Annotated in this window: 34 protein-coding genes (1 of these 34 running past the window's edge); 11 read left to right on the top strand and 23 right to left on the bottom strand. The window is 41.4% G+C overall.

Features of this window, described 5'->3' with window-relative positions; translation table 11 throughout:
- The 3 genes from IQ264_RS07720 to IQ264_RS07710 all read right to left on the bottom strand — a co-directional run.
- Positions 1–450, bottom strand: partial view of a peptidase E gene (locus IQ264_RS07720; RefSeq protein WP_193980177.1) — the 5' portion only. It extends 273 nt beyond the left edge of the window; only the first 450 of its 723 coding nucleotides appear in the window; the start codon lies at positions 448–450; the stop codon falls past the left edge of the window.
- Between the two features lie 186 nt (positions 451–636).
- Complete coding sequence (locus tag IQ264_RS07715; RefSeq protein ID WP_193980176.1) at positions 637–1,044, bottom strand: hypothetical protein; 408 nt, start codon at positions 1,042–1,044, stop codon at positions 637–639.
- On the bottom strand, positions 1,016–1,930 hold the full coding sequence (locus IQ264_RS07710; protein WP_193980175.1) for a pirin family protein: 915 nt from the start codon (positions 1,928–1,930) through the stop codon (positions 1,016–1,018). Before IQ264_RS07710 ends, IQ264_RS07715 begins: the two co-directional genes overlap by 29 nt.
- Before the next feature lie 128 nt (positions 1,931–2,058).
- Here IQ264_RS07710 and IQ264_RS07705 point away from each other — a divergent pair, with 128 nt between their 5' ends.
- From IQ264_RS07705 to IQ264_RS07680, 6 genes are all read left to right on the top strand, one after another.
- Positions 2,059–2,649: a PadR family transcriptional regulator gene (locus tag IQ264_RS07705; RefSeq protein WP_193980174.1), complete on the top strand. Its 591-nt coding sequence runs from the start codon at positions 2,059–2,061 to the stop codon at positions 2,647–2,649.
- An 81-nt stretch (positions 2,650–2,730) separates the two neighbouring features.
- Positions 2,731–3,150, top strand: coding sequence for a pentapeptide repeat-containing protein (locus IQ264_RS07700; RefSeq protein ID WP_193980173.1), 420 nt, complete (start codon positions 2,731–2,733; stop codon positions 3,148–3,150).
- Positions 3,151–3,195: 45 nt separating this feature from the next.
- Positions 3,196–3,942 (top strand): Shedu anti-phage system protein SduA domain-containing protein, encoded by a 747-nt coding sequence (locus IQ264_RS07695; RefSeq protein ID WP_193980172.1) that lies wholly within the window; start codon positions 3,196–3,198, stop codon positions 3,940–3,942.
- Between the two features lie 164 nt (positions 3,943–4,106).
- Positions 4,107–4,739 carry an AAA family ATPase gene (locus IQ264_RS07690; RefSeq protein WP_073595215.1) on the top strand — a complete coding sequence of 211 codons (633 nt, stop codon included), beginning with the start codon at positions 4,107–4,109 and terminating at the stop codon, positions 4,737–4,739.
- A complete protein-coding gene (locus IQ264_RS07685) occupies positions 4,726–5,667 on the top strand; it encodes a ParB/RepB/Spo0J family partition protein (RefSeq protein WP_193980171.1) in 942 nt (313 codons plus the stop codon). The genes IQ264_RS07690 and IQ264_RS07685 overlap by 14 nt, the downstream gene beginning before the upstream one ends.
- 324 nt (positions 5,668–5,991) lie before the next feature.
- Positions 5,992–7,584 carry a DEAD/DEAH box helicase gene (locus tag IQ264_RS07680; RefSeq protein ID WP_193980170.1) on the top strand — a complete coding sequence of 531 codons (1,593 nt, stop codon included), beginning with the start codon at positions 5,992–5,994 and terminating at the stop codon, positions 7,582–7,584.
- Positions 7,585–7,739: 155 nt separating this feature from the next.
- Here IQ264_RS07680 and IQ264_RS07675 read toward each other — a convergent pair whose 3' ends face one another.
- The 12 genes from IQ264_RS07675 to IQ264_RS07620 all read right to left on the bottom strand — a co-directional run bounded on the left by IQ264_RS07675 (position 7,740) and on the right by IQ264_RS07620 (position 22,334).
- A complete protein-coding gene (locus tag IQ264_RS07675) occupies positions 7,740–7,922 on the bottom strand; it encodes a hypothetical protein (RefSeq protein WP_228061357.1) in 183 nt (60 codons plus the stop codon).
- A 173-nt stretch (positions 7,923–8,095) separates the two neighbouring features.
- Positions 8,096–9,898 carry a hypothetical protein gene (locus IQ264_RS07670; RefSeq protein WP_193980168.1) on the bottom strand — a complete coding sequence of 601 codons (1,803 nt, stop codon included), beginning with the start codon at positions 9,896–9,898 and terminating at the stop codon, positions 8,096–8,098.
- Between the two features lies 1 nt (position 9,899).
- Positions 9,900–10,217, bottom strand: a complete 318-nt coding sequence (locus IQ264_RS07665; protein WP_193980167.1) for a hypothetical protein — start codon at positions 10,215–10,217, stop codon at positions 9,900–9,902.
- 10 nt (positions 10,218–10,227) lie between these two features.
- Positions 10,228–12,072: a type IV secretory system conjugative DNA transfer family protein gene (locus IQ264_RS07660; RefSeq protein WP_193980166.1), complete on the bottom strand. Its 1,845-nt coding sequence runs from the start codon at positions 12,070–12,072 to the stop codon at positions 10,228–10,230.
- Entirely contained in the window at positions 12,069–12,614 is a 546-nt protein-coding gene (locus IQ264_RS07655; RefSeq protein WP_193980165.1) for a hypothetical protein, read from the bottom strand. Before IQ264_RS07655 ends, IQ264_RS07660 begins: the two co-directional genes overlap by 4 nt.
- A 25-nt stretch (positions 12,615–12,639) precedes the next feature.
- Positions 12,640–14,529, bottom strand: a complete 1,890-nt coding sequence (locus IQ264_RS07650) for a hypothetical protein (protein WP_228061356.1) — start codon at positions 14,527–14,529, stop codon at positions 12,640–12,642.
- Between the two features lie 2 nt (positions 14,530–14,531).
- Positions 14,532–15,386 (bottom strand): hypothetical protein, encoded by an 855-nt coding sequence (locus tag IQ264_RS07645; RefSeq protein WP_193980164.1) that lies wholly within the window; start codon positions 15,384–15,386, stop codon positions 14,532–14,534.
- A 28-nt stretch (positions 15,387–15,414) separates the two neighbouring features.
- Complete coding sequence (locus tag IQ264_RS07640) at positions 15,415–17,523, bottom strand: TrbI/VirB10 family protein (RefSeq protein WP_193980163.1); 2,109 nt, start codon at positions 17,521–17,523, stop codon at positions 15,415–15,417.
- On the bottom strand, positions 17,523–18,314 hold the full coding sequence (locus IQ264_RS07635) for a hypothetical protein (RefSeq protein ID WP_073595205.1): 792 nt from the start codon (positions 18,312–18,314) through the stop codon (positions 17,523–17,525). Before IQ264_RS07635 ends, IQ264_RS07640 begins: the two co-directional genes overlap by 1 nt.
- 44 nt (positions 18,315–18,358) lie before the next feature.
- The gene (locus tag IQ264_RS07630; RefSeq protein ID WP_193980162.1) at positions 18,359–19,468 is read right to left on the bottom strand and encodes a hypothetical protein; all 1,110 of its coding nucleotides are present in this window, start codon (positions 19,466–19,468) and stop codon (positions 18,359–18,361) included.
- 21 nt (positions 19,469–19,489) lie between these two features.
- Entirely contained in the window at positions 19,490–20,224 is a 735-nt protein-coding gene (locus tag IQ264_RS07625) for a hypothetical protein (RefSeq protein ID WP_193980161.1), read from the bottom strand.
- A 25-nt stretch (positions 20,225–20,249) separates the two neighbouring features.
- Positions 20,250–22,334 carry a hypothetical protein gene (locus tag IQ264_RS07620; RefSeq protein WP_228061355.1) on the bottom strand — a complete coding sequence of 695 codons (2,085 nt, stop codon included), beginning with the start codon at positions 22,332–22,334 and terminating at the stop codon, positions 20,250–20,252.
- Positions 22,335–22,556: 222 nt separating this feature from the next.
- Here IQ264_RS07620 and IQ264_RS07615 point away from each other — a divergent pair, with 222 nt between their 5' ends.
- On the top strand, positions 22,557–25,055 hold the full coding sequence (locus IQ264_RS07615; protein WP_228061354.1) for a WD40 repeat domain-containing protein: 2,499 nt from the start codon (positions 22,557–22,559) through the stop codon (positions 25,053–25,055).
- On the opposite strand, the gene IQ264_RS07610 is transcribed toward IQ264_RS07615, so the two are convergent.
- The 3 genes from IQ264_RS07610 to IQ264_RS07600 all read right to left on the bottom strand — a co-directional run bounded on the left by IQ264_RS07610 (position 25,052) and on the right by IQ264_RS07600 (position 26,829).
- Positions 25,052–25,342 carry a hypothetical protein gene (locus IQ264_RS07610; RefSeq protein ID WP_193980160.1) on the bottom strand — a complete coding sequence of 97 codons (291 nt, stop codon included), beginning with the start codon at positions 25,340–25,342 and terminating at the stop codon, positions 25,052–25,054. The genes IQ264_RS07615 and IQ264_RS07610 overlap by 4 nt on opposite strands.
- Before the next feature lie 120 nt (positions 25,343–25,462).
- Positions 25,463–25,879, bottom strand: coding sequence for a DUF6753 family protein (locus IQ264_RS07605; protein WP_193980159.1), 417 nt, complete (start codon positions 25,877–25,879; stop codon positions 25,463–25,465).
- Positions 25,876–26,829: a hypothetical protein gene (locus IQ264_RS07600; RefSeq protein WP_073595195.1), complete on the bottom strand. Its 954-nt coding sequence runs from the start codon at positions 26,827–26,829 to the stop codon at positions 25,876–25,878. The genes IQ264_RS07605 and IQ264_RS07600 overlap by 4 nt, the downstream gene beginning before the upstream one ends.
- A 359-nt stretch (positions 26,830–27,188) precedes the next feature.
- On the opposite strand from IQ264_RS07600, the gene IQ264_RS07595 reads away from it, so the two are divergent.
- On the top strand, positions 27,189–27,965 hold the full coding sequence (locus tag IQ264_RS07595; RefSeq protein ID WP_073595194.1) for a hypothetical protein: 777 nt from the start codon (positions 27,189–27,191) through the stop codon (positions 27,963–27,965).
- Positions 27,966–28,107: 142 nt separating this feature from the next.
- Here the strand turns inward: IQ264_RS07595 and IQ264_RS07590 are convergent, their stop codons facing one another.
- A complete protein-coding gene (locus IQ264_RS07590; RefSeq protein WP_193980158.1) occupies positions 28,108–28,404 on the bottom strand; it encodes a hypothetical protein in 297 nt (98 codons plus the stop codon).
- Between the two features lie 13 nt (positions 28,405–28,417).
- On the opposite strand from IQ264_RS07590, the gene IQ264_RS07585 reads away from it, so the two are divergent.
- Both IQ264_RS07585 and IQ264_RS07580 read left to right on the top strand, forming a co-directional pair.
- Positions 28,418–28,927 (top strand): hypothetical protein, encoded by a 510-nt coding sequence (locus tag IQ264_RS07585; RefSeq protein WP_193980157.1) that lies wholly within the window; start codon positions 28,418–28,420, stop codon positions 28,925–28,927.
- Between the two features lie 453 nt (positions 28,928–29,380).
- Positions 29,381–32,833 carry a hypothetical protein gene (locus IQ264_RS07580; protein ID WP_193980156.1) on the top strand — a complete coding sequence of 1,151 codons (3,453 nt, stop codon included), beginning with the start codon at positions 29,381–29,383 and terminating at the stop codon, positions 32,831–32,833.
- Positions 32,834–32,957: 124 nt separating this feature from the next.
- Here IQ264_RS07580 and IQ264_RS07575 read toward each other — a convergent pair whose 3' ends face one another.
- The 3 genes from IQ264_RS07575 to IQ264_RS07565 are packed head-to-tail and all read right to left on the bottom strand — an operon-like array spanning position 32,958 to position 54,578.
- Complete coding sequence (locus tag IQ264_RS07575; protein WP_193980155.1) at positions 32,958–41,822, bottom strand: hypothetical protein; 8,865 nt, start codon at positions 41,820–41,822, stop codon at positions 32,958–32,960.
- The gene (locus tag IQ264_RS07570; protein WP_193980154.1) at positions 41,819–52,054 is read right to left on the bottom strand and encodes a hypothetical protein; all 10,236 of its coding nucleotides are present in this window, start codon (positions 52,052–52,054) and stop codon (positions 41,819–41,821) included. The genes IQ264_RS07575 and IQ264_RS07570 overlap by 4 nt, the downstream gene beginning before the upstream one ends.
- Positions 52,055–52,067: 13 nt before the next feature.
- Positions 52,068–54,578 carry a hypothetical protein gene (locus IQ264_RS07565; RefSeq protein ID WP_193980153.1) on the bottom strand — a complete coding sequence of 837 codons (2,511 nt, stop codon included), beginning with the start codon at positions 54,576–54,578 and terminating at the stop codon, positions 52,068–52,070.
- Positions 54,579–55,378: 800 nt separating this feature from the next.
- On the opposite strand from IQ264_RS07565, the gene IQ264_RS07560 reads away from it, so the two are divergent.
- The gene (locus IQ264_RS07560; protein WP_193980152.1) at positions 55,379–57,577 is read left to right on the top strand and encodes a hypothetical protein; all 2,199 of its coding nucleotides are present in this window, start codon (positions 55,379–55,381) and stop codon (positions 57,575–57,577) included.
- Here IQ264_RS07560 and IQ264_RS07555 read toward each other — a convergent pair.
- Positions 57,558–57,671 carry a transposase gene (locus IQ264_RS07555; RefSeq protein WP_413470325.1) on the bottom strand — a complete coding sequence of 38 codons (114 nt, stop codon included), beginning with the start codon at positions 57,669–57,671 and terminating at the stop codon, positions 57,558–57,560. The two genes, IQ264_RS07560 and IQ264_RS07555, sit on opposite strands and share 20 nt — an antisense overlap.

Here is a 57,671-nt window from a genome sequence, read left to right as displayed (position 1 = left end):
GAGAACGTTATTTCCCGGATAATCGCTTACACCTGCTTCAAACCAGCAAAGTGAGCCTGCACTCAACCCACAAAGAATGGTTCCCTGTTCCCAAGCTTCTTTCAAAAATCGATCTAACTCCCAATCACGCCAAAGTGCAACCAAATTTTTGGTGTTCCCTCCCCCTACATAAATAATGTCTTGTGACAAGATAAATCCTTGCAAGTCGAAGGTAGGTGGGTTAAACAATGAGAGATGACTGGGTTGGCAGGGGAATTTCAAGAATGCAGAATAAAATTTGACGATGTAGCGATCGCTATCTCCACTGGCAGTGGGCAGAAAACAAACCTTGGGTCGTTCTGTGTTGGCTAATCCCAGGATATATTGATCGAGTAAGGGGTTATCAGGTTCCATCGAAAAACCACCTCCACCCATTGCCACAATCTGTTTGTCTTTTGAAGATACAGGCATTTCACTTTCGACTCAAAGTGGCATTTTACAATGCAATTCTCTGATGATATTCTACTATCGCTACCTTTGCAGAGTTGTTCGATCGGCCTTTATTAATATTTCTATCTCCTGTGTAATCAAATTGAAGAAACAGTTCGCCTAGATTAAATGTAATCTAGACAAACTACTTTAATTTATGGCTGGCCTCTAGTCTGACGCTAAAAGCATGACAACATCAGCATGAGCTAAAACTACATCAGGGTTACGTTGCAAAGCTGCGTCATACTTATAAGCAAAATCATTTCCCCATTCGTCTGGTGTCAGCAAAGTCCGAACTTCATGAGTGAGAGTAGCAAGATCTTCTGAAGTTACAGGCTCATCAGCATGAAGCAGATCGTCAATTTGTACAATTAATTGGGAAAGTTGATGTAACCAGGCAAATTGTTCATGATTAATCACTAGTTGTAGTAGTTCGCCAGTAGAAACATTTCCCCGTACTTGTTCGTAAGTAATACGTTCTGTGTTTAACAATGACTTGTGCAAGCGCAGCAATTTAATTCGTAAATCGCTCAAAAGTTGATGCTGATTAATCCGATGTTGAAGTGTATTTTGCATGAATTTGTCCCATCTTTCCATTTTGGTAATCTTCGATCGCCTGCATAATTTCGGCTTCGGTATTCATTACAAATGGCCCATAACGCACCACAGGTTCATTCAACAGTAGTCCGCCAATTAGCAGGAAATCGAGCGGTTGTTGAGCATCAGCAGGGTTAGCAATGACAACCTCATCCCCATCAGCAGCAAAAATCACCATTTGTCCATCATTACCGCGTTCCTGTTCGGTGCCAAACAAACCAGTACCATCGAGCAGATATACAAAAGCGTTGTATTCTTTCGGTACTCTTTGGACGATCGATGCACCCGGTTGTAGCGTGAAGTGTAGGTAAATAATCGGTGTGCGGGTTTCAATGACCGCCTTTGCACCTAACGCTTCCCCAGCGATGACTCGCACCGTTACAGACCCATCTTCTGTATGAACTACAGGAATTTGAGCCGCCTTAATTTCTTGATAACGAGGCGCAATCATCTTATCCCGTTGTGGCAGGTTAAGCCAGAGTTGAATCCCGTGTAACCGTCCACCTGTGCGAGTAAATTCTGCTTCCGGCATTTCCGAATGTACTACCCCTGCACCTGCGGTCATCCACTGCACATCACCCGGATTTAAAACTCCCGTATGTCCAACAGAATCTTTGTGTTCTAACCGTCCATCCAATACATAGCTAACGGTTTCAAACCCGCGATGGGGATGGTCTGGTGCGCCTTTTGCCTGACCTGGTTTTAGGTTAACTGGGCCTAATTCATCGAGGAGAAGAAAAGGGTCAAACTCGGAGAAACTGCTTTTAGGAAAGGGACGACGTACCAAAAATCCAGCCCCTTCTAAAGTTTCCACACTATTAATGATTCCGGCAACCGATCGCAGCGTTTGAGTGGTAACGGTCATACTATTGCCTCCTGGGAATCAGATTATTTATTTCACTTGTCTTATATCTGATTACTCATATAATAGCATGGTAGGATATAAGAATGTTCAGTAGGGTTTGTCACCCTAATTAGTTCGGTAAACCGTATATGTCTTTGGCTTACGTGATTCTTGGTCTGATACAGCAACAGGAGCGAACTGGCTACGACCTGAAAACCGAGTGCTTTGACGATTGCATTGCTCATATATGGCAAGCAGATCAGGCACAGATTTATCGCACGTTGGATAAACTAGAGGCGCAGGGTTGGATTACCTGTAGGGTGGAAATTCAGCACGAGCGTCCGAATCGCAAGGTCTACCAGATTACAGAAGCAGGATCGTCAGCATTAAATCAGTGGTTGAGAACCCATCAGCCTCTACCGATTTTGCGAGAACCTTTGTTAGTGCAACTTTACTTCGCCGCCCAACTACCAAATGAAGCGATTATTGATTTGCTCCAGCAAGAGTTAGAAGCGAGGCGCAAAAAACTAGCAGAGTGTGAGGCTGACGATCTTCGGGCTTTGGATTATCCCGAAGCATCTCGCGAACAGAAAATTCAGCGGTTGGTACTGGAGTTAGTAAAGCAGCGGGAACAGACTTATCTGAATTGGCTTGGCATGGCGATACGTGCTATGGACACGCTGCGCGATCGCGCGAAGCGCAGCGCCAAAGGCGATCGCAATACTACAAAGCCAACCTGAATCAATCTGTGAATCTCATTAGATACTCAAACTGGATGTCTCCAGATGTAAATTAGAAAAAGAGCTAATAAGGGAAATGCGATGGCAAGTGAAAAACATTTGTCAATATTGCAGCAAGGCGTGAAAGCCTGGAATCGATGGCGGTATGAAAATCCTAAGATCAAGCCTAATCTACGAGGAGCGGATCTGCATGGATTTAGTCTTGATGGGATTGATTTAAGTGAAGCTGACCTAAGAGAGGCTAAACTGTATGATGCAAGTTTAGGAGAAACAAACTTTAGTAAAGCTGATTTAAGCAAAGCAAACCTTGCTGAATCTGATTTGACTGAAGCTAATTTGAGAGAAGCTCGATTGATAGAAGCTTTTGTCGAGAATGCTTGTCTGAATTACGCTGATTTTTGCGAAGCTGACTTAACATCTGCTCATTTATATGGTACTCGACAAATTGGAACTAATTTTAGTAAAGCAATCCTTGAAAAAGCAAATTTGAGTAAATCGTAATCAATAAGAACAGATTTTACAGGAGCAAAATTTACAGGAGTATGTTTGGAAGATTGGTTTCCTAATGGAGATACAAAATTAAATGAAGTTGAATGTAAATATATTTATTTGCACGTTACTAGCTCAGTTAAAGATTCTAGAAAAGCTTTGTTTTCAAAGCGTTTTCCTGAGGATAGAGAGTTTGCAGAGGGTGAGTTTTCTAGGCTTTTCCAAGTTATGTATTACTATTCTGATAATGGATTAACGGTTTTAGAACAAAATATTATTGAGTTTGAGAATCTTCTCACCAAAAATCCAAAAGGCCATGAGCTTTTGTTTCACGATTTTCTCAAACTTCATCCTTGCTTGTTGGATGTTTATGGAGTTGTTGAATCTGAACCACAATTTACTTATCCAATGAATGAACTTTCTCCAACTGGAAAAAGTCGTGTAGAGCCCGACTTTATTATCCGGTACCCAGGTCATCGGTATAAATTGGTTGAATTAGAAAAGCCAGGAAAGCAAATTGAAACGAAACAAGGACATCAGACCAGCCTGTTTACTCAGGCTGCGTGGCAATTGGCCGAATGGGAACACTACATCAGTAATTATCCTCACTTGCTCCAACAAAAATATCCTGGCATTTCAACACATCGATCTTCAATGTTAGTGATAGGTCGGCGACTTGAGCCAGCATATATGGAACTTCTTTCAATAAACGTTCGACATGGCGAGATTTGTACGTATGACGACTTGCTAGACAGAGCTAAACGCGCACTTGCTAATCTAAAAGCTTTATCGGTTGAACTCTAAGGAAATAGTGGAATATAAAAGAAATGCACCTCAAGCGATTAGAAGGATTGGAAAAGAAAGCACCTTAATTGCTCGTGCGATTAGAAAACAGCAACAAATCGCTGATTCACCGTAAGATTGGAAGTGCCGTCAGGTCATTTCTATCATTTCTATATTTATTATCCATGATCATATCTTTCACAAATCAAAAAGGCGGAGTGGGAAAATCGACCTCAGCCGTACACATGGCCTACTGGCTGCAAAAACGAGGAAACGTACTCTTAGTAGATTCCGATGCTCAACAGAGTAGCTCAACTTGGATCAAAGGATTGAATTTGCCGTACCAAGTAGTGAGCGACCCAGAAGAGTTATTTGAAGTTCTCCCCGAACTAGCCCAAAAATATTCATCTGTAGTAGTCGATGGCCCAGGTAGCTTGAGCGAAGTTACCAAAGCTATACTGGCTCGGTGTGATTTAGCATTGGTTCCCTGTCAACCTTCTGGACTTGACCTTCATAGCAGCACGAAAATTCTCCGGTTTATTCGACACGCCCAAGAACTGCGAGGCGGAATGCCGAAAGCGGCAATGTTTTTGAGCCGCGCTACCAAAGGAACTCTATTATTACAAGAAGCCAAACAACTGCTCAAAGAAAGCAACTTTCCCCTGCTAAGTACCATCTACCAGAGGCAGTGTCTTGCTGATGCTCCCGGACAGGAGCGCACAGTCTTCCAAATGTCGGGAGCAGCCGCCAAAGAAGCTGCCAAAGATTACGAGTCCTTGTTTAAAGAATCCCTGGAGGTTTTAAATGGCGGCAAATAGGCGTAGTTTGAAAGAATTTGTGTTTGGAGAAGAGTCGGTTGTCTCTACCTCAGTCGAAAACCCCCAGTCTTTACCGATAACGGCGATTACCTTACCAGCAAGCCAGCCCCGACGCTATTTTGACCCGCAAAAACTGGAGGAACTGACTCAATCAATTTGCGCTCACGGCATATTGGAGCCATTATTGGTGCGTCCACTACCCGAACAACTTAACCAGTACGAACTGGTAGCTGGAGAAAGACGTTACCGAGCAGCCCTTGCTGCTGGGTTAAGTGAAGTTCCGGTTACGATTCGTCAACTGACTGATATTGAAGCTTTACAACTTTCGCTAATCGAAAACTTACAACGGGAAGACCTCAGTCCGGTTGAAGAGACAGAAGGGATTTTGCAATTACTGGCTTTTAAGTTAGAGATGAAAGTAGAAGAAGTAACAAATCGGCTTTACCGGATGCGAAATGAAAATAGTGGGTTAGTTAGTCAAAACGTTTTGACTAACTCGGAAGGGGAAGCGATACAAGCTTTATTTGATTCCTTGGGTTTAGTCAGTTGGTCATCTTTCATTACGACTCGGTTGCCATTACTGAAACTGCCAGAAGAAATCAAAGCGGCACTACGAGGGGGTAAGATTGCCTATACTAAAGCCCAAGTTATTGCCAGAGTGAAAGATGTAGATGCCCGTTGCCGTTTGTTGGATGAAGCAGTTGAGCTTGATTTGTCGTTGGTTCAAATCAAGGAAAGGGTAGCGGCTCTAAATCGTCCTCAAGTGGCTGAAGTCCAAAAAAATCCCACTTTAAAAAGTCGAGTGGATAGTAGCTATCGTTTATTAAAGAAATCTAAGGTTTGGGACGATCCGCAGAAGCAGAAAAGTTTGGAAAAGTTGTTAGCACAGATAGAAGCACTCGTTTCTGATGCAGATACCCAGAGTTAAATCCAAGCTAGATTTAGCTAGCTGCGAGCATCTGATTCAGGTGTAGTAGGGAGCCAGTAAGCTTGACAGTTTCGCGTCGCGTCCTTTCCAAATATTCTATTAGTCTTGAGAGCGAGAATGTTAGAGCAATTTCTTACATTAGACATAGCGGTACTTTTTCTGAGGTAAGAATTTCAATTTAAGTTGATTTCAGCCAACAGCAAGAGCAAATCAAGCAGAGAAATTTCTATTTTTAGATAAGGAGATTGTTTAGGCATTAATCTCTATTAACACTTTCTGGCAACGCGGAACAGGTAAAGAGCGTGAAATTGGTAAATCATCTAAATGAAAACCCAGACGCATTCTAAAACTTTAAAATCCCAAAATTTACCAAAACTGCGAGATTACCAAAAACAAGTCATATTAGATTTAAAAGCTCAAATCCAAGCCGGACACCAACGCCACCTGATTGTCGCTGCTACGGGGTCGGGGAAAACAATTATGGCAGCAGAAATCATTTATAACGCTTTTTTGAACGGTCAACAAGTTTTATTTGTGGTGCATCGGGATGTTTTAATCCAGCAAACTTTAGAAAAATTTGTTTTGTTTGGGATTAACTGCGGAGTAATAGCCGGAGGACGTAAAGAAGAAAGACAGCATCGAATACAAGTAGCTTCAGTACAAACTTTAGCTTATCGGGAAATAGATGAATGGTTTAGACCTGATTTAGTTATCTGCGATGAATGTCATTTAACCAGCTTCACAAGCGTCATGCTGAAACGCTTTCCTAAACTCAAAGATTGTACCAATGTAACCGCCAATAACTGTATATATATTGGTTTAACTGCCACACCATTTCGTCTAGCAAAGAAAGAAGAATTAGGAGATATTTTTACGGGATTGGTTAAAGCACCTTTTCCAGAACAGTTAATTAAATGGGGATTTTTAACTCGACCAGTTTACTACAGTAATGGTGAACCGGATTTATCAGAAGTAAGGGAAGAGAATGGAGATTTTGTCATTCAAGATTTGGAACTAAAATGCAATGTACCGGAAGCCATCGCAGCTGCCGTAAAAGAATGGCAGCGTTTGGCGGCGGGTCGGGCAACCATTGCGTTTGCAGTCAGTATAGCTCATGCTCGCGCGATCGCATCTTCATTTCGAGATGCTGGAGTTTATGCTGCTCACGTAGATGGGTCGATGTCACCTAAAGAACGAAATATTTACTATGAAAAATTATCTCAAGGAGAAATCAGCGTTTTGGCTTCTTGTGAATCTTTAGCGGAAGGCTATGACGACCCAAAAATATCTGCGGTACTTTTATGCAGACCGACTAAAAGCCGAGCCAAGTATTTTCAACAAGTAGGTAGAGGTTTAAGAATATCACCTCACAAAACAGATTGTTTAGTGTTAGACCAAGCCGGATTAGTGAAAAGATTTGGGTTTATTGAAGACTTCCGAGAGGTAAGTTTAAACAAATCTATAGAAACAGAATGTGGCGAAATTCCGATGAAAAGTTGTCCGGTGGAATGGGGAGGGTGCGGTGCATTAACTTGGATTGCAACACCTCGTTGTCGCCAGTGCGGTTATGATTTTGTACCAAGAGAAAAACTGACCCCAATCCAAGCTTTAGAACGGATGATTAGAGATGAAGACCGCCATTCATTCTATTTTTATCGCCAAAAGTTAAACGAAGCATTTGCTAAAGGTTTTTCTCCAGCTTGGGCGGCTCAACGGTGGCGAGAGGAATATGAAAGCAGCACTTACCCGCCTCTTGATTGGGCTAGAGGGGCAATTTTTGGTGATAATCCAACGGCGGCTGAACAAGCGAAATATCGTAAATATTTGAATATTATTGCTGGGAAAAATCATAAACCTAAACAATGGGTCGTTAAATATATGAAATGTGAGTTTGGGGCTGATTGGCTAGAAAAGTGAAGCGCAGCATCGTGAGAGATGATGTTGAGTTCGGTGCGGAATAATATGACCAAAAGATAGAGGAAGAGTGGGAGCGCACTATACAGAAAAGGCAACTCACACTTCCTTTGAACTCAGAAGTCGATCGGCCTCAAGAGCAAGATGCGATCGTCGCTCTAAATCTTCCCTTCAAACCTCAGATGCCAGATGATATACCCCGACACGGTAATAACTAAAGTGATACCTCCTCCCACCCAAGCCAGCAGAGGATTGTAACCGCTACGACTGAGGGTTTCCATCCATAGATGGGTGCGCTCGGAGGAGATTAGCCAATCTGCGATGGCTGGAAAAAGATACATCAAAGATGCACCAACGATAAGCCAGCCCACCATAGAGGCAAGGAGAAAGATAGTTTTGGCTGTAGATTGGCTACCCATGAGCAATTGCGGTAAAGAACTAACTTTGAGATTACCAAAGGGGATGCTCGTTGTCAGTAGATGTATAGTCCGACTGATGGAAAAGCCTCCCCCAATTAATCACCAATTTCCCGATCTCGCGATTTTTCTTTTTCCGGCTGTAAGGATACTCCTGGCGCTCGCAGTTTGGGTAAAATAGCCTCAAAGTAAGCTAAATCGCGTTCAGATAGTTGCGTAACCATCTTGCCACCAGACTGAACTAACAACAAACCCCGCCCATCTTTAGAGTGAATTTCTACAACTCCCTCCGTGGTAGCCTTCCATTTATAAGAAAGTTTTCCATCAATTTCTACTGCATGATTTTGAGATTTGGCATAATTTACCAAAGCAGTAGAAAGCTTTTGGACTCGCAAATAATAATTTGCTTCCTGCTGTCCGACAGCGGCAAACGCACCACTAGGTTGTCTGCCTTTAATTTGTGCCATTACCAAGTCAATCAAATCTCGTTCTTGTTCAGGCTGAAGTCGAACATTAGAATCAACGCGCACTCCCAAACCGTTAGCACTAAATTTGAGAACTGTTTGCCCATCTCGATCGCTAAGAGTATAGTTTTTTCCATCTCTTTGAATGACATAATTAGCAATATAAATAGTTGAAGTATCAGGGGGTAGTTTTTGGTTGTAAAAACTGCGAATAGCATTTGCATAAGTGTGGTATTCTTCCCGGCGTTTAAAATTCTCCCAGATGTGAGTAGCTGTTTGTTTAGCTTGTTGCCACCAGGAAAATTGAGTAGGTTGTTCAACTCGTGCTGTGATTAACTGCTGCATTTGGCTAACTGAATTTTGCAACGAATTAATCTGCTGATTTTGTTGCTCAATTGTCTCCAATAAAGTTAGCATTTCAGTGCTATAGTTAGCAGCCATTTGAACGGAGGTTGTTTGAGGAAGCGCAGCAAGCGAGCGCTGAACTTTTTCATAACCAGAAATAGGCCGCAATTTTTCACTAGCTTGTTCAATTTCAGGTTCTATATCTGGTTGGGATTTAGATTGCTTCTGCATCGCTGACCGCACGAAATTATGAATAGACCCATCAGTTATGCCAGAAAGTTCTTCTACTTGATGGATGAGTTTGAGCAATCTGGTTTGTTTCTGTTCCTCTGGAGTTAACGAGTTAAAAATTCGTTGTTTTTCCTGATAAGGAACCCCGGTATAAGCTTGGTTAATTATTTGGTAATTTCCCTTCTTGATGCCCTCTCTTACTGCTGATACTAATTCAGCTTTAGGAGAATAAACTGTATTGGATGCTTCTACTGTTTCTACTGGGATTTGATCGTAAGAATTTTGTAAATCGTCCTCACGATCGCTTTTTGACCACAGTTTTTCAAATTCTTGAGTAGGTAACGAACTATCACTACCAAGTTCAATAGGAGAGTAATAATCTTTCTCTTCTGGAGGTGATGGTAAAGGTTGGTTTTCCAACCATACGGATTCTGAATTTGGTTCTACAGTTGTTTGGGGAAATTCTTCAGGAAGTTTTTCCTGAGATTTTGTCTTGATAATTTCATTAATAATTACCTTTCCTTGGCGATCGGATTTCAAAATAATCTTCCCATCCAACTCAATTCGTTTGTTAGCTGCTTCTGGTATTAACCCACCAACAGGGGTATCTCTTAGTTTTTCAAGCTGCCCTAATAACTCTGGATTGATAACCTGTCCTGCCAATCCAGTTACCTCATCAAAAAATTGATTAGTTTCTCTTTCCATTCCATAAACTAATCGGTCATTATCGTAAATTTGTAAACTTATAGCTGACGGGGTTGGTTCTTCAGCTTCACTTCTCCACAACTCTTCTAAAAACTGCCGCCATTGTTCGATTAAGTTAACGGCATCTCCTGGAGAACCTGTAAAAATATCTGGCATTTTACTCTCCTTCGATTACGTTGAGTAAACTACTTGCTTTGGCTATTAAAGTCAGTCTATCTATCACGATCGCATCGCGTAAATAAAAGAAAGCAAGCTGTCCATCTAGATACCAAGCTATAAAATTTGTCAAATCTGTTTCAGTTCTATAACACTGGTAAGGTTCACCTAAAACACTGCCAGCTAGTAATCCTAAATCATCGAAAATTTCCACTATTTTAGGTTGGTAATCCAAAGGCAGTGGAGGTAGAGTTAATGCCTGTTCAATTTCTTTTTTCCAAAAAGGAGTCAAGGTTTCCAATGTTTGTGCTAATTGCATAATTTTCTGCTTAAAATATGTCTGCTAAGTCATTCGCTTCGGGATTAATATTGCTTTCTTCTTTGTCTGGAAGCGGAAAAAGCTGCTCCGCTAAAGTGCGACGAACGTTAAATTGTTCTCGTCGTTCTTCTTCGCTAATTGTCAAAGTTCTTCGCTGCAATTTTTGCTGAACAAAGTTCCATTTATCTTCAGACCATTGCATTTCATTAATATCGTCTTTGGGAACTTTAACAGATTGAAACAGAGGAACGTAAGCTTCATCGCCACGAGTGTAAGCCGGGTTAATAATAACCGCTTTCCCGGTTTTCATTTTGGCAAATTGGGCAGGTTCTAATAAATGCCGTTTCTGAATATTTTCATTGATACTCCTCGAACCTCCACCCTTACCAGCACTACGATTTTTAGACTTAAATTGAATTTCCATTTCCCCTAAATAATCAGCAAAAAGTTTAGATGATTCAGGGTCTTGGGGGTTAAAAATAAATTTAGTTGCTGTACCACCAACGATCGCTCTAGCTAACTCTCTCCCATAAGCTTTTTCAAGCTGACTAACATTTTGATAACCCAAAATTCCACAAAAGCCGTCCTCTCTATTCTCATTAAGCCAATTAACTAAAGCAGGTAAATAAAGAGTAGGCAATTCATCTAATGCTACTATTAATGGGTCTTGGCGTGGGGTAGTACGTGAAACATTCCGGTTGACAACCATGTGAAGAATTGCGGCTAATAGTGGACCAACAATATCCCGATTGTTGCGGTCTAATCCGAAAATTACTAACTGTTTTCCATCAATATCTAGAGGTAAGGTAGTTTGACCGCAGAAAGCCCCGACAAAATCTTTCTTCAGAAATCTTTGAAAGATTCGTTGGGCAGTACCAACAATACCAGAAACAGTTTTTTCCGAATCTTTAACGCTGATTAATTGAGAAAGCGGGCGAGAAGTCCAAACTTTTAGTTGAGTTTTAGAAGCTTCTTCTAATCTCAAAGCTAAACTAGGCAAACTTAAAATAGCTTGTGCCATCATTAAATCACAGTATTCATCTGTACCCGTCAAAGTTTTAATAGCTTTAGTTACTAATAAAATGCCTTCGATTAACGCATCTCCCGCATCCTCAAAAAACTTATCGCTAGAAGCAGTTCCGCCACTTTCATCAAAATTTTTGTTTAAAACCATTGATAACTGACCTGCGGCGATCGCATCCTCCTCATCTTTAATCAAATCAAGAGGATTGCAAATTTCGCTTTCGGAAAAACCAGGTGCAAAAACTCTAACGGTATAACCTCGCTTCATCGCATAAGCTACAGCCCGTTTAGTTTGCGCCGGATATTTAAAATCGTAGAGGCAGACGGGGAAACCTTGATCGAGTGCCGAACGAATCAAAGGGTCAATCACGCTGAAGGTTTTTCCCGAACCCGCTGCACCTATAGCACAAATCCCCCTTTGGGCATCTGGTACATATAAAGTCGGTGTCGCGGCGAATGTTTGCATTGTTTGCTGCCTCCAATTTAACTTTTGAATTAGTCCAGCAGTTTCCCATTCTTGACGCAGCTTTTTTCTCATTAGATTTGGTGTGCCAATATAGAGAGCAACGTTATTGCGCGTTACTGTTCGCATCTGTTTTTTGGCAACCTTAGCAGCACGGGTTTTCTCTTTTCCACTTCCCCAGTAGCCAGTAGCAAGTTTGCCTTTCTTACCAACTCCATTGAGTAATTGTAAGGCGATCGCAAAACCAAGACATCCTAATAACATCAACCCACTGGGAGATTGAAGTTGGTGAATTAATTGTTGGGCTGTAGTTGATTTGTAGAGATTAGAATTGTTCGATTGAGCCAAAACTGTAGCGTTAATCTTCATAATTCAATTTCCTTAAGAGACTGATTTAATAACACTAATTGTCCTGAATTCAAACAAAAGTGACTGCTACTAACTAACTCGTTAGAATTTTGTTGAAATACATCTAAACAGGGATAACCGTTTCTTTTTTCGGCACTTTGAACTAACAAACTAAATCCTTTAGGTAATTGGGGATTAAGCATTAAGCTTAAAATGTTTTGACCATCAGTTGTGTAAGCACTATATAAACAGCCAGCAGTACCGCATACCTTGAGAGTATGGAAATCAAATACGAAATATTTATTTTCCGCTGCTAAAGTAACTACTTTAACTTGATTTACATCCGGGAAATTCTCACTATTGACGAGTTGAAAGTTCTCTGTTAAAACTTTTTGTAATAAAGCAGATTCAACAACTTGTCTTGCAGGTCGCCAGGTCAATGATGTGGCTTTTGTTACTTGCGTTTTAGTCAGGAAACCCCAACCAAAAGCAATAATTACTATCAAGCTGGCTAGAATTGCCAAAGCAAAGCGATATTTAGTCAAAAATTTGATTTTCATCATCACATTCTCATGTAAATTGAAAAAATTACTGACAACCCATTGAGCGCAAAGCTTGTTCGTAATTAGCTCTTGTTTTCTGACCGTAGGATTTAACAGTTAATTGGCCAAAAACATCGCTAGATCGAGCATCTATGGGAATTGAATCACCGCCGAAGTGCATCTGACCTACTCGTTCGATTAACCTCGAACCTGTAAAAGATTGTCCGGTTTGAGGATCGATAGTGTTGGCGGCGCGAGCGACTAAAATTGTTGCATCAGAGCGAAATAAATCTTCTTGTTCTTGAGGATTGAAGTATTGCAATAGTTCATCTGAAGTGATAGATTGACCGCTATCTAAACGGGATAAAAATTCAGTTCCACCTGGTTTAGCAGAAATTAGCGATCGCACATCCGAACGATTTGACATAAACTGCTTACTTCCCAAACCGCGTCCACAATTTCCGGCGCGATCGCAACTGAAAGAACCTACAGAAGTATAATCACCTTCGGAAGAACTGATAGCGTTAGATAACGCATCTAAAACGACACCGTTATGGGTAACTTTGCAATCCACGATTTTTTTAGTAAGAAATCCTAAATTTCGGCTCGTTGCGCTAGGAATTTGAAAGCTATCTTTTTGCTGATAACGCGAATTGTTAGCAGTTGATTCAAGTTGTGGTGGTGTAGCACCTGTGGAAGTGGATACGCTATTGCTAGCACTTGGTTCAATTAATCCCAAGAAAATTGGCATTTTTTCTTGATAAGTGAGCCAAGGAATAGGGCCAATAAAATATGGAGTACAGCCCAAAAACTTCATGCACATACGAAAAAAGAGTGCAAGAGAAGCTTCGCCAGTTGTTTCCTTAACTTCCCAAATCGCCACTTTGAAAGCATTGCCAAATGGGTGTCGTCCGGTAGGTTCTTTACCGTTGTTAACCCGCGCTAGTACACCATGTCCGCCTTTGACTTGTTGGTACTTACCCGATATCCATTGCTTCCCCAAAACTGTCTCATCGCCAGCTAATTCGATGTGGGCACAGTCGCGATCGCACTTTACACTAAAACCTTGGCGATCGCTTCCTGAAATCGTGCGATTTTGCTCTTGTTCTGCTGTTCCAAAAGCAACATCAACTAAACCCACAGTAGAACCTACCGCTTGAATGGAGTTAGGAAATTGACTGAAAGGAACGTTACTTAATCCTGGTACTTCTTTAATCAAAACTCTTTCCCAATCTTTAAATGAACCAAGGGCAGTATTTGGTAATTCAGGAATTGAATCAAATAAAGGATAAGCTTCTAGCGGAATATCCTCAAGAGAAAGTTCGCCTAAAATGGGAGATTGTTGCAAAAGTTGACCGATGGTTTGATTTGAATTGAATCCTTGCGGAAGAGAAGCAGATAATAGGTCATTAATGGGTAATACTTTCGCAATTTTTGCATCTTTTAAAGTTGGGATAGCGTCGATCAAACTAGTAATAGTTTGGAATTTCATCGTTCCTAAATCAGCTAATTTCAAATGGGAAAAATCTAAACCAACCAGTTGAGCGATCGCCGCCAAATTGAATTTTTGAAGATAAAAAGCTGACTCAAAATCACCCAGCTTTAAAAAAGTTTCTGGCTTTTGACCTGCTATCCAACTACGTGATGGGTCGAATCCTAATTGAGAAACGATATCTGAGGGTACAGTAAAACCTCCATTAGATAAAGCTCCAGGTAAGGAACTAAAATTAATTTGGCTCCAATCGGGAATCGCTGCATGTTTAAAGGTTGTGGTTGGAATTGCTGCTACTGGTTGGTTATTAATTGGAAGTTGAGCCTGCGTAGAAGTTAAGAAAAGTCCGCTTAATACGAAAGCGAAAATAAATCCCAAGCATCCTTGACCAAACCGTTTAAATTCCTTACTATGGAACACCTTTAGTAAAAAAGTTACTAACATATTCAATCGGCTCCTCTGGAAATTCCTGGTGTTGGATACCTAGAATTTTGATAGTTAGGTACTGATGTTGGTGCTATTTGTGGTCTACTATTAACGCCATTACTGATGCTTAAATTGTGTAAGCGCAACACTACTTTGTCAGATAATCCAGAAAGTGTTGCTGCTGTCTGCAAAGGTGTACCTGCTTTCAGCCGTAGTAAAAAATTATCAATGCGATACCAAAGTCGGGAACGGGGTTGTAAAATTCCTTGCGCCAATGCAACTTGTACGCCTGTTGCGATCGTATCGTATCCTATCGAAGAATTATTTTGGCTGATGTTATTGGATAGCGTAATGTTATTGGAATAGCTAGAAGTTGGCACAACTTCAACTGTATTATAATTGGGATTTCCTTGTCCTTTTATTAATCGAAAGGTATAAACATTTCGCTGTTGACCAGAGTTAGTAACAACAGTTAGTAAAGTACTTGTTGTTGGGTAAAGTCCAGGGAATCTGAGATCGCGAATGCGGCGCAAATGTACGATTTGTGCGCCAGGACGATCGCACTGACGACTGCGAGGCAGATCTTCTAAACAACCATCTACATCTAAAGTTGCATATTGTGGGTTATCCAACCAAATTTTTTCGATAGTTTCCCCGGTGGGAATAAAACTAATATTGAGTCCATAACCTGGTACTAAAGCAAGGGTTGGAGGTTTAGCTTTGGCTCCCATCGCTTCTTGTCGATCGATGCGACGCAAAGCTGTAAATTGTTGCCGTTCTTGAGCCAATGCTGTTTGAGGAAAAGCAGCAAAAACTTCCAGAACGAAACTAGGTGCTAGTAACAGGGAAGTGAACTTTAACAAGCTTGATTTCATAGTATTATTCTCAACTAGAACAGTTAACTCAAAACTGAAAAGATTGATTGACAAAAATTTCTACATTTTGTCCGGCTTTTACATACCAAATATTGGGGCGTTGGCGGATTTCTTGCATAGCGATCGCATTTCGTTGCATAATGGAAGACAAAACAGGTGAAAAACCACCTTCTAATACTGCTCCCAAAACATTAGGCGTGCCTCGATTAATTTGGCTACGGCTTCCACCAAAACCAAAACCAGAATTGTATTCGTAAGATTCGCTTCGCGGTTGATTTAATACTCTACCCACATTACTAAGCGCACCAAAAAGGAAAGCATTAGCATCTTGCGATAAAATTTCTGAGCCTTTGTCGTCCCATTTTTTAGCAATTAAAGGTTCGCCACCTGCGCCCCGAATACTGACAACTCCAGGCGGTAAACGGTACTCTCTTCCATCAGGAAATACAACTGATTCAGCGATCGCTTCAACCCATCCATTTGACGCTACATTTGAAATGGTAAATATAATCAAAGTCCCAGAATTAAGAAGCGGTTGTTCGTAAGCATTGCACAGAGGAGATGTTAGCTGAACTGCAAACCTTTGCGTATTGGGGTTAGAAGGCTTATTAGCGTACTTATTAGCATTGGCAGTAGTGGCACCAGAAGGATTGAGAACTGGTGTAATTAATTTACCGTTGGCGCTGGTTCCCACTTGCAGATATTGACCGCTAAGGACGGGAGAATTAACGGGCAATGAGTTAATGGATTGCTGTGGCACTCTGCCCAAGAGTACATCTTCTTCAGCATCTACCGCTGGCATACCTGGGTTAGTTGCAACTAAATTTGATTGTGATTGAGTGATTCGAGAATCATTTAGTGGCAAGTTTTCTTCGGAGTTGTTTGCTTCTAAATTTGGTTGAGATTGAGCTATTGCTGATGGGGAACCATTTAGTAACAAATTTTCTTCAGCCGCTAGATCGCTACCATTACCTTGGTTAGTATAAGGCGCAGGTGGGTTGGCAATAACTGGAACAGCTTGAGGGAGAGCGAACGAACTACGCTCCGGTGCATTTGGTGAGCTTCCAGTAGAAGAATAAGCAGTTACTTGTGCTGTAGGAATGCCAGTTGGTCTTGGCATAGCTAATTCTGCCGACTGTCCGGGAACAGGTACAGCAGCAACTTCTTGAGTGCCATTCTCAGGAACATCAGCCTGTCCGTAACTACCAACGCGAGCCAATGCTTGCCATTGTGCAAGTGGATCGGGCGGCGGCAATGCCTGTGTTGCAGTTGAAGTAGGTTTTAGTGTTGGTGATGGTGCGGAACGCAGGGGCGGAGTCGATCGCACAATCTCTTGTCTAGGTCGAACAAGTGCAACGGGTGCCGAGCGAACTGAAGCTGGCTGCTGTACGGGAACCGGAACTCTTTTCACCACTTCTCTGACGATGACTCTGGGAGGGGAAGAAGTCTGGTTATTTGCTGGTGGGCGATAGACAGGATAGGCACTACGAGTTGGGGTTTGATTTGGAGAAGTATTTGTTGCTGTTGAAGTTAAACTTGGGTTTCTTGTGGCAGTTGGATTAGAAGGACTTTTAGCACGATTTAGAGCCGCTAATTGTTCGGCTTGTGTCCCAAGAGCAATCTCCGTTTTAAGTTTTCCTGTCTCATTTTCCGTTGGTGTCGGTGCAGGAGTAAACGTTGGAGTCGGAGTTGGAGTCGATGACGTTTGAGTGACTTTCCCTCGATTGAAAACGTTATTGAGAAATAGCCCAGCACTCACAAAAACCACCATTGCACCCATACCAACCAAACCACCCTTAGTCCAAGGGCTGTTAGAAAAAGTTCGCTCAGTTTTAGAATGATTTGGCTCATCTGAATCTGAATTCGACTCGAATAATTCATGGCGAGAAATAATGTTATCTGGTTCGCTGAGATTTGCTTCAGGCGAGTCTGATTTTTTAGCGGGACTGAGTTCAGTATCCTCTTCAAAATTTACTAATTCCGCTAGTTTTTTTCGATCCCAAATAGAGGTAATTTCATCTTCATTTATATTTCTAGTTGATGATTGAGATAAAGATTCGATCGAATTGCTTTCACTTGCTGGTAAATTATCAGGATCGAAATCTATAAATTGAGAATAATCTTCGGTGTTAGCCATTATAAATTCTCCTTAGTTAAATCGCGAATTGCATAAATTTCTAGCCCACTTTGGCGCACAGAATAAACTTTAGAAGCCAATTCTGATAATGTTTCAGTTGGGGCTTTGGGCGCTTCCACAGCTTGAACGTAAATCTCTTTATTAAACGGAATTACATCCCCTAAATTGCTGGTTTTGTCCATTACCATCAAGTTTGCCACCATTTTGACTTTCCACTTTCCTGATGCAATTTGAGTAGGCGGTTGAATTTCCAGAGGGACTAAAGTAACTTGAACTGAGCGGTTAAAGACTCCAGACGGAGTAATTTGAGCTAGCTTAGTAAGAAATTCTTTCCGAAAATCTTCAGACAAAGCGAAGCTGGCTTGCCATGCTGCTGTGGTAACGCGATTTCTGTTATCTATTTTGATACCTGGGTCAGGTTTGGGATTGGCAGCTTCTTCTACAGTAGTAGCTGGTAAAGTTCCCGACCAATTCATCATTAATGTAAAGATATCGGCGACAAATTGGCTAATAACTTTTGGGGTTCTTTCTTTAGAGCCAAGGGGGGCTACTGCTATAGTTTTACCTGTTTCTAATTGCACTAAAGTTGGCGGAGCTTTTCGAGCCAAACTGGAATAAGCACCGTAAAGGAGAATTACTCCTAAAAGATTGATAATATGTAATCCCAGCGTGACAACAGCAAAAAGTGCTAGAGTATCGCTTGTTGTAAAGCGCTTCTCTTGTCTTTCTAGAAAACGCAAACGTTTGGTTGTCGCTGATTCTTCGGTGTTAGGAGTTTGTAGAGGAGCCATAAACAATTCAAAAAGCAAAAAATGGGAAATTCAACAAATATGTTTTAGCGACCCAGTATCCGAGAGAATACAAAGCTAGTAACTCGCCCAACGGCATTTGCTCCCCGGCGTACATCTTTACCGCCTGCAAGTAAACCATGCCGAATCACAGTTTGTAGGGCATCAAAAACAGCTTTTCCTGCACCTGCTGCCAACGCTAGTGATAATATTGGTGCTAATAAACCAACAGCAAAAGCAAAAATCATGGGGTCATTGTCTCCTGCATTTACAACTAAAGTAGCGACCAATCCCGTTACGATATTTAAAGACAGTTTGATTAATCCAACTGAATAAAAGCCAATCAACCAGGCAAAAATAGCTCTTTGTCCAACTGGAAGTAGAGTTCCACCAACTGCTAAAGGGCCAAGTAAAGCTGTTAGTAACCAAGTGATTTCAACCAACCATTGAAAAGCCATACCAAAAGCAATTAATAATCCTCTAGCTGACATAACAAGTGTATTTTGAATACCTGATTGCAAAGTATTAACTAAGTTTTGTCCTTGCTGTAAGGGATTGAGAGAATCTAAAAAGTTTTGGTAAGACTGTGAAGGGTTAGGTGGAGCAGAAGCTTTAGCTTGTTCTATGGCATTATTCACGCAATCTTGCTGTTGGATTGGGTCGGCTTTACTAGCACATTGAGCTAAAATACCACGCGCTAAATCTTCGGAACCGATTTCTAACATCACCTTTTGATAGGCTTCTTGTAGGCTGATGCTAGAGGCTGTTTGAGTTAAGATTGTTTGATTAACTTGATTGATTAATGACCGCATACCTTTCGTAGCATCTGATAAAAGCGAGGCATTATTGGCTAGCAAACAAATAACTAAAATCGGCCAAATTAATTCGGCGAAACTGCGAATTTCTTCCCCATCAATCAAATCTTTAGCCCACTGGACTATGAAGATTAGTAAAGTACCAACGGCGAACAAAATACCGAGATTGGCGAGGGCAGTGTATAAGCCACCACCCAGTACGTCATCCCAAAGTCGATCGAGCGATTCGCTGATAAATTGAGAACCTTGTGCAGACTGATTGATAATTTGAGAAGCTTGATCTTGCACAGCCCCAAATAATAGCGACTTTTTCCATAAAAAACTTTGGGATAACATTTCCATCTTGAGTCCACCTAAAACAAGTTAGAACAATCTGGCTCGTGAAAAAATACGTAAGTTGCCAAAACCTGTGCTAACGCGATCGCTATCTGCGGCTTGGTTTTGACCGTCGATAGCACGAGAAATATTTGTTAAGTTGACATTAGCTAGTTCTTGACGTTGGGCATTTTGTGCCATATCCTGCCGCATAGAACCAAGAACACCGCTGATTTCTGCATTTTGGGCAGCTATCCGTTTCATTACATTTTGGGTAACAACATCTGATTGAGCGATTTGTGCTTGCTGCTGCACCGTTTCTACTGCTTGTTTGGTAATTTGCAGTTGTTCTTGAGTTCGTTGCTGTCCTTGTTGACTGAGCGTTGCAGATGCAGTTGCTCTGGTAATTTGGCGATCGATCTCGTTGGTTGCTCTTTCTTGAGAATTAATCGGTTCAGCAGAATTTGATAAAGTTTCTTCGACAGTTTTTCGAGTTGCTATAGGATCGGGTATTCCTAAAACGCCTTTAGCTTGCCCAAGTGCATTTTGCAAATCCGCATTAATAGAGTCTTCTAAGGGTTGAATTTTGTCATTTATGACTTGGCTAATATACCGTTGAGCTTCTTCAAAATACTGAAGAAACTGGTTTAACAAACCATTAAAAAAGTCTCCCCTACCCATCGGTGTAGTAACAGCACGACTAGGAGCAGTATAAGTAATCAAAAGCATCACAGCTAAACCTGAAATGATAGCGGATTTTTTGGAGTGTTTGTTGAGTTTCATATTGACTCCTTCTTGATTTTCAATTTCAAGCACTCTTACTTAAAGTGATAAGTTGTTTGCTGAACTCTTTAATGGCGATGAATTTATCGCTATGTTTTTGGAAAGCGATTGCACGCGCCGCCTGTTCTTCAGGATTGTTAGCAACTGCGGCTAATAACTCAGCAGATGGATAATAGCGGCAGTATGTGTAAATGCCGTTATCATCTAACAACCATTGTGAATACATTCCGCTGCGGCGGGGAAAAAAACTTTCGGTGGAATTTTTGTAAATAATTTCAGGTGGATATTTGAGAATATTTACAAAGCTATCTGCTGCTGTTGGTTGAATTCTTCCAATTAGTCGAGTGGACAAGTTTTGAAATATTTTTGCACCACTGGGAGAAGTAGCGATCGTATCAGGATCTTGTGCAGATAAAATAACACGAATACCCGATTTAGCTCCGTTAGCACATAATCTTCCAACTAAAGCGGCGATGCTGTCATACTCAAACAAAATTGGCGATTCATCAATGAAGAAAATACTCGCTGTTGATGCTAAAGCACGTCGTAAAGCTGCCGAATAAGCACTTAAAGAAAGAATGGCAGCATCTTCATCGTTGGAAAGGTTTCTCAGGGCGAAAACAAGCAACCTTGCATTACTTCTAAAAGTCGAAGGAAGCGCGATCGCTCTACCAACCCGCGAAGTCAGCCAAAACCGCAAGCGCAGTTTGATTAATTGCAGCGCCGCTGGAATATCGCCAGTGAGCGAATCCAAGCGCAGCCGTTCGGTAGAACAGTAGCTCAGAAAATCGTTTAAAGTCGGCATCTGTTGCCATTCTTCCGAACCAAAACCGTGAGTGAATGCGGTGGCGTAGCGATCGCGAATTTGCCAGTCGCTAAAGAAAGCATCCAAAGCTAAAGTTAAAATCGCTCGCACAGTGTCCAGAATGGCAGTATCTCTCATGCCACTAGTACGTTTTCCACCTATCACCATTGCCATCAATGCAGAAGTTAAAAAATCCTTATAATCTTCAAATCGCTCTTTTTGAAGTTGTGGCGATAGAGTGCTTAAATCCGGTAATTCAAATAAATTTGAAGACTCTTTTCCAATATCGAAATAAGCGCCATCTTCACCCATAAACCGAGTATAGTCTGTGAACGTACTGCTACCATCTGGTTTGGGATAATCCATTGCTACTACTGGCATTCCCCGTGCTAAAGCTTGGGTTAAAATACCTGCTGCCATCACCGATTTACCGGAGCGAGTCGTACCGAACAGACCTAAATTTTTGTGCCGATCGTATAAGTCGATAAAAACAGGCGTTCCTCCCTCTCCTGCTATTAATTCAAACCCAGTTTTATCGCCACTTCGGGTGCGGACTAAAGGCATTAATCCCAGAACTTCGCTGTTAAGATAAAGTCGGCGGCGATTGAAAGGTGTAGTCATCAAACGCTCCCAACATATTGGAAAGGTTTGCAACCAAATTTTCCAAGGATATTCGGTTTCTCTAATCACCCAAGCTGGGCGAAGAAATAAAGATTGCAAGTGACGACACGCTTCGTCTAATTTTTCCCGACTCGGACGGTAAACTAGGAAAACAACAGCAGTATGAATGCCAACTGCACCGCGATAGAGTTCAGCTTGAGCCGCAACAGCATCTTCAATTTTTAATAACGAACCGACATCAACAGAACTTTTTTCAGTAGCCAGTTCAGCGCTAACTGTAGACTGTTTGGTAATGCGCTGCATATTGCTTTTTACTAACCCATCGTTAGCTCTCATTAACTGACAATAAATTTCTGTGTCATACACTTCATCGCGTGCCAATACCTTCCATAAATAGGACATTTGAGCATATTTATCTGTCCAACCTCCTGGTTTATCTTGAAAGGTTAAAGCTCCTATGTATTTATTTTTGATATGCGTCCAACGGCGATCGGCAACGGGAACAGAAGATTCAGATTCCATTAATAAAGTTGTGGGATGTACATCTGAATATTGATTTTCTCTCAAGCCGTTTTCGTCTAAAACTAATAATTGAGGAATTGGGGGTGGTGGAGTGTCGTTGAATCTCGACCACAAATGCAACCACATTTCTTGTGCGGTAAAAGGGCGAATCGCTAAACCCATTTTGTTAGCGAGTAATTGCTCCCAGCGTTGGAAACCATCGGTGAAAGAAGCATAAAGTAACTTTTCTACTCGAAAAAAGTGGAATTCATGAATTTCTCCAGTGAATTTCTTCCATGACTTTTCGATAAAAGCTAATGCTTTTTCAATGTGATCCTCTGTTCTTGTGACAAAAAGATGTAAAATATCTTTATCGAGTAATTACAGATCTTCGCCTCTGCTGCTATGACTCAGCCAAATCTTCTGGAACTTGCCAAACAGGGCAATCCGAGAGCGATCGCCACCCTGATGAACCGCCAGCTACAACCCAAGGGAATCACAGTCAAAGCTGCGCTCAAAGATGGTTGCTTGCAAGTAATGCTGGAATCAGAACAAGTTCCAGAAGAACAGGCTATGATTGCCTTTGTTCGTAAAGGAATGATGAGCTTGGGCACTCAATCCATTACAAAAGTTAGGATTTACGGGCGACAAACTGGAGAAGATTTCCCCGCCTGGACTCAAGAATTTGCACTAGGAACAAACAGCAAAATTCAAACAGATCTTAAATCACAGCCGCAAATAGTAGCGCCACAACAACAACAGATACAAGTACCGCCATCACCATTACCATCCAAAGTAAAGCCTAAATCTGGCAATAATACAGACGATCCTAACTTTGACTTGGCATCTCTGATTACTGATGAGAACTCAGATCTCAATATGTCAGAGTTAATTAATGAATTATCTGTTTCACCAAAACCAGCACCACGACAAATATCAAAATCTCTACCCAAACAAGCTTTTACAAAATCGGAATTAGAACCCTCAACTGAGATGTGGAGATGTGTACACACTCTTAGAGGACATTTATGCGAAGTAAATTCCGTTGCTTTCAATCCTGATGGTAAGACTCTTGCCAGTGGCGGCGGAGGTACAAAGGACGCTATTAAGATTTGGGATATCGAGACGGGAAAGGAAATTTGTAGTATCAGGCAACACGATAGCTGGGTTTGTACGCTTGCTTTTAGCCCAGATGGGCAGATACTTGCTACTGACACTGGCGGGCTTCAAACTATCAAACTTTGGAATTGGCAAACAGGCAACGAGATACGAACTATTGGTGCTTTGTCGCTGGGAAAATCAGACTGGGGTCAATTTATTTCTGCTATCAGTACTTTTGCGATTGGACATTCAAACATAATTAAATCGATTGCTTTTAGCCCAGATGGACAGATTCTTGCTAGTGGTAGTGCAGATAATACTATTAAAATTTGGAAGGTACAGACAGGTAAACAAATTATTACTCTTACAGGGCATTCAGGCATGGTTCAATCAATTTGCTTTGCTCCTGACGGTAAGGTTCTCGCTAGTGGTAGTAGCGACAAGGATATTAAATTCTGGGATGTTAAAACAGGCAAGGAAATTTACACAATCAGTGGGCATACAGACTCAGTTGAATCAGTTGCTTTTAGTCCAGATGGTCAAACTATTGTTAGTGCTAGTAGGGATAAAAGTATTGCTGTTTGGGATGCCAAAACAAGCAGAAAAATTCATACCATAAGAGGTCATTCAGACTGGGTTTTTTGTGTTGCTTTCAATCCTGATGGTAAGACTTTCGCCACTGGTAGCAGAGATAAAACCGTGAAGGTTTGGGATGTCGAAACAGGTAAGGAACTCCGCACCCTTAAAGGGCATTCAAAATCTGTTCATTCAGTTGCTTTTAGCTTAGACGGACAAACTCTTGCTAGTGGTTGTGAGGATGCGACCATTAATATTTGGCAGCGTGAGCTTAAAACCCCAGCCGTGCCAGCTATTCCCACCCTTACTTTACAACCTAAAATCCAAAACTGGAGATGTCTACTTACTCTTACGGGTCATTCACGGGGCGTTGCATCTGTAGCTATTAGTCCTTCCGGGAAGATGGTAGCCAGTGGCAGTAATGACAAAACTATTAAAATTTGGCAACTGGATACCGGAGATGAACTCAAAACCCTAGTAGGTCATGAAGGCTGGTTTGCCGGAGTTAACACAGTTTTCTTCAGCCCAGATGAAGAAACTCTAGTTAGTGGGAGTTCGGACAAAACCATTAAGCTGTGGCAACTTAGCAACGGCAAGCAAGTTCGCAATTTCATAGGCCATACTCAGTTAGTTCAGTCTGTTGCCATTAGCAGGAATGGACAGACTCTAGCTAGTGGTAGTGGTGACGGAACTATCAAGTTGTGGCAGTTAGGAACAGGTCGAGAAATTAGGACTTTGACTGGACATTCTAACACAGTTAATTCTGTCGCTATTAGCCCGGACGATCGGATTTTAGCAAGCAGCAGCGATGACAAAACTATCCAACTGTGGGATCTAGCCAGTGGTGAGTTAATTCGCACTTTAGTAGGGCATTCAGGCTGGGTGCATTCTGTTGTCTTCAGCCCAGATGGGCAGACTTTAGCCAGTGGCGGGAGTCATGAAGATCACACCATTAAGCTTTGGCAATTGAGGACTGGTAAAGAAATTTATACGCTGACAGGGCATTCAGACTCGGTTCTTTCGGTTGCTTTTAGTCCAAATGGGCAGATTCTAGCTAGCGCCAGTAGAGACAAAACTATAATAATTTGGAGGCTTGATAGGGGAGAAGAAATTTGCACCCTGACAGGGCATTCAGATGCAGTTTTTTCTGTTGCTTTTAGCCCTGATGGAAAAACGCTAGTTAGTGGGAGTAATGACAAGACTATTATGATTTGGCGATGTGATTAATAAAACTTTTTAACAAAGTTTGGTTGCACTTCGCCAAAACCTTCCCAGTAACTATCGGTCTTGGCATTAAAACTAACAGAGTCAACAATTTCATCAACAACGACGCAATCATCAGTATCTATGTACCGCTTTAGTTTGTCTAGCAATTCAGCAGCACTATAGTTGCACCTGAGTTCCCACTTAGACAATAAAGACCGTTTAGCACCTAGTTGACTCAAAATGCTGTGAAGCTTTTGGTAATCTCGGTTACGATTTCTTAAATCATAGCTAATTGACAATCTTCTCATACTATTTCCTCAGTTGGTACGAATTTAGTATAATTGTACTATAATTTATTTACTGTTCGCTAGAAAAAAGAGGATCGCCCTCTCAAAATCTGAGTTTATATCAGAGGAAAGCGATCTCACTTATAAGAACCCTAACCCCAATATTCCAGCAAGGCAACCAGATGCAAGGGCTATAGTACTCCAGGGTTGTAAGCCTTCCTTCTTCTTGGCTTCGGAGCGTGCTTCTCGAATAACGGCTAAAGCTGCATCTGCGATCGCCTTTTTTTGCCGTGCAATTAGTACCCGTTCGGATAACTCCAACGATTGTTTTAATTCAGCAGAACCGTCTTTGAACATACGTTCTAAGGTGTCAGGAGTTTCAGAGAGTAGTAATTGCAACTGTCCCAATAAAATGGGAAAAATTATTCCCGGATCGTCAGGTTGCAGATCGGTTAAAGCTACATAATCCCAAACCTTTTGTTGAAAATCTTCTGATTTATCTTTTAACAATCGCTTGAGTAATGGAAAATCTTCCGGTTTTTTTACAGATTGGGTCATGGCAGGACTCCCGTTTCTGCAAATACAGTTACTGCATCTGTGATAAAATTATACAGTCGGCTTCGTTCCCATACAGGCCAAACTTTTCTGCCGTTGCCGTTTGTGCTAGCCGATAAAGCTTCCCTAAATGAAATACCTTCTGCGTTTAATTTATCACGTTCTCTCTTGGCTAGTCGAGGAAATTCCATTTGAATAATTGGTAAAATTTTATGACCAGTTTCATCTACATCTTTGATACTTCTATCTTTTTTAGCAATTTCCGGTTTTTCGATAATTGCCTGATTTTTTGTAGCTAATGGTAAACGAATAATCTTCTGAGTAAGATGTGTCAAATTAAGGTCATTATCAAGATTTTCCCAATTGCTGGCTATGCCTAAATTTCGCACTAAAATATGTTGAATATGTCCTCCATAATGCCACAAAGAATTTAAAAATAAATCGATACTTTCTTTAAATCCATTTGTGACAAACCAATAGTTGATTTGAATTTCCACATCCTTCTCTTCTTCAGGTAGTTGTATGAGCGGTAAAACAGTACGATCGAGCCAAGCACGGATATTTGTATCTGCTTGAGCAGGGAGATTAACTAAAACTGGTAATTGTTTAGCAGCTGCCCAGTTCAAAATTTCATCTGCTGCATCTTCGCGATCGGTATTATCGCTTAATTCTAAGCGGTGCGCTGCTTCTACTTCATTTTTTTGGTACATATTCCATACATCGGGATTGGTGCGATCGCAATCTACCACAATCACTTGTTGTTCTTTCTTTTGATAGTAATAAACGATGGTTTTTCCTACCGTTGATTTTCCGATTCCACCAATTTCACCACCGCTGATATGTACGACAATTTTTTCTTTTCCTACTGCGGGTGCGACAACTTCCGGCTGATTAGTATGAGCTTCTAAACTTGCTTGGTTATTGATGCGATCGCCAACTTGAATTTCCGACATTGTTTTGCTCTCCGCCTTATTTTTTGAGCTTGACCTGCGAGGCATAGTGTTTGTAACAGCATTGAATACAATTTCACTCTTTTATTTATGCCATTTTCACCAAAAAAAACCTTGTTCCTTTGGTAAGTAACTTAATTAAAGTATAAGTGTTAGCGTTTCTAACAAAAGATAGAGATGAACTCTACCTTGACTATTAAATCGGCACTTTTCCTACTAGCTAAAGTTACTTTCTTCAGTTAGATGCTCACCTGTAGGTATGGCGCGAATATTGGGATAAAGAAAGCAGTTTTTCCAGTAACTCAAATGCACTATTAGCTGATTAGGTAAAAACCTAACTGCTCGCATCTAAAGGAGTCACAATGATTAGTTCGTCCAAAAAGTCAATTAATTTGCAGCAAATTGCCGAACAATTTAAGCGAAATCAGCACGTAACAAGTAAGATAGATTTAACTGGTGAAGCGGTATATATTACCGTTGCTCAGTTGAAGGCGATCGAAACAAGCTTGTCAATTTTACCGGATGAATGTGCCTTAATTCGCATTAATGGAGCGACTACTGAAGAAGGGGAACAGAGATATTACAGCAATACTTTAACTGTCTACCTCGATGATGACAGTAAGGCTGGGATTTTTGATACTCAATTTCAAGCAATCGAAGGTTTTAAATTCATCAAATACGAAACTGGCTATGAAGGGTATCAGGATATTCTCATCGGAGATATTGAGTTGCGGATTGATTTATCTCGTTCATCTGCTTATAACGAAGATTTGCGTTTACCGGAAAAAGAACGGAAAATAGGGATTAAAAAAGGGGTAGGTGCGCCTATTCCTAAATTGTTAGCATCGGTGCCACATCCTACTGTTCCTTTGCGCGATTTAGAGGATAGTTTGATTTACAAAGTATTGAAGAAAACAGGGAAAAGTACTACTTTTGAGCGACTGCGGTGGCGTTACTTAATCCAAGATCCAAATGGGGAGGAATTTGAGGTTTATGGTAACAGCGACTTAGATACTTTAGTAGAACAAAGAGGTTGCCCTTGCGAGTTTCAAATAATTGATAGAGTTCCTTATAAAGAAGGACAGATCATCAAACTTGCTGCACCAGAGGTAGCTTCGTTTGCCGATCTCATTATTTGATGCTATTTTCCCATACAGATATGGCTTTGGTATTGATTCTGCAATGAGCGCATAGCGTTGTTGCTGATACTAATGATTTGCCAGAGCCATTTCTGTAGTAAAAGATTAAAAATAAAGCGACCTTTACAGGCCGCTTTCAAAGTTAAAAATCATCTGGAGCATTGGGGTCGAGATAGACATATTCAACTAATTCTGGTTCCATTTCCTCATCATTTTCCAAGGAATCATAACCACCAGTGAGATAGTCGTAATAATCTTCAGCATCCATATCTAAAGGCAACTCATCCAAGGGAATGCGATTAAGGAGAGCTTCGGCTTGTCTAAGGATTTGGTCATAAGAATAACCCTGAATAACCAAACCCTCAACATAATCCTCATCTAGATTTGCATCCAAAGCAAACTCCCGCTCAAACGGAGACAAAAAATCAGAATTCATCATAGTACTTACCGCCATGACACTAGTATTTAAACACTTCGATACCAGATTAAACCAATGGATAGAAAATCCATCAGACCCCAGTGGGATTTTAACAGAAGAACTGGAAAATACCCTACTAGAAGCATTTTTCCCTGAAGCAACAAACGACTTTTCCTTCGGTCATATAGATGAAAATAGTGCGCCCGAAGACTTATATAATCATCCAGAAAACCACATCTTACTACTATCTAGCGGAGGTCGATTAGTTTATGGACCTGCAAAATATTTAGAAAAAATAGAAGCCATTTGTCCAGACAGAAAAGACCGGGGTGCTTATGGTAGCATCTTTATCGGCGCTTGCCAAAATGCTGTAAACCAGCAGGTGAATATTTTAATTGTAGACGATATAACAGGGGAAAACGGAGAGATACTTCCTAACAACATAGCATGGCGATTAGTAGGAGACTGTCATGGGAAAATCTCACCAGAACTAGCAACAGAACTGAGTGAAACAGTATCGAATGTAATTCAACATAGACTATGATGTTTAGAAGGAGAATTATCTGGTCGGTTTGGCAAAGGAACAGTAGCACCATTAAACCTGAACTCACTACCCATTAAACCAGAAATCAACAGCAAAATAGATCTAATCATACCCACATCATCATTCAAAGGAGGAGACAAAAAAAATCACCCAATTCGACCAGGACTATACAGCAACCAAAGGATATTCATAGGTGAAAAAGACCGTTCCCAGTCTTCCTTAGTAGCAATTTCTCAAACACTGGATTGTGCGCCATTTGGCATAAAAGACTTTCTGCGTCAAATCGAAACAGAAGCACTATTATTAGCGAACATTCAAAAAGATCCCAGAAAAGTAGCACAACGCTACTGTGAAGCCTACGAAAAATTCCAAAAAAACCGACAACTGAAAATCGAAGAAAACGGAGAAGAAAACGATACTTCAGAATCAGAAACAGCCGAACAACAAGACCCAATGATGTATCGTCTAATTAAAGCCGACCTAGAGGGTCACTGTCAATTACTATCATCCCAAAAAGTAGTAGACGAACTAGAACGTTTCATGCAAAATCAATGGCGAGATTTAGCTTTAGGAAAAAGTATAAAATTTAATCGGGCCATGATTATACCGAGTAAAGAATTAATCAGTGGTGAAATCTGCGATATGAGATTTCCCGAAGGCGAAGAAATCTTAAACTTTCGCTCACCATATCTCAATTCCAACGGGATGTGCATTAACAAAAATAAATACGTCGCCGACGCACTAGACCCCAATGGAAAACCTCTCGTAGGAGTGGTAGTAGTCAATGACGAAACCAGAGAACGGATTGCCCAAAGAATAGAAGCCTTGCGTTCGCAAGGTATTGAAACTGATGAAATTGTGCCAGCAGAAACCGAATCAGAACGCCAAGGAAGAGACTTTGATGGTGACACAATTGGTACAGAAATAGCCAGTAAATATCCAAAGTTTGCTCAGATAGCTAATCAAAGAGAATTAACTCCAGAACTTATTGAAAGAGCGCTGCTACTGAATCGACAAATGTATCACGAAATGGTAAGTGAAGCGGGATATCAAAACCAGATAGCAGTGGATATTTTCAAAAGTAATCGCGCTCCCGATTTGGATGTAGTTAAAGAAAATTCTCGACTGCTACATCGAAATGTTGAATACATTAAAGACAAAAAACAACATGACGTTTTTTTAGAAACAGGAATTTCTACTAATGGTTTAAGTCCAAGAGAACTAATAATTCAGCAAGTTAATGAAATTTATGAAGCCAATCCGTTAGAATCACGTCCAACAGTACAGTTTCGCGACCTATTTCCCCCCAGTTATACAGAAGAACAACTCAAACAAGCTGAGGCTACTAAAGTCAAGTTCGATGAACTATTTAACGCTGCTTCAATTCAAAACCAACGCTTAAAAACCGAAAAAGGGCCAGTTTTAAAAGTACTCACTCAAAAAGGTATGGCAATAGAAGTTAGTAACTTAACTCAGTACAAGCACCCAGCCTTATTTGGAGAAAATGGAGATTTAAAAAAAATAGGAGAACGAGGAGAGCATTTAAATATCAAGTTAGTTGAAAACAAAAAAGGCTTTCATCAAAAAAGTCATCGGTGGAAAGTGTTAGCAGAAGTGGAAGGACAAAGTAATGAAGATGGTAGCTCAAAGTTTCTGCCCTTGGGAACTTTATGCGAACATTCACGGCAAACACTGAAGTCAGTTTTACAAGAGGAAGCTATTAAAAAAATTCATTCGGGCGAGGGATTGATTACTAAAAATGTATCAGTTGAAGTAGCATCACCTTTATCACAAAGACAGGTAAAGTTGATGTTTAAATTCGCTTATGATTTCCTGAGCGAATTTAACAGTAGTATTCCTGAAGAGCAAAAACTGGCAATGGCATCTGCCTGTTGGCATTTAGGGACAAGCAGAGGTTTTGAAGAAAAGTCAAAAGAGCAATCAGAAACCAACTCTAGTCAAGAATATAAAATATCCAACTTCTCCTTTGCTGCTTTTCCCGAACAAGTAATTGAACAATTAGAACAGCTTCAATTTACAAAACTTACCGTCACCGGAATTAATGCTGCCGAGTCTAATCAACATTTTGGTAGAGAATGGAACCAGGATGATTTGTTACCAGTACAAATCCAAGTACGTCAGGATTTACCAGCAGAACATCCTCGTTACAATCGTCCCTTAGTGTTTATTGAAGAAAAAGAATTTGCTCCCATAGAGTCGAGAAGTGCCCATTTACCCATAGGAACAAAAGCACTAGCCACTGTTAATCCTGACCCAGGTCACACAATTCAAGTTCAATTAAATCATCCGAGAATTAACACAGCAATTCAAATCGGTAAAGCTCAACAACATAGCTTTGCCCAAAGAGCTTTTCGGGGTGAACAGGCATCAGTGACAATTAGTTTTGTTAAACCTGAACCAATCCCAGTAATTAAAGTGGGTAATCAAGTGTTGGGTGAATTGGATAAAGCGAGCATCAATATCCTAGAAAAAGCGGGTCGTTTGGTAGATGGAAAAACTATTGATGTTACACTGAATAGTCGAGGAAAAGGCTTTGGTTCGCACGTTATTGCCACTACTGCTATCGGTAATTCTTTTCGCATCAATAAACTAGGAAAGTCTTTCTGGTCAAGCTCATTCCATAACCAAACAGCTACCGTGACTGTGGGGTTCAAAGAACGATCGCCCGAACCTGCTATTCTAATAGATGGAAAAGTTGTGGGTATACTGACCCAAAAAGAAAGCAAAGAAGCTCTCTCAAAAGCTGGTTTGTTAGTTGAGGGACAAACGTTTCAAAATGCTTTCTTAACAAGTAATTCCACCACTGCAACTATTACTGTTGCTCCAGAGAGTGTAGAATATCCAGAGACTTGGACAAAGCTAATTCAAACCGAACAGAAATCACAAATTTCTTCCGAACTTCTCGAAATTTCTCGTGGATTTCGCACAAAATTAACTCAATTACCAACGTTGTTGTTTACTAAAGAAGACCATGAGTGGTTTTCCACCAATGGAAGTTTGTCAGAACAACCTGCTTTAGGATTGTCAGTAGACAAACGATTGAGTGAGAACACTTCAAATTGGCTTTCTGCACAGGGAGTAGAATGGCTTCATTCGCCTGACGAAGCTTTAGTTTGGTCAGAAACTCAACGGGGTTATGAAGTCTTTTTTATTAAACCCGATACCGTGAAACCAGAAGTTTACCAACAGTTGATTGAACGGTGCGGCGAACTACTTCAAGCTTCAGGAAAACCGAATACTTATTTGGAACGCTTGGAATCGATGCCTAAATTACATGAAACATTGTGGTCTATTCCTGCTACTAGTTCAACAGTAGAATTGGAAGCACAAGATATACAAACAAACTTAGATGGTCAAAAGCAGTTAATGGAGTCTGCTTTCGCACAACAAGAAGAACAATACCCAGCAGCACAGGATAACCAGCAAGTAGTGCTAGAAACTCTGCAAAGCAGTGTAGTTCCTGTACCGCCAACAGTAGCTTTACAACAGGAGTATAATCAAGCTCAGTTGTTACAAGCACAGCGTACAGAGGCGATCGCTCCTATTGTCCACAGTTTCCTTTATTTGGAGGGTAAACCCACTGCTACGGGGGCGATCGCTGTGGGTAAATCGAACACAGCTGTTTGGGATCGAGGCAAATCCGAACTGACACTGTATGACAATGGTTCCACTGAAGCAAAGATTCCCAAAATGAGGGTGAGATATGAGGGAGGTAGCTATACACCATTGCCTATAGCGTCGAGTTTGGAGGAGATACAGACTCATGGAATTAAATCAGTTGAAGTGGAACACTTTGTTTCTAAAGTTAAGCCTTTAGTCGATGCCAGACTTAATCAACTTCAGGTAAACAAGAACTCCACAAAAGGTCGAGAAACACAACGATAAGAACGAGACAACTATTTCTTGGAATTTAAAACACAATTTCTCTTTTTTATGAAGAAGTTCCCTAAGCCTAGCCAGCATCTTGCTTACCCAAGCTAGGCGTATCTACTATTTTCTGGGCAACTACTCAATTCTTGAATTTTGGGAAATGAGTTGAGCCAGTTTGAGTAAATTTCTGAATTTGATAGATAGGCAATACTTTCGTCAACCATTGCCGTTCCGCTTTTGTCGTTTCTCCTTCTGTTACCTCTCCATTTTGCTGACTCAACTGAACCCTCATGGAATCTTGCCAATGAAACACTGCACGCCGTCGCACGACTTCAGTTCGTAAATCTTCTGCACAAACTAACTCAATTCGATTAGGTTCAGGACTCCAAGCAAAACGAACACATTCAACTTGAGAATTTTCTCTGGTTGAATAACCTCGAAGCAAGGCATAAGCGGCTTGTGGAACGGGATTGACTGGTATTTCTACAATATTGACTTTATGTTTAAGGAGGTATTCTTGATTAAGAATTTCTTCTATAGTTAATCTTAATTCCAAGTTTTCACCAGGAGCTAATCCTATTTTTTGACCGCGTTGTAGTTGCTGCAATGATAGTTGGTGTAGTTGACCAGGCGAGAATTCAATTGACTCTTTTAACCCGTTCTCATTATAGATTTGCAAGCGAGTCTCAGCGCTATTATTAGAAATTGCGTAAAACTCTAATTTTGCTTTCGTATTCTGGAACTTTTGTTTATTATCCCAATCATATCGCAGAGCAATAAGACTATCAAAATTGTAGTCTCGGCGGTCAGTTGCCAGCGTAATTGTATGTATCTCTGGTTTTTCGTTTTCGTCTCTTTTAATTGTAACTGTGCGGTTAGTTCGTGCTGAGGGTGAAGACAACAAACGGTTATATTCTGGATCTTCAAAGTGGATGAAATATGGTTCGACAGCATAAGGTAAAGCTGTTTTACCTGCAATCCGTAGAGGAAATGAAAGTATCTGCTCAAAACTATCTTCTGATTTATGGCGAATCCGAATCTGAGCAGTCACCAGAGACCCCGCTTTCTGGGTTAACAGTGATTTTAGAGTTAAATCCATTTGTTCGTTTAATGGTTTAAAATGATAAGTTCGATGGCGATAATGATAAACATTTAGTTCTTGCGAATCTTGCCCATCGATTTGTGCTTTGAGAGTCCTTTTTAAAATTACATATTCTTGCTTATTATCAGTTATGCGCCATAATCGATCGCTTTGTTTGACTAAAACAGTAGCATTAGCAAGGATTATTCCCTGAGTCTCAAACTGTTTTATTAACTCATCTTCAACTATAAGTGAATTTAAACTCTCTGCGAATTTCTGTAGCTGTGCTTTTTGAGCTTCATCAGTGCTGTCAGCTTTAATACTAAATATTGGTTCGATAGTGTATTCAATTGGTTGCTCAGTTGTTGTAATGCTAAGTTTAATTGTCCAATCTTCTATCACAAAATCTTCAGGTTTTGTCTCGATTTCAAACACTAAAATTCCATCCCAATTATATAGAATTGCACCATACTCTGGGGCTTTTAATTGCATCCGCAAGCGCCTTGCAACTTGTTTTGGTTTTTCCGGTTCTTGTGGCAGGAATTCAGCGAAGAAAGCTTCATCGGCTGGAGTATTTGTGGCTAGAACATTTAGGTTGGGTTCAAAATAACTTGCCCAAGTCTGTAATTCTTTGCCATTGGTATTTTGATTTTCAGGTAGTGGCACGGGACGAGGCATCCGATGTTGGACGGGGATACTTCCTGAAACCATCACTGCGTGAGAATTGGTTTGAGAATAGCTTTGGCGCAGAAGTTGATTGCGAATAGCTAGCATCGTGCCTGGTCTGTTACCTAACATTAAATAGTAAACATTTCCAGGTAAGACAGGTTGCCCTTGTTTAAATGGATTGATCGATGCTAAATCAAATGATGTTTTTTCTTCAATTTCATCAATGGTAGGTAAAAGCGGATCGGGGAGGGCGGGAAGTAAACTTTTGATAGCAGGCGCACGAAACATCGGCGGTAGTCCAGCTGTTGCCTGCTGTAAGTTTTTAGGACTATTGGCAGCAGAACGAAATTGAACAAAATGCTGAAAAGCTTGCCACCAAAGGGTGAATTCAGACTTTGAAATGATGGGCTTTCCAGCGATCGCCTGCCGTTTCTCGGTATACTGTACGCTCAGGCACAATCCACTCATGCCCCAAGCCCAATGTCGTTTTTCCCCTAATTTAGAGTTGGGGAGTAAATAGAGTGGCTGAACGCTAGTTGTTTGCGGCGACGCGAGTTCAAACGAGCGCAAATTTACAGGAATCGGATTGAGATTAAACTGAGCTTCTCGGAAACGCAACCACCGAACAGGCGATCGCATCGGAAAAACTCGCTTCACAGGCAGAATAGGTGTAATACTAGGAGCGATCGCAAACGAATAAGTTGTAGATAAAGCAGGGGCAGTGCTATCCTGGACGACTAAAGAAGAACCTGCTGCCAAAAAACCTTCGTTAATCTCACGAAATCGTAGAATTGCCACAGGTGAATCTGGAGCCAGTAGTGCATGAGTTTGTTCAGCCCAAGAATTGCTTAACTCACGAATTTCTTCTCTACCCTGATAAACCAGGAGTTTGAACTGTTTGCTTGCCAATTCATCTACTTTTTGGATCGAATATGTCCGTCGTAAAGGTGAGTTAATTGTTATCTTCCAATGACTTACAGGCTGAGGTTCAAGAGGCTCAATTGTTGCATTTCTCATATCTACTGGGTTAACTGTAAGTGCTGCTTTAAATGCCTTTGCCAGTTCATCTGAAACCGTAGGTTTATCGAGTTCTGGACGCAATGTTACATCAAGTTCAAACTTTTGCAATTCCCAAGTGTGACTGGCAACAGGTTTGAGAGTTTGAGTCGCTTTATCTAGACAAAGCAGTTCTGCTAAAGTGAGTCGCAATTCAGTATCCTGAGCGACAGAACTAAACCCTAAACCTAAGTAAGGACTAATAGCCAAACTAAGGGGAACGGGATTATTTTTGATCGAGGTAGAGAGCAAAGTTGCTGCGGGATAACGATTTGTCTGTTGGGAAGTAGTAGTTGGCTGTTGGGAACTGGTAGTATCCTTCTTAGGAAAATTACAATTATCGATAATTTGCAAACCTGTTGTAACAGTCCAACCGTTACCTTGATTGAGCAGCAAAACCTTGGGTTGCGGGACTATTTGTGATGTGGCTGGAATTGCAGATGAAGAAGAATTACTTTGCGGAGGATAGAATAATCGCACAGCATCAAAAGCTCGATTCAATGCAGTGGAACGACTGAGACGAGCGGGTGTATCTGGTAGTGCAGCAGTTACGCTTTGAAGCGTTGACGATCGATCTGTTGGTAGCAGTTCACGAGGAGGATTTTGGAAGCGGAACCAACTTTCTTCTACAGAGAGCGGATCGAGGCGAGACCAAGTGCGCCCAATGGTTGTTTCAAACCCAGATATCCCAACTTCCAGAGGTTTAAAGTCTGCCCAATGACATAATGCTAAGACGATATCAGAAATGGGCGCATTACGTTGGTTTTTCTGCCTGTATTGTAATAATTGAATGGGATCGAGCTGTAGAGCGCTCAAATTTTCTAAATTGAGCGAAGCATCTAAGCGATCGCGCACTTGAGCCTGCAAACGCCCTAGAAATGGCATGATTAGAAGCAACCATTTTGGCTCGGTTGGAGCGGAAGGTGCGTAATCGCGAAGATTACTGAGGATGGCTTGCTGCGTTCCATTGGGTAGGAATTGCAGGGAGGTAAAATTAGAAACTGTTGAGGCTTGTTGTTTGATCCAATGGGGAGCGCTGGCTTCTACCAGGAGGGTATCAGCCGAAAGTTTCGCCAAATCTGGGTTAGCGCCTGTGGCAAGGAGCGATCGCAATCTCACACTTAAGTAACCATGAGTTGCATCTTGTAAATCGGCAATGACACCTGTTGGACTTAGGGTTTTAGCACCGCTTAAACTTTCTAAAAACTTACGGAAGAAGTTGGGTGAAAACAGACGCACTTCTTGCACCACAGTCCAACGGCGATCGTTCTCTAGTGCAGCTGTACTCCATTCATCAGTTTCTCGGTTGAGCAGAGGTTTAACATTAATTAACTGATGTTCAACCACTGCTAAAAATTTCCAAGACTCAGTAGTTTTAAGATTAAACAACAGAAATTCACCATTCCCTGCTCCGAGTAAATTTGAGGGAATTTGGTGTTGGTTAAACAAAATCCGCATCGTATGTCGGATATGGTTTAAATCAGGTGATAAACCATCTTTTGGCCGAGCCGCTGGGTAAGTCAGCGAAGTTTTGTTGTCGCTTACCTTCATTTCGGTTGACCATGAGATGAGGTTTTTAATTTCCACAAATCCATTTAACAACAAAGACTCTTGCCAAACTTGCTTGAGTTCTCCCGTATACCCAAAAATCACATCACCCGCAGAGGAACTAAATAATTGGTTCGACTCAATGAACTCAGGAGTTAAATCCGATTGAATAAAGTCCCCCCACTGGCAAAAGAGCAGTGCTTCCACCGCAACCGTTTGCACTTTAATAGTATGTAACTTAGCTGTGCCAAAGGGGGCGCTGTCACTTTCTAAAGATTCTGTTTCCTGTTGAATGGTAAAAGTTAGGGTGGCATATCCCGGCGCTTGTCCTGATTTTAGTACCATTCCCGGCAACAAATATCGCGGTGACGAACTTTGTTCATCTGCTTGAGATTTCAACTGATACTGTTCCCAGCGAAACTGTAAACTGTTATCCCTAGCAACAATTGCATCTAGATTGCTGGATGTGAGAATTTCTAAATCATCAAATAGCGTGGCATTTTCCCAAACAATACGAGGGTAAGAATCTTGCAGAAGAGCGAATTTTATATCGGCTTTAAAGCTATATGTTGAGCGAATAGAAGTCGATGAAAGCTCTTGATAACGCTGTCCTAATTGAACTGCGATCGTTACCGATACTTCATGTTTTGGCTGTGCGATATCCCTCAAGTCGAGACTTAAATCAACTACTTTTAAAAAAAGCGTTCCCGCTGCTGTTAACTCCGAATTAAGCAGAGTGTTAAAGTTTGACAAGGGAACAGAAATTATCTGAGCAGTTTCCCCAAAGGAAAGAGTGATATTTTCTTCCCCTTGACGTAATGGTATAGACCAAATTGTATTAAATAGAGAAAATTTCAGCGTTGCTTCTGATATATTAATCGTTTTATTTGTTTTGTTTAGTTCAATGTGCTGCCATTCTAAACAAGGAACTTCACCAGTCTCTTCTTTGATTGATTTGATTGAGGTAAGATACCATTTACCTTTTGGTTTTTCAGGGGATACCACAGGGGCTTCTGTTGGTTCTTGATTTCCAGCAAGTAATGGTTCTAAACTAATTTCAGCTAGTTCTAATTGGTTAGAAGTTTCATTTGGTAAAGAGAATTTGAGACGAACTACAGTATTAAGATTTTCTATTTCGCTAGGGTTGGTTATAGGTAATTGCAATCTACCGATGATTTCAATTTGAGTAATGCGATCGCCATTTTTGACACCGTACTCTAGCGTTAACGGGTAAAAATGGAGGTTGAATAATTCCAGAGGCAAGCTTGATTTGTCATTGGCGGCTAGTCGCCATTCATAACCAGCAAGATAGTTGCGATCGCGAGAAAGCGCTTCCGGATCGTTGATGTCTTCTGCAAACGGGGACAAGTTTTTTTGGCGCTCGAAAACTCCCTCTTGGAAAGGTATATCTCGAAACCAAATTTGCCAATTTCGTCCCTCATGCACCTGTAAATCAACTGGAACTAAGCTTGTGGTAAGTTCGTAGGTTTTGGTGATGACAGGTTGTTCGGACGTTCCTGCATCAGCTACCTGAACAGGAGTGGAAATAAATAAAGCTGTTGCCTGACTTACCGCACGGGAAAGTCCTCGTTGATCGCGTAAATCGCTATTAGACAATTGATAAGTTTCCATACTGCCAGCTGTAATGGTGTAAGGAACCTTACCGTTCTGGCTACCGTCTTTAATTAGCTTAAGCGTGCCATTAGATTCGACAAAATGACCGGAAATTCCCTCTAAAAGCCGATCCGTTTGGATAGTTAAATTATTATCGTCGTCTGCATTAGTTAACTCAAATTTTCCCGGATAGCTATCAAGTTGGAATTGAGGCGGCTTGATATTCCAACTGAAGGGTTCAATTAAGTGCTGAATCGATATCCGATCTGCTTGACTGACAAAGGCATCAACCGCATCTGCACTTGCTAAGTTAGCGCGATCACTCAAACTTTGCCAATGATCTGCTAAACTTTCACGAGTAAGAGGTTTGGGTGGTTCCGGCGGTGGCGAATCTGGTAATGGAGAGACAACTTCAGGATTTTTAGGTACTTTCGGAAGTTGAGCAAAAGCATTCAGTTCATCCGTATAAGGTAAATCGAAGCGATATTGCCGATTCAGTTTAGTCTCTGCATCAATATCTGCTTTGGTAATGTTGGGATTTGGATCTAAAATCAATCCCGGAACTGAAAGTGAAACCATTGGCAAATCGAACAGGGAACGCCACTCACGCGCTGGTGCAAGTTCTTGGTTGAGGACAGATGCCCAATTCCTTGCTCCTTTGATAAGATTGCGATCGCTTCCTTCCGACAATCCCACACCAAATCGCCAAGCGTTAGGTAAATGAGTTTCTGCTTGAATATTCAACTCAAAAGGCATTAGTTGGCGACTAGCATTAGGAAAATTAGCTGGCGTTTTACTTTGAGTTAATGGCAATGCTTGAATCATCGGCAAAGTCGAATGTCGTCGCCAAACGAGTGCCAAATGATCGCTAAAAGTATTCGGTGGTAATACGCCACGTTGTACAGCACGATAGAATTGTTGAGAGTCTACTTCATATTGAAATGACCATTCTCCTAACACAGGAATGCTTTCAGAAGCAGAGGCTAGTTTCCGATAAAATCGTAGGTTTTTAAATGCGATCGCTACCAATGGTGGAAAGGTATCTTGCGCTCCTAAAACTGTTTGTAAAGGAATAGATTCTACACCAGAAATCCAGTTATTCAGATCGGGCAAAGCATCTTCTGCTTTTGGTTTGCCTGTACTCAGCCAGAACAATCCATCTAAAATTATCTCTGGTGTTTTTAAAGTTAATTCTATCTTCTTTAATTGGTAATCATCGTATTCTGATACTGCTTCTTTCTCTTGGCGGTGCAATGTCCAAGTTCCAGACAAACTCTCTGCATCCAACAAACTGAAACTCCAAGGATGTTCATCAGAACTTTCTGGTTGTGGAATTTCAACATTACGATTACCAAACTCTACTGCTCCTTGAAATAGGGGCGATCGCAGTTGTGTCTGCGATGCAGTTGGATCGGTAACATTTGCCAGTTGAGCATCAAGATAAATTTGTTCTGTAATGTTGGGAACTGGAAGTTGCGCCCATCCTTCTGCTAATGGCATAAATCCCCATAGCACTGCTGGATTAATAGCATTAGGTTGACGAGAAATCAGCAGCACCTTTTTTTCTAGTTGGATTGTTTCAGGTTCCAATTTGATAAAATAACTCGTAATCTTATCTTCAAATTGCATTGTTGTGGCTTGAAAAAGCCACCATTTTCCTTGCTGAATAGTGACTATTTTAGAATCAAGCTTTGGTTGAATTCCTGATTTTTCTAACAACTGTTTGAAATTTTCTGGCAAAATTTCTGAATCCAAAGAATTCAGTTCTGCTTGGCTCAGTTCAAATCTGAATAACGTTGAATTATAAAACCATTCAGGGATTAGTAAATCTTGATTGTTGCGAAGAAAGCTGGGTGTTTGTGTTGGGTGAAAAGCTAATTTAAAATCATCAACTGTAAAAGATTCGTTCCAATCAGGTTGCTCTGCCTGAAATTCAGCATTATAGGTAAGTGTTCCTTGCTCAATTACAGGATCGTTTTGCTGCATCCCAATCCGAACAATTAACTGATTTTCTTGGGAAGTAATACTTTTGATTTCTAGTGCTGTTCTTGCTAGTGAAGTTGGAGGATTTTTAGGATTATAAGGATTTTGATCTGCGATCGAAAGGCGAACAGCATCTGAGGGAAATTGGAGAGGGAGGGGTTGTGCTTCAGTGCGATCGCTCCAATCAAAAACTCGCCAATACAGCGAGGGGACAACTGAAGAGTTCGATACCTCAATAGTCACCCAACTGGGAGCAGCACTAGCCTTGAACTCGTTGAAAGTATAGCTGGGATTGATGAAGTAACTAAATTGTTGCCAAGCTTTAATCCATTCGTTTTCTTCGGCGGGTGTGAGTCGTTCTGTTTCCAGACTCAAACGCAACTGAGGGGTAGATTTTAATGGTAGTTCGATCGCCAACTGAAAAGGAGCCGCCAACCGAGGCTGTTCTTGTCTGTGCGATGTTAACCAAGGAAGTCTCGCTTTGCCATAAATTGTCAAACCGCTAGAATGAACTGAAAGCTCGGCAACTAATCCAGCATTTCCAGAGCGTTCGTTCGGCTTAAATTCCGTAGGTTTTAAGTCTAACACATTGTAAAGACGAGCCTGGGCATCCTGCTGCGATCGCAATGGCGTTAAACTAATCTCACCTGCAATACAAGTAAACTGCGGAGGCTTACTTCTAGTCCATTCCGAAGCCTCTCCGACCAACAATAGTAAAGCTAACTCACCCGATCGCACCTTTGCTTGAATCTCAGCTAGGTTCGGTTTTTTAGGAGCTTGTTGATTCCCAGGTCGTTGCCACAGATAGCTAGTTCCTGAAACTGGCTTAATTTCTACAGTTTTAATGAAACAAAGCGCAATTATCGTACCGGGTAAATACAGCATTCCCGGTGCAACCGCCCCATTGTCCACCAGTTGCACAAACAAGCTACGGAGTGCCCACTGATCGTCCTTGCTGCCCTCTTCAGGGCCTTCCAGCCAAATAGTCTCTGCCTCAGCAGTCCAGAAAGGCCCCTTGAGTTTAAGATTGGGTAAATCAGAAATGATAGTCATTGGGCATCTCCTCCTAGTTGTGTGAGTTCAAATGCTTTGAGTGAGCTAGGTTCTGCACTGCCTCGACGGGTTCTAATTAGCAGTTCTCGACCGCGCATATCTGAATTTTCTCGATCCAGTGTTGCTTTAACTTTAAGGATGTAATCTTCTTGGGGAATTTTAGGAGGGCTAATGTAATTTCCAGACTCCATAAGTTGTACTTTGATTCGTTGCCCTAGTTGGCGTACAGCATAATTGTGGAGAGTGCGATCAAAGAAAATTTCTGCTTGAACTTCAATATTACTGCTGAACCATTCCACAATCTGATACACCACTTCGAGATCTGGAAGAGAGGAGAGTTTGAATCTTGCCTCTGTGCCATCCAGTCCAATTGGGCTATTATTAGATTCTCGATCGGGGCGATTTTCCGGTCGTTCCATTAACCAGCGAATTTGAGCTTCTTTCGGCAAACTATCCCATAAATTCCGCAGTCGAATTTGAATATTGCAAGATTTCTCTGTCTCTCCTGCTTTAAATTCAAACTCAGTTCTCTCAACGCCCTTTGGCTCAGGACATCGATACTCAAAATCTCGTTGTATAGTTGCATTAATTGGTGAAACCGTACTTGTACTTTGGGCAACTAACAACAAACAATGCTCGTAGTAGAAAGGTAGTGCTTCCCATTGCACAACCATTGCTCCTTGTTGAAAATCACCAATTCGATTCGGTAAATCTAGGCTCAGATTTCCCGGCTCATCTTTCGTTTCTGCATCTCGGACAATTTCACTAGGAATATCAGGAATTTGTGCGTTGGTTGGCAGAGTAAACGAGGTTGGCATTTGTGGAACTGCTTTCTTTAGTTGCTCAAACCAATCGGGATATGCAAAGCGTCTTAGCAATGTAAAGGCGATTTGCCGGAAACCAAGTTGTCGCGCTAGAGTTTGATTTCGCTCAATTAAAGTTTGTTCGGGATGTTGAGCGATGATAACTTCCCAGATTTTTCCAGGAATAGCAGGGACAACATTTGGTGATGAACCTGATAAAGCAGGAACGGGAACTTCATCTAAGCGACGCGAGGCAAGTACTAAAGGTTTGGCAACAGGTTGAGTTCGATTGAGAACAATGTCAAGTCCTCCAGCTTGCGGATCTATTTCTACCGGAATTGGCTTTTGTTCTATTGTCTGGTTTGGCAATTTGGGGAACAAAGATTCGCGCAGACTTTGCAACAGCAGGTCATATCGTCCGTAGGGTTTGATGTAGTAGCGGTAGTTATGCGCCCATCGATCTTCAATCAGTCGATCGTAGGTGAGACGACCTAATTTATCTGGTGTGGCATAAGCGGGTGAACCCGATCGAGGATAGGCAGTCACAAGCCAAGGCCCAATTGCGGCTTTGCCTATTCCATCAATCACTTCCATGTCGCCACTATGGTCAAAAAAGCGCTGCGACCAAGTGAGGAAATCCGCTATCTGTTCATTCATCTTTGTATCCACGATTTGTGGATCTTTGTCGTTGCGGCTGTTGAGCGATTTCGTGTATTTCTGAAACTGTTCCCATTGTTGTAGATAGTTTGCATCAGTAGTGAAAATTTTTCCCAAGCTGTCGGACGACGTTGAAAAATATGTAGAAAGTTCGTTAGTTGCAGAAAAGATGTAGGGAACTTCAAATTTGAATTCAGCAATACTTTTATCTTTTTCTGATAATAATGTTGCCAAGATATTATTTAATGTTTGGGATAGTTGTTGTCGCTCTTCTGGCTTTAGGTTTTCTTGTTGAATCTCCAAAACAATCTGTTTTGTATTAGATGGCTCTGCTTCGTAGCTGTATATTTTCTTTAAATCTTCTGACGATTGAGGAAACTCTTCTTGTAAAAGAATGCCAATTTTAGGGAGGTCTTTGCTGCGTAACAAGATTGTTGTTTGCCCATTTAGCGGTAGCTTAATTCTGCGTCTAATTGGTTCAGTGCTAGGTTTAATTGCTTCAGTGCTAGGTTTTAGTTCTACCTGTCCGCTAGCTGGTTCGGATTGGTCAATTAAGCTACATGGCTCAGATTTCAAGTTTAATATGAGGTCTATACTTGCTCCAGGCGAGCCTATGATACTAAATCGACTATATTGCAAAACTTGTTTCGGAACAGGTCTGAGACTGATTTGAACGATCGCTAACAGTGCATCAACAGAAGGAGTTTCTTCCTTCAAACTTGTTCTGCGTCCTGGTTGGAATAGTAGCTCTATATGGAAATGTTGGTAGAAATCTTTGAGTTTGCGCTCAGACTGTCCAAGATTTAACGTTTCCTCTGAGGATGTCTGTAAGATTTGATTGAGTTCTGCTAAAAGTTGAGAACTAGGCACTAATTCACCAGGTAAGCGATCGCTCCGTTTCTCATCCGGCAAATCATAACGCAAACAGAAAGTAGCAGACAATCCAAAGCGTTGCAAAATTCCCCACCCATAAGGATCGGATTTTGTAGGTGTAGAATTCAAAAATTCAGCGAAGTCAGAAGGTTGAATCGGTGGACTGGTTTGCAGATCTACAATATACTTTTCATCCAAAATATCAATAATTTTTTGCAAGCAAGGATGCAAAGCACTAGGCCGTCCTGAATCAGGAATTAACCATTCAGGCCACTCCAACAAAGACTCTCGCCAAGAGTACCAAGGAGCCGGAAGCTTGCTATCAGAGCCTTCTGGACGTTTGGCTTGATGGCGTAACATGGTACTGGGATACCAAGCTTCCCATTGATTTGTTGTTAGCGTATCGCTAGGAGTTAGATTTGTATCTTCTCCCGGAATTAACTGGATTTCTTGAATTTTTCGCAATGCTTTGGCAAGTTTTTCTGGATTCTCAAATGTCGATCGCGGATAGGCATCAATATCCAATTGAAAAATTTCATAGCCAGCATTCAATTCAAGTGGATAATTAAGCAAATGACTTGGGCCTTGATTCCAACGCAGACGAATACACCGAATATCTGCCGGATGCGGTTGATAAACGATATTGTCGAGCGTGCCATCAAACTTAGGCACACGAGAAATATCACCAGAATCATTTAATTTTGGCATCGGGAAATGGGCAATTCGAGTTGCATCAACTCGTGCAGTGTCTTTGCTTTCTCCCCTTTCATCACATAGATCTTCAGGTGGCAAAATTGAGAATTTCAAAGGTTTCGGTAGCCATTCTAAACTTGCGGGTCGCCGTTCTTCTTTTAGATTGTCATCGGACTCTGTTGCTTGAATTCGCAACAACAAGCGAACTGGAGCAAGTGCGGAAAGTACACCATTTGATGATGATATTACCTGATTTTGATTGTTATTTGGAATCGGGCTAGCTGCTTCTGTTTGCAAGAAAACTCGCCAAGATTCCGATCGCCATTCTCTGTTGGGAAAGATACCAGCCTGTTTGAGGTCATTCAAGGAAATCTTTACTCTACGTCCAGGTTTGCGGGTGTCTGATTCCGAACGAAGTTCGATTTGGTCGCGTTCTATGGAAATGGTAATATCGGTTGGTAATCTTCTGGCATTACTTGTTGGTAGTAGTTTAATTCGAGACTCTTGAGTAACCTGATCGAGTCCGTAACTCCCGATTGGTAAAGTGCTGTCTCGACGGAAAATTAACCAATATCGGGCAACTGGTACTTGTGGGCCTTGCTGGACGGGTTTTGGTTCTGTCCATTCTAGGTATAACGGAGTATCTGGGTCGGTTGATAATTGGGGTTCTAAAACAGTCGGTAAACCACGTCCGGCGGCTTCAGCAGTTGATAATGTGGTGCGATCGAAAAGGTAATGTACAATCAACTCGGCATCTGTGGGAACTTGCGGTGGTTCGTTGGGATAACGAGTAGCAAACAGTACCAGGGGTTCTCGACTGGGATTACCTGCGAAATCGATCGGTGTAATTTCATAGCGATACCGTCGTCCGGTTACAGGTAAAGCAGCTTGGTCTTCTAAAGTTTCTTGATTAAAGTGATCGACAATTTGAAATCTTGGTTTCAAAGACTTTAACTGTCCGGCTTCTCGGTGCAGTACTTCACAAGGTTTGACGGTGTAAGCGATTTCGCGATCGCCACTGCGATCGGAAATATCCAGCACTGTGCGTCTAACACGATAGTGCATCAAGTGATGGTTCGGATCGGACTGGCTTTGCATTTCGGGAATAGAGGTGAAATTTTCCCACACCAAATCCCAGGTGATAGCGATCGTATTAGCATCAGTAAAATGTTGAACTCGCTTGAATTGCGGAGGCTTTTGTTTGAAGTTTATATCGCTGGTATTAAAAGTACGAACTATTACCTCTTTGCTTTCATCTGGCTGTAATTGCTCTGCGCTACTTCTTTGTTGCAATTTTGGATTCACAGCATTGTTTCTATTTAACCAATCAGCGGGAGTATTACCATTTTCAGCTAGTTTGCACTGGAACTGGAATACCAAACCCATTTGGAATGCGATCGCCTTTTGTTCTAACTCCTTAATATCTTCGTCAATCGCTAATATTTCTGCTTGCTGTTTGGCTTCTGCACGCCGTTCCACTAACTCCACATACGTCCGAAAATCCGCAATCAAATCTTGAATAATCATGCTGCGAAATTGCAGTGCTTGTTGGTTTGCTTGCACTTCTTCACTTTGCTCATTAAGCAAACTTCCAGATGAACTATAAATAGTAGTCTCACTGTCGAAGGCTTTTCCTAAAATCTGGTCATATTCAGACTTCGGATCTCGTTTGAAAAATGGCGATCCTTGGAATTGTTCGACTGCACCTCGAACTGCGGCTTCGTAAGCATTATCGGATGGATTGTAAACTCGTCCATCTTCTAAGCTGGTCTTAGCAGGTAACGGTTCTGGATCGATTAGTTTCTCCTGCTTGTTTTCACCAATTTCCTTCTTAAATGCGTAACTCAGGTAATCTCCCAGGTATACTGTTTCTGGGTTTTGATTTGTTTCTTGATAGGTTTTACTATTCTGATTGAGTTCATATACATCTCCTTCACCAATTTTATTTCCCCAATTAGCTTTCCAAGAGAATTGCGTTTGCCCGGTCAAAGATACCCATCCTCCTTGTTGGTTTTGTTCTGTAGAATAGGGCTGAAATTGCATTAAACCATCAATTGCTGTGGGTAAAGTCAGGGTAAAATCGTTTTCTACTTCAATGCGATCGCCATTTAATTCCTCTTGTTCTGGATCTGGATTTGGATTGATTAGGGCTGGGGGAACTGGTAAAAAGCCCCTCTCATGACTACTATTTTTGGCATCATTTGGCTCTGGTTCACCTTTGGGAATTAACAAAAAGTAGCCTTTTTGTAACTCCGGTTTACTAATGACAAAAGCTAAGTAATTCGGTACTTTAAGTTCTTCTACGTTTTCTGTTATAGTAGATTCTTTAGGTTTGGGATCGGTGGGAAAAGAAATTTCATCGATCGGTTTGGGATCTGTGGGATTTTCTGGTGCAGGTTGTGTAGTAGAAATTTCAGTTGTAGAGCCATCCCCGTCAGCAGGAAGAATGTCAGTATCTCCAGTTGAACTAGCGGCGAGAGGCATGACAGGTGTAACAGGATTTCGAGCGCTAGAACGGAGCGATCGCTCAGCAACAGATCCTTCACCTGCTAAACCCGGTACAGGTTCCACATCAGTAGCTTCCAGACCCATTTGAAGATATTTCTTGGTACGATTTAACGCATTTTCAACATTATCTTCTTTAAAGCCAAATTTGACGTTGAGTTGGATACTATGCCCCATTGCGGAGAAGGAAAGAGTTCCCGATCCTCGCAAACCTGCTTTATCGGGATAAAGACCATTTAAGCCAAGCTCTAAGCCTCCTGTAAAACCAATTTTGGCAGTGAGGCTGTAGGATTTTTTGATTGTTTTCCGGAATCGCAAAATGCGAATTCTCAACTTAATCCAAAACTCAACTTTGAGACGAATTTGTAATTCTAATCCAATCGCAGCATAGAAAGCAGAATTCTCTTTAGGTTTGGCGAAATCAATTACACCGATGAAACGCCCACCGTAGGCAACATCAATGGCTGCCTCGACACGAGCGCCAACAATGCCCAACTCGGCTTCTGCCTTCAACCGCAAACTGGCACGAGCGAGAAGGCTAATGCCAATTACCATCTCTTTTTTAGAAACACGGAAAATGAACCCACCACGATATTCTACTTTTAACGGCCCAAAAGAATCTGACCAGCGGAGCATATTGGGCCAACCGAGTTCGTAATGAACTAGACCGGGTTCCACCAACAAAGTGGCTGAAAATTGACTATTTTTAATAGCGGATTCGATGAATTCTGGGAGAGGAGGATTTGCACCTGTAAAGCCTTCTGGGTTAGAAGATAGTTGGGCGAGGAAACGTTTTTGTCGGGGAGAAAGTAGAGCAAATCCGCTAAATAATGGCTTACTGTGAATGTTTTTATTGTTGTAGTAATAATCATAGTTTGTGTTTAACCAACCACGCACTGCCATGAAGAAAGTTAAGTCACTGCGAAAGGCTATTACTGCATCGAAAAGATAAACGCAAGCAAGTTCCTTTTCTTTTTGTGCATTGTATTCTAGGGGACTGGTAGCAGCAGATAGTTGAGCAATTAGAGCGCGTAGGACTATTGTCCAACGAGGACTTTCGCCACTCTCTTCTAAATCTACTGCCCAGCGATCCCGTTTTGATAAATCTCCCTGAGTGCGAGATAAAGCTCTCAATTCACCGATAAGTTTACGCAAATCTTTTGTTCGATCGGCTGCTTTAATACTTGCGATCGTGAAGCGATAACCAAATCCTAAACCCACCTCACGCAAGTACATTTCCACTACAGGAATATGGAAGCTCACCTTTTGTACTTCTAGATAAATGAACCAAGCGCGTAACCAAGGGGAAAACTCATCTTTGCGAACTCGCAAGAAAGAAAAGCTAGCTGCTATGGGAGGTAATCCTTGGATTTCCAATCTTCCCTCTCCGTCAAAGCCTTTTTCTTGCTCTTTATCTATGAAACTAACTACGCCGTCTAATCGGAATGCCGAACCCATGTTAAGGTTAACCGGTAATTTATCAAAGTAAATTCGCGGTGCGAAATCGCCTGGTTTAGGTAATCCGATTAACAGGGTATGGTATTCAACATCTGAATTGGCACTATCGCCCGGGCCTTGTGCAAATTTAAGCTGTCCTGTTAAGTGCATTGCACCTAAGCCATTAAAAACTTCAGCTTGGGGCAAAAATCCAATTCCCTGCAACTCCATCTCAAAACAACCCAGGAAGTTAAAAGATTTCGGGCTGGGTAGCTCAATTAAAAATTTAATATGTTTACTAATAACTCTAACGTTACCTGTAAGGGGGCATTCTACTAAGTCAATGCGAATCAACTTTAAAAGTGCTAAGGGACTATTAGGATCGTCTCCGGGTAAGGGAGTAAACTGAGCGCTACCTGTGAGTGTGAAGTAGAGATGGAACTTTCCATCGTTAACAAATTTAAGTCCGATCGCATCAATGGAAAACTGAAACCGGGTATCTTTACAGGACAGAAGCTTTGTTCCTTTTAATTGGGCAGTTCCTGCTACCAGGGTGAGAGCGCGATCGCGTTGAGCTAATTGCAGCGCAATATCTGCATTCGCAGTTCCCACAAGGGCTGGTGGCAAAGGGCCAGAACCACAAAGAGTCAAATCTCTAATCTGATTTTCTTTGATTTCAAGTCGGCTATTGCGAAATCTAAATTTGGTTTCTAATCCGTTTAAACTTACGGGTTGTTCTGTAACTTCAGCAATCAAGTTTATCCCTTTTTCCGATAAAACAAAATCACTGACTGTAAAGGTTATTGGTTCCTCACTAATCTGGCGATACTGTACTTCAATTTGTGCTCCTGGTGCTTGTCTAATTTGATAGTTATAGTTTTTGGTAATCAGGGTAAAGAAGTGATATTTATCTTCGTTTTCTAGTTTGACTCCTTGAAACTTCCAAGTGAGTCCTAAATGTTCGGGTGACACATTTGGCTCGTCAGCACCTTTCAATTCTGGTTTGGTGGAGATGAGATAAATTCCTTTTTCATGCTCCACATCTAAAGCAAATGTTTCTAGATTTAACTCAACATTCATTTGAGTTGGGAGTTGGATTGAGCCAATTTTAATGGTGACAGGAAGTTCTAGACTAATCCGCTTTTCAGTAAAAAAGCGCTCCTGATTAATAAGTGTGGGTTTGCCAATAGAAATAAATTGCTCTAAATCCCCTTCCTGTTGCAAGAATGGGAAAGTAAAATTATCAAAATCAAAATTAAAATTAACAACCCAATCTTCTGCTTTGAGTGAGGTTCCACTAATCTCAACAGCACGATGTAACTGCTCGATATTTGCAAAGTCTAGTTCTGCGATCGCTTCATTAAGTTGACTGCTAAAAAACTTGGGAAGTTTCGGACGCTCCAAATTTTGCTCTACATCTAAATCGACTAAAACTATACTGACATTTTTATTAGGCGTGAGCGTTAAATTAAATAATGCTTTAGCGTTCTTGTCATTTTGAAGCTCTCTTTCAGATTCTCGTTCCCAGGCAAAGTTGCTGGATGCTATAAATTTAGCGTTTGCAGGTAAAGTCAAAATCAAAGTAGCATGAGTGAGGGAAAAATCGCCCGCCCCTAAAACTAAGCTGAAAAATCCCCCTTCAGGGACAGTAACCGTAAGCCCAGGAAGAATAAAACTTTGTCCTCCTGCTTTCCAATCTAAACGAATTTCTTGTAATGGCTTACTAAAATTACCAAAGAGAAACCGCACTGTAGGTTGAATATTACTTTGAGGGCTTCGATTGAAAAGGTTGGGAACAATTTGTTTTAGCCAATAGTTAATGTTAGATTCTTGCCATTGAATTGCTAAACAGTGTCGATCGAGATGCACTCGATTAAAATTCAACCGACTAGGGCTACTGGTATCTGTTTCGTAGCGCTCGAAGTAAGATTCATCTGTTTTTAATTCACCATTCTCGAATGTGAGTTGTAAGTTTCCTGCGATCGCATTATCCAATAACTGAGGAACACCTAAGTTGAGTTCCTTAAATAGGAAATAACACTTATCATTGCCAAAGTGTAAAATTCCCTCTTTCCATGCCACAGATAACACTCGATCTAGTACCAGTTTTACAGCATCGATCGCTATTTCTATTCCGTACTTTTGTTGGGTGGAACTGAGATTCGTATCGGCAGTAATTTTTAAAGTTTTCGCGTGAAAATGACTACTGTCTTGGCTCCCCACTAAAATAGCGAGATCTTGCGTTTCTACAAACTTTGTTGCAATCAGTTTCCCTCGCACCTCGTTCACTGTTGTGCCTGGTTGTGCTAACCAAGTTGCCCCCTGCGGACCAATAGCGAATGCACGGACTCCTTCAGTCAGTTCGCAGGTAATTTGCCAGTCTCCCAAAACTTGAGCGGTTTTTAAATCTCCAAACGGCACGACTACCAAGCCTAAGTCGCCTAACTCTTCAGGTGAGAGGGCAAGCGTGGCTCCCCAACTCGTTCTCTCCCGCCCTGATGCGACGCGGAAAGTTAACATACCGCGACCAATTTGGTTGCCAAATTCGCCAAAATCTAATTCATCGTCTTCTTTTAATTTCAAACCGTAGATTGTTTGTATCCCAAATGTTTCTAACAGCCTACCTAATACTGGAAAAAGTTGATTCGCTGCCTGTTCTGCCTGTGCTTGCGTAATCAGATGACCGGAGTCACCAAGATACAAATGTTTAAGTATACCAACAGGATTTTTGAGAAACTCGGTAATAGTTTGAATAAATTCCCGATTGAGAACAGGGCGCGTGTGAGGAAAACGAACAATTGCCCCTGCATCAACAACCGCAGAAAACTTTTGTTGAGGTTGAATTGCGTTTGCTAAAACTGCTAGATAGTATAAAGATGGCTGACGGGTTTCCAGGTAATTAACAATTAAATAATTAAGCAGGTCGTTCCCTAAATCTTCTATTTGAGGAACGGGAAGGTTAAGAAGTTCCTTTAAATTTTGAATCCCTTTAATAATTGAATCAGCATTCTTCAGGTCTTCCAGTAACTTAATTAGGGTTTCTGGAATATTTTCTAAGCTGTTTTCTAGTTTCTGATATGATTTAGCCCATTCATTTAGTTTTTCATTAAACTGATCGGTTGGGAAGTTAGGGATAGCGCCTAAATCCCAACCGATCAACTCAAACAATTTCCGCCGACTCACCGAGCGGGTTGATGCCGCATTGATAGGTTCCAGTAGAAGACTAATTTGTTCCAGAGTAAGTTCATAGAGATGGCTGTCCATGCGATCGTTCTCCTTAAATTACGTCTGGTTTTGGATAATTTTGTTCATCAAATTGCAGCGGCACTTCATACCGAGTTAAGGGAATGGGAACAGGAGGTTGAGTATTGTCTTCCCACTCCTGCGGAAACCACCAAAGCGTATGGATGAGCATCTGTCGGTCATCATTCCACTCAAATGTTACTTCACCGATGTTGTTCAAACCCACAATTTCTTTACCATCCCCCCATTTTTCTGCGTAAAGTTTATGGTTCTCAGCCATCTTCTGATATTCCGACATCGGTTGTTGGCGATCGCCCCCTGGAATGGGTTTTTCTACAGGTTGAGCATCAACTTCATTCCGTTTGAACTTTGACAATATATAGTCAATTCGATAACGCCATTCTGGTTCAAGGGAAGGTTTTAGTTGCAAATTAGTATAATCCTCCCGTTCCTTTACTAAATTTACGATCCCTGGCCGACCGCTAACTAACCAAGGCACAGTTTCAGTTTTATTTTCAAAAGTAACGACCTCTTTGCGACCAATCTCTAAAGTTCCATTAGAGCTTTTCCAGCCCAGAATTTCGGAAGGTTCCGGCAATCTTTCCAACAAAGGTTTATAACCCCAATCATGCAGCCTTCGGGAACCAAATAATCCTCCTGCTTCATTTTTGAGGGCGCTAGAAGTCATTTGAACAATGACTCGCTTTATTTCTTCAGGCTGATTCTCTTCTTCAAATGGTTTCTTACCCCAATATTGGAGGCGAGCAGTAAAACCATAGTGAACATCTCCCGATAAAAAAAGAATGGGATGACTTCTAGCGATCGCTAATTTGGCAAGCAATCGTTCAAAGCTACTTCGCTGAAAAGTCCAGGCTTCAGCATCAAGTTCGTTTCTAATCCACTCAAGACCATTAAATTGTTTTAGTAACCATCCTGTTAATCTATGAGTGCTACTGAGTCTTTCTTGTATTTCTTCGACAAACGGCACTCCAATTACAGGAGAGGCGGAAATTACAAACGTTAGTTTGGTATTATTGCTTGGTGGAAGTGGAATTTGTTGTCGAAAACCAGATTCACTTAAAAGTCCTGCAAAACCGAGATCGTCTTTATCAGTTTGTTTATCTTCTTTAGGATACTCGCGCCATGTTCGGGTATCAAGAACAATAACTTCATGCTGGGTTCCTTGTACTGTATAATGCCAATTCAATGCGCGATGCCAAGGGCGCTCAGGAATAGTTGCTAACCTGGCGCGAAGTTCGAGCGTATCTTGCAAGTCTTTGATAAAGTTATTAGCTTCGTCATCACTATATGGGAGTCCAAGCAAATGCGCGATCGCTTTTTCTGTTTCCTCACTTTGATTAATTGACAAAGCCTGAACGTTTTCCAGCAATTCTTTTCCTAATCCGCTCTCAAATTGCAAAGGCGTATTTCCCCAGGCTTGAAACATTGCATAAGCAAGTAAACCATTTTGAATCACTCGCCTTCCCAAAATTTTGCCGATGACTTGTTTACACCATCTGAGATTCAAGTACCAATCATCTGTAATTTCATGATCGTCACAAATCATGTAAGTTGGTACATTGGCAAGTGCTTTGCGAACCAATGCCAATTGTTGACGAAAGTTTTCTAATTGGGTGACTTCTAGCTCAAATTTTTCTAATGAAGAACGCTTATCTGGTTTCCGATTAAATATGGTTTCATAATCTGGTAGTTCGCTCCAAAGCACTCCAGACCAACAGAAGAGATACATTGCATAAAATTCACCCAATCCAAGGAGATGGCTTTTGGCAACACTACCCGCTGTGAAATTACAATGATTCTCAACAACCTCATTTCGTTCACCGGGCTTCAATTCGGTCAGTTTCTTGCCAATATCAGGCAAAGTTTCTTCGCGGCCTAAGAGAACAGCCGCAGCATCAGTTAACATATGTAGCAAGGTATCGGCTACATCGTCGGCATAAATTTGATCGCCCGTTAGAAATAGTTGATGAGGCCGTTTGTTGGGAGCTATTTTAGAACTGCCGGAGACGACAGACGATTGAATGATAGTATCTAATGTTGCTAGTGCATCCAAACTTTCGCCATGCGGCTTACGGCAGGATGCTTGAAAGATCCGCAAATCATTAAACGATTCTGGAGATAATGAAAAACTAGGAAGTTTAAAATCTTTATAAGTGATTGGAGTTGTTGTTCCGGGTGCGTTTAAAACATTTTTAGAAGCTAAATTTTCGTTATTGTCAAACTCTAAATCATAAAAATAGGTTTGACCGGGTAACAACGCATTTGCTGTCGGTGTGTTGGATGTTGGACGATTTGCTGTTACTGCAACAATGTGTAAATGTTGACCGAGTTGTACGGTTTCGTGGCTACCGATGAGTAAAGCTTGGTTAGGACTAGACGCAGCAAAAATTTTTAATGTAACGCTACGTTTTTCCTTCAATGCGATCCATACAGTGACTGTATTCGGTTCAGTGCGGCGCAGAATTGGGCCTGCCAACACAAGAGGAAGATTATTAATGCGATCGCTTAATGATTGCCAGACCATATGCTTCTTCTCACTCGCTCGACACCAATCCAAGTCATATATGTGACAGTTGTACGGATAATTTTAGTCAGGCACTAATTTTGCATCAGCCTTTTTGCTTTGACCAATAGCTCTGTGGCTGTAAAGCTTATATTTAGTTTGGATGAAATCCAGCATTCTTGAATAAAAAACAAAACCTGATTAGAAGCTATATAAGGGTAAAAACACTATTTTTTTAGTATTTATTTTCGTGCTTCAACTTATAGTTTTGATTATCCTTTATTCAAAAACAACTATAAAGCTTATGTGTAGATTGCACTTAAAAAGTTAATTTGCTTCCAGGCTGCACATCGACTCAGACTAGAAATATGCTCAACTTTTTACAGTTTTAGCCTAAAAAGTGTTGTCGAGACATTTTTTTTTAAAACCTTAACATTTTGTGATTAAAGTTAATGTCAAGCATTGAGAGCGTCCCTCAGCCGATCTTTTATATCTCTCACAAGTGTCTCAAAACCTTGTTGGGCTTGTGAGTTGGTATCTAAAGCAGAATAGCCTTTAGTAATCGTCCCTTGATTTCGGGTGTAAGCAGCAGTGACATCGGATAGTAGCTAAATAAAAATTAATACTGGTGACATTGGGATTGTACTGAGGCTAAATTAATACAAGACTTGACAGTCTTCGATTAATCGCGATTTCTACCTATATAGGGATAGAACGACCTACCGCCGTGGGTGCGCTTTGTCTTCACCACTCGACCAGAGCGACGGGTACTGCGCTACTTTGAGCGATTGAAGCCCTATACTCTGGCGGCAGAATCGCAAATGAATCTGAACGACATCCGCCTGTACATTAAGAATCGGGTGGGTAAGGAAAAGATGCAGGCGCGACTTCAATTAGCTGAGGTTGAACCAGAAACTTTTGTGAATCGCCTGAGTGAACTTTCGACTGGTAACTTTCTGTACACCAAAATTCTGCTCAACGACATCGAAGCTGGACGGCAGAGCCTCGATGATCTGTCTGCATTACCCCGAAGTTTAGATGAAATTTATCACGGCTTCCTTAAGCGCTTCACGGTTCCTGAGTGGGAAGAGCGCTACCAGCCCATCTTAGGAGTATTGGCAGTAGCCCAGGAACCAATTACTGAAGTACAGCTAGCTCACTTTACTGGAATTGGGCAAGGCAAGATTCGACAGCATCTGGGAGTGGTGCGCCAGTTTCTCGATATTAGTGATGATGGGCATGGGCGCGAGACTTTTAGTGTGTTCCACCAATCGCTACGTGATTACTTGCTCAACGAACAGAGGAATATTGACTTTTGGTGTGAGGCAAAAGAGCAACATCAGCGCATTGTAGATTATTACATGGCAGATGACCAATCTTGGCACACTAAACCGACTAGCGATCGCTATCTTTGGCATCATCTTGCTTATCACCTAAATGGGGCTAGCAAAACTTCTCAATTACGTGCATTGCTATTAGACTTTGAATGGCTACAAGCTAAATTATCAAATACCAATATAGAAAAGCTAATAGCAGACTTTGATTTCTGCTCCAGTGATAAAGAATTATTCTTGGTACAAGCAGCTATCAGATTAAGTGCCCACTTTTTAATGGAAGACTCAGATTTGCTAAAAAGTCAGTTATATGGACGACTTATCATTTATAAAACGCCTGGTATTCAGGCATTAATTTCAACAAAATCCAGGTTGGCTTGGTTACAAAATTTAACTCCCAGTTTAACTCTAGCTGGAGGATCATTACTGCGTATTCTTCAAGGGCACAGTCATAGCGTCAATGCTGTGGCAATTACACCAGATGGTCAGCAAGTGGTCTCTGGTTCATCTGACCGAACTTTGCGAGTATGGAACCTGAGCAGTGGGGAGTGTGTACAGGTTCTTCAGGGGCACAGTCATAGCGTCAATGCTGTGGCAATTACACCAGATGGTCAGCAAGTGGTCTCTGGTTCATCTGACCGAACTTTGCGAGTATGGAACCTGGGTAGTGGGGAGTGTGTACAGGTGCTTCAAGGGCACAGTCAGAGTGTCAATGCTGTAGCAATTACACCAGATGGTCAGCGAGTGGTCTCTGGTTCAAATGATATGACTTTGCAGGTATGGAACCTGGGTAGTGGTGAATGTTTACAGGTGTTTCAAGGGCACAGTCAGAGCGTCAATGCTGTGGTAATTACACCAGATGGTCAGCGACTGGTCTCTGGTTCATTTGACCGAACTTTGCGAGTATGGAACCTGGGTAATGGGGAGTGTTTACAGGTGCTTCAAGGGCACAGTCAGAGCGTCAATGCTGTGGCAATTACATCAGATGGTCAGCAAGTGGTCTCTGGTTCATCTGACCGAACTTTGCGAGTATGGAATCTGGATAGTGGAAAGTCCCTCTATACCCTACAGGAGGATTACTTGCCTATTAAGACTATTTGCATTACAGCCACTAGTCACCAACTTATCTCGGGTTCAAACGATCGCACAATAAGGGTATGGAACCTAGGTCGTGGGGAATGTTTACAGGTGTTTCAAGGGCACAGTCAAAGCGTCAATGCTCTGGCAGTTACACCAGATGGTCAGCGACTGGTCTCTGGTTCATTTGACCGAACTTTGCGAGTATGGAACCTGGGTAATGGGCAGTGTTTACAGGTGCTTCAAGGGCACAGTCAGAGCGTCAATGCTGTGGTAGTTACACCAGATGGTCAGCGAGTGGTCTCTGGTTCAGATGATATGACTTTGCAGGTATGGAACCTGGGTAGTGGTGAATGTTTACAGGTGCTTCAAGGACATATAGACGGAATAACTGCTGTGGCAATTACACCAGATAGCCAGCGAGTGGTCTCTGCTGCCAATGACCAGACCATCCGAATATGGGATATAAATTGTGGAGAGTGCCTATATGCTTTAGAAAGCCATGCTTTGTCGGTTAATTCCATTGCTATTACACCAAATGGTCAACAATTAATCTCTGCTTCCTCCGATAATACTGGTTCTTCCGTACTTACTGTGCTAAATTATTAGGGAAGTGCCAGAACAATAAAGCTCTTAATTCAAAATTGCGGAAATTCCTAAAGCCAAATCCACAACGTTTGAGTAATTTCAATTTATTATTAAT

The organism is [Phormidium] sp. LEGE 05292 (genome assembly GCF_015207735.1).
In the GTDB taxonomy this organism is placed as follows: domain Bacteria; phylum Cyanobacteriota; class Cyanobacteriia; order Cyanobacteriales; family Aerosakkonemataceae; genus Floridanema.
The sequence above is the reverse complement of the archived record's forward strand: the minus strand, read 5'-3'. Positions and strand labels throughout refer to the sequence as shown.

What these genes read in the sequence shown, in the direction of transcription:
- IQ264_RS07570 (WP_193980154.1), bottom strand. Translation starts at nt 52,054, where the DNA reads ATGGACAGCCATCTCTATGAACTTACTCTGGAACAAATTAGTCTTCTA.
- IQ264_RS07590 (WP_193980158.1), bottom strand. Translation starts at nt 28,404, where the DNA reads ATGATGAATTCTGATTTTTTGTCTCCGTTTGAGCGGGAGTTTGCTTTG.
- IQ264_RS07655 (WP_193980165.1), bottom strand. Translation starts at nt 12,614, where the DNA reads ATGATGAAAATCAAATTTTTGACTAAATATCGCTTTGCTTTGGCAATT.
- IQ264_RS07605 (WP_193980159.1), bottom strand. Translation starts at nt 25,879, where the DNA reads ATGACCCAATCTGTAAAAAAACCGGAAGATTTTCCATTACTCAAGCGA.
- IQ264_RS07675 (WP_228061357.1), bottom strand. Translation starts at nt 7,922, where the DNA reads ATGTATCTTTTTCCAGCCATCGCAGATTGGCTAATCTCCTCCGAGCGC.
- IQ264_RS07665 (WP_193980167.1), bottom strand. Translation starts at nt 10,217, where the DNA reads ATGCAATTAGCACAAACATTGGAAACCTTGACTCCTTTTTGGAAAAAA.
- IQ264_RS07580 (WP_193980156.1), top strand. Translation starts at nt 29,381, where the DNA reads ATGATGTATCGTCTAATTAAAGCCGACCTAGAGGGTCACTGTCAATTA.
- IQ264_RS07620 (WP_228061355.1), bottom strand. Translation starts at nt 22,334, where the DNA reads ATGGGTTTAGCGATTCGCCCTTTTACCGCACAAGAAATGTGGTTGCAT.
- IQ264_RS07690 (WP_073595215.1), top strand. Translation starts at nt 4,107, where the DNA reads ATGATCATATCTTTCACAAATCAAAAAGGCGGAGTGGGAAAATCGACC.
- IQ264_RS07670 (WP_193980168.1), bottom strand. Translation starts at nt 9,898, where the DNA reads ATGCCAGATATTTTTACAGGTTCTCCAGGAGATGCCGTTAACTTAATC.
- IQ264_RS07710 (WP_193980175.1), bottom strand. Translation starts at nt 1,930, where the DNA reads ATGACCGTTACCACTCAAACGCTGCGATCGGTTGCCGGAATCATTAAT.
- IQ264_RS07680 (WP_193980170.1), top strand. Translation starts at nt 5,992, where the DNA reads ATGAAAACCCAGACGCATTCTAAAACTTTAAAATCCCAAAATTTACCA.
- IQ264_RS07625 (WP_193980161.1), bottom strand. Translation starts at nt 20,224, where the DNA reads ATGAAACTCAACAAACACTCCAAAAAATCCGCTATCATTTCAGGTTTA.
- IQ264_RS07630 (WP_193980162.1), bottom strand. Translation starts at nt 19,468, where the DNA reads ATGGAAATGTTATCCCAAAGTTTTTTATGGAAAAAGTCGCTATTATTT.
- IQ264_RS07650 (WP_228061356.1), bottom strand. Translation starts at nt 14,529, where the DNA reads ATGTTAGTAACTTTTTTACTAAAGGTGTTCCATAGTAAGGAATTTAAA.
- IQ264_RS07600 (WP_073595195.1), bottom strand. Translation starts at nt 26,829, where the DNA reads ATGTCGGAAATTCAAGTTGGCGATCGCATCAATAACCAAGCAAGTTTA.
- IQ264_RS07565 (WP_193980153.1), bottom strand. Translation starts at nt 54,578, where the DNA reads ATGGTCTGGCAATCATTAAGCGATCGCATTAATAATCTTCCTCTTGTG.
- IQ264_RS07640 (WP_193980163.1), bottom strand. Translation starts at nt 17,523, where the DNA reads ATGGCTAACACCGAAGATTATTCTCAATTTATAGATTTCGATCCTGAT.
- IQ264_RS07560 (WP_193980152.1), top strand. Translation starts at nt 55,379, where the DNA reads ATGAATCTGAACGACATCCGCCTGTACATTAAGAATCGGGTGGGTAAG.
- IQ264_RS07660 (WP_193980166.1), bottom strand. Translation starts at nt 12,072, where the DNA reads ATGAAGATTAACGCTACAGTTTTGGCTCAATCGAACAATTCTAATCTC.
- IQ264_RS07615 (WP_228061354.1), top strand. Translation starts at nt 22,557, where the DNA reads ATGACTCAGCCAAATCTTCTGGAACTTGCCAAACAGGGCAATCCGAGA.
- IQ264_RS07575 (WP_193980155.1), bottom strand. Translation starts at nt 41,822, where the DNA reads ATGACTATCATTTCTGATTTACCCAATCTTAAACTCAAGGGGCCTTTC.
- IQ264_RS07645 (WP_193980164.1), bottom strand. Translation starts at nt 15,386, where the DNA reads ATGAAATCAAGCTTGTTAAAGTTCACTTCCCTGTTACTAGCACCTAGT.
- IQ264_RS07635 (WP_073595205.1), bottom strand. Translation starts at nt 18,314, where the DNA reads ATGGCTCCTCTACAAACTCCTAACACCGAAGAATCAGCGACAACCAAA.
- IQ264_RS07700 (WP_193980173.1), top strand. Translation starts at nt 2,731, where the DNA reads ATGGCAAGTGAAAAACATTTGTCAATATTGCAGCAAGGCGTGAAAGCC.
- IQ264_RS07585 (WP_193980157.1), top strand. Translation starts at nt 28,418, where the DNA reads ATGACACTAGTATTTAAACACTTCGATACCAGATTAAACCAATGGATA.
- IQ264_RS07595 (WP_073595194.1), top strand. Translation starts at nt 27,189, where the DNA reads ATGATTAGTTCGTCCAAAAAGTCAATTAATTTGCAGCAAATTGCCGAA.
- IQ264_RS07685 (WP_193980171.1), top strand. Translation starts at nt 4,726, where the DNA reads ATGGCGGCAAATAGGCGTAGTTTGAAAGAATTTGTGTTTGGAGAAGAG.
- IQ264_RS07610 (WP_193980160.1), bottom strand. Translation starts at nt 25,342, where the DNA reads ATGAGAAGATTGTCAATTAGCTATGATTTAAGAAATCGTAACCGAGAT.
- IQ264_RS07705 (WP_193980174.1), top strand. Translation starts at nt 2,059, where the DNA reads ATGTCTTTGGCTTACGTGATTCTTGGTCTGATACAGCAACAGGAGCGA.
- IQ264_RS07715 (WP_193980176.1), bottom strand. Translation starts at nt 1,044, where the DNA reads ATGCAAAATACACTTCAACATCGGATTAATCAGCATCAACTTTTGAGC.